The sequence below is a fragment of the Lentzea xinjiangensis genome (assembly GCF_900110955.1).
GTDB classification, from domain to species: Bacteria; Actinomycetota; Actinomycetes; order Mycobacteriales; family Pseudonocardiaceae; genus Lentzea; species Lentzea xinjiangensis.
This window is the reverse complement of record NZ_FOFR01000015.1, coordinates 55,295-112,346: the sequence shown is the minus strand read 5'-3', so window position 1 is coordinate 112,346 and position 57,052 is coordinate 55,295. Positions and strand designations below refer to the sequence as shown.

Genomic DNA, 57,052 nt, shown 5'->3' with positions numbered 1-57,052 from the left:
CGACGCGTTCGGGCGCACCGTCGCCCCGCTCGCCCTCGGTGCCCGCATCACCACCAAACCCTGACCCCAACCCACCCCCGAACCGCGACCGTCGCGAAAGGACCGCAACCGTGAGCACCCACTTCACCACCGACCCGACCGCCACCGGTGCCTCCGTGTTCCCCGCCCGCCCCGAATGGCTGTCCCTGTCCGCTGCCTTCGCCGACGAGGTCCCGGTCATCGCCGACCGCGACGACCTCCTGGTCACCGTCGCACCCGGCGCGGGCGGGGGTGCCCCGGCGTGTTTCTACCCCGCCCGCGCGCTGATCGAGATCGACGGCGACCACCTCGGGGTGGACCCCGCCACCGTGGACCCCGCGAACCTGTCCGACCGCCCCCGCTACGCCCCGGCGTGGGGTGCCCTGACCCACGAGTGCGGGCACGCCAAACACACCGCCTGGGAACCCCCGGACGACGCCCCGCTCGGCGTGGTCGCCGCCGCCATGCTGCTGGAAGAGCCCCGCATGGAAGCCGCGCAAGTCCGCCGCCGCCCGGACGACCGCCACTGGTTGCGGGCGTGTGTGAAGGGCATCGTCGCCGCCGACCTGCACCTGTTCGCCGACCCTGCCACCGCCCCGCAGATGACCCCGGCGCACGCCGCGCACACCGCCGCCCTGTTGCTGGGACGCGCGGACGGCGGGGTCCTCACCCGCACCGAGGTGGCCCCCGTCGCCCGTGTCATCGAGGACGTGCTCGGGGCCGACACGTTGGGCAAGTTGCGGGCGGTGTGGCGCACGGCGTTGCGCACCGCCGACGACGACGGCGAGACCATGCTCGCCCTCGGGCGGCAATGGTGCGAGATCCTCGGCACCGACCCGGACACCGACCCCAACACCCCCGCCGACCCGGACCCCGGGGCGGCACCCGACCCGTCCGGCACCCCCGACCCGTCCGGCGGCACCCCCGGCACCGGTAGCGGCAACGCCCCCGCCGACCCGTCGCCGTTGGCGGACGCGATCGCCGCCGTGCTCAACGGGGTGGCAGCGAGGGTGGCGCGGGAGAAGGCACCCGAGGACCCCGCCGCCGTCGCCGCCGCCGACAAGGCGAAGGCCGACGCAGCCGAGAAGGAGGCGCAGAAGGCCGCGCGGCGGGTGTTCGCCGCTGGTGGTTCCCGCACCGGGACGACCCGGCTCGCGGGGACCCGCCCGCCCACCCCGGAGGAGCGCACCGCCGCGCGGGTGTTGGCGCGGGCGTTGGACACCGCCGGGGTCCGGGAACGGGTCGCGGTGAGGTCCACCTCGGAGGTCCCGCCGGGGCGGTTGCGGATGCGCGGGGTGCGTGCCGCCGAGGCCCAACGTGCCGCCGGGGCGGTGGTGACCGCCGAACCGTTCACCCGCACCACTCGCACCCCGGTCACCGTGCCGCCGTTGCGGGTCGGGGTGGCGTGCGACGTGTCCGGGTCGATGCGGTGGGCGTGCGCGCACGTGGCCTCGGCGGCGTGGATTCTGGCCAACGCCGCCCGCCACACCAGGGTGCCCACCGACACCGCGAGCGTGATCTTCGGGCACCACGTGCGCCCGCTGACCTACCCCGGCCGCCTGCCCGCCGAGGTCACCGAGTTCGAGTCCAACGACAACTGGGAGGACATCCCGGTCGCGCTGGACGCCCTCGACGGTGCCCTCGGGCTGTCCCGCCCCGGCGCGGCGCGACTACTGGTCATCGTGTCCGACGGCGACTACCGCTACCAGCCCCGCATCGACGGGCAGCGCAAACTCGACCGGTTGCGCGCGTCCGGGTGCGCCGTGCTGTGGCTGACCACCAGCACCAGCGACGCCCCGCTCGACGGGTCCACCGTCCACGTGCTGACCAACCCCGCCGCCACCGCCCGCGCCATCGGGCACGCCGCCACCGCCGCCCTCCGCGCGACCGCCCGCTAGCCCCCACCGGTCCGGGGCGGGACGCCCCGCCCCGGACCACCCATCCCCGCACCAACCCACGAGGTGACCCGCCATGACACACGAACACCCCCGGACCGTGGGCGACCTGATCGCCGCCCTGTCCGGCTACGACCCCGCCACCCCGCTGCGGGTCGCCGCCCAGCCCGGCTACCCGATGGAGCACATGCTCGCGCGGGTGGTGTGCACCCCCGACGACGCCGAGTCGTGGGGTATCCGGCCCATCGACTCGCCCGTGGTGTGGCTCGGCACCGGTGAGCAGGTCGGCTACCTGCCCGCGATCGCCGCCGATGCCCTCGGGCGGTCGGCATGACCACCACCTCCACCGTGCTCGCGGAGTTGCCCTTGGCCGGCGAGGCCGCGGCGCGAGGCGCCGGCCAAAGGGCGGTGAGCTGAGGCATGTCGACCAAGACCGACTTCTACCTGGGACGCGGCCATGACGCCGAGTGGCTCGGCTCCCTGCAATGGGAGTGCGAACCCGAGAACCTCCTGCGCGTCCCGCCCGGACGCCTCGCGCTGACCGCGACCGACGAGACCACCTACCGCGCGGCCGTGGCCTACCTCGTCATCGTGTGGGAGGCCGAAGGCATCGGCACGGCCTTCCCCCGCCAAACCGGATGGCCGTGGCCGTGGGCGACCAGCCACATGAGCAGTTGGATCGTCGCATTCGACCCCGGCGCTCGCGGCGTGTTCGTCACGGTCGGTGGCGGGGTGCGCTGGGAGCCGCTTGACCCACGCAACCCCCGCGAACCCGCCGAGGACATCGGACCACCGGACATCAAGGCGTGGCTGCGCGCACCCGCCGACCCGCCCTCGGTCCCACTCCCGCTCATGCGCGACCCCGCCACCGGATGGCCCACCGCCGCCGGACAGTGCCTCACCAACCCGCACGACACCCAACACGACACCGAGGGAGAAAGCCGATGACCGCACCCAACGCGCCCGAGGTCGACATCGTCGCGCGCAGCTTTACCGAGAACGGGTGCGCGGTGACCTCGATCATCTACGACCCCGCCGACGCGCAACAGATCTTGTACGGCACCGTCACCCGCGACGGTGTACTCGTCGGCAGCTACTACTGCGCCGACCGCATCCGCCAGCGGGACTGGCGGATCGTCACCGCCGATGGCCACGACCTCGCCGTCGACGGCACTCCCGTCCGCCCGCTGGACGAAGGCTCCGCCGTCATCGTGCTGACCACCATCCTCACCGCGCCCAAGCACGAGGTCGACCAGCGCCTCCGGGACGCAACTCGGCCATCCCAGTGACCTCGAACCACCAGGCCATGACTCGCGGACATCACCGATCGGCAACCTGCCACCTGGAGGACAGCCATGACCACGCGCCACGGCGCGACGACGCAAGAATTCCCGTAATCCTGCTGCCCCAGACCGTGTTGCTCGTCCCACCGTGCCGATGCGCCTGCCCCGCCGGGGCGTGGGCTGGCCCCATGCCAACGAGCTAGCCCGAGTGTCACCTTCCGGCTGGCTCGTGGGCCGGTCGAAGCAGTTGGCGTAGCCGTGTGTCGCGTCGGTGCCCACGCAGAAGCGTCACTGTCGTTGCCTCGGCCAGCGGTGCCATGTGGTCGATGCCGACGCCGCGAACGTGGGAGACGTACTCGTCGTCAAAGGACGATTACATGCCGTCGGTCACTGTGCGCGGCAACGGCCGCAGAATGCTACTGACGAATGGCTCTGGGGCTGTGAGGTGGCGGGCCAGCTCGACGCGTTCGCCGGCCCGACGACCGTCACCAGCTCGGCGGCCAGCCCAACCGGAATCCGGATTGGCGTGCGGCACCGAGGCCTTCAGGGCCGTAGACGGGAACCGGAACGCTGCCGCCGGGACCTCGTGCACATCTTGACGGTTAACGCTGCCGACGTCGTCATCGAGACGAGGACAATGCCGCCAGGCGCACTAGGCCACGTCAAAGCCGCGAAGGAGGCCCGGACAACGTCGCCTCCAGCGGTTCGAACTAACCAGACGATCGTGCTTCCGCTGACTCCTAGCGGATCGTGCAGAGAGCGAACTTCCCGAAGTTAGCCCGTCTCTGAGGTGTCGGCACTCTCTCGCCCCCGAATCACCGGCCACCCGGAGTGCAAGCCAATCCGATCAGTCTGCGCGGTGGCCGCCTTCGATCACGGCGGCCAACCATCACCGTCTTTTACGCCGTCCAGCTGCAGGCGGCGATCATTCGGTTGATCACAAGCAACGCAGTGCCGCCAACGGCGCAAGCTGCGCAGCCGCATCGAGAGGCTCACTGGCTGGGATGGTGTCGTTCGTGGCCTTCAGGCGGCAAACGCTGGTGCACCTGGATCTTCAAGTGCACCAGCGTTCTCAGTCACGACAGCGGAAGCCGTCCGGCCATCTCATAGAGTCGCCACGTCTCGTCGTCGAAATAGGGTGAGAACTGGTAAGGGTCGCCGGAAAAGCTGAAGCTGATCACACCTTGCGCCCATCCGACACGCGTCGTAGTCGAATATTCCGCTACCCAGGGGCCGCCGCTCGATCCCCCGGTGAAGTCAGAGACGATTCGCTCGAAAAATCCATCCAGCTCCGGTGGTGCGCCCACGACGAAGTCGACTTTCTCCGCGTACGCATTGTCTCGCTTTTGCTGTTCGCCGTCATAAGGGCTTAGTGCCGGGTATCCCATGGCGTCGATGTTTTCGAAGGAACCCTCGTTGACGCGGAACCCCAGTGCTCCGACGCGGTCGACGATCCGGGTGCCGTCCGACCGGGGGAAGAGCACGATGTAGCCGTAGTCGTAGTGCCACTTGTTGTGGTCGTGCCATTGAACGTGCCAGAGCCAGTCCCGCTGGGACCACAGGCCGTACGGCGCGACTCCGTCGTGGTACCCAGGTGCGAAGACAACGTTGGTGTACTGCACCTTAGCTGCGGGGTCCCAGAGGCAGTGTGCTGCCGTCAGCACGACGTTGCCGCTGCTTCCCCCTACGACGGAGGCTGAGCACTGGAGGTAGCCGCCGCTCGTCGGATCCTGCGCGAACATCCTTCCCACTACGGGAGAGTCCGAGTCGGACACCTGGCCCGCGGTGGTCATCTCCGGCGGCACCACAGGCGGGGACGAGATCGGCTGTGCGGCGGCAGGTGCCGCCCCGACGGTTTCAGTGGAACCGTCTCGATTGACCAAGACGCCGTCCAGGGACTTCGCCTGACGCATTCGCTCCGGCGTCCAGAAATTCTGCACGTTTTCAGCGTCGGCAAGTGAGCGAACTGGATTCCCGTCCCCGTCGATTCCGTGACCGGTCATCACGTTGTCATATTTTTCGGGATTGTTCGGAGATGAGGCCATGGCTGCTGGCGTCAGTGCGACGAGCGCCGTAAGACAGCCGGCCGCTGCGAAGAATGCACGCTTGTGTCTGCGCAAGGTCCCCCCCCGGATTTACGATTGCGATGTTCTGAAGCTATCGACACGCCGCAGAGGTGTCAACATTGTCTATCTTTTCTATTCGGCGGTTGACCGCGCGAGACCGCAGGCTATAATCCAGCGGCATGGGGGACGATTTCAGTCGTATCGAAGACGCCGTGCACCGCGAGGACCCTCTTCGTGATCCGCCGAAGCCGCCCGCGATAGCGGACCTGCGTGCCGCCGAACCCATGCCGTTGCCTGAACCGCCGCGTGCCGTCGCACGCGTCGTCGGCCCTGCCTCTCCGGGGCGGGTGGACGGCAGACGCCGAGGCACCGCTCCGCTGCTCCCACCGAGCTCGGCTCGCCTTGGCGTTACGGTTCGGGCATGCGTTCTGCCGTACCGGGATCTTGATGCGTCAGTGACGTTCTACCGCGATGTTCTGGGCTGGGAAGTCCGTGTTCGCGCAGGAAGCGGAACGGAGCGTTGGGTTGAGGTCGGTCCGTCTGCTCCTCTCGCCACGTCGGTCGTTCTGGTGCCGTTTGCGGAGGCAGGTGGCGACAGCGGTGTCATCTATCTGTCCACTGAAGACGGTGTGGATATCGTGTTCGCGGCGGTGCTGACGACCGATGCAGAAGTGGTGCAGGAGCCGACGGACCAACCTTGGGGGGTACGGGACTTCGTTCTCCGCGATCCGGCGGGCAACACGATCCGCATCCAGCAGCGCTAGCCGGTCTCCGCTGACGGAGAGAAGCCAGAGCGGCTATCAGGGTGCTTTCGGATGAAGATTGGTCGAGCATTCCGAGGGGCTCCCTGCTCGCTGCGGCGCGAACCGGTGTGGATCTCGCGTTGCAAACCCACGCCGCACCTGCTCGCCTGATAGTGCACCAAGACAGTTGGCCACGCGACAGAGTATCGGTTGTTTCGGCGTCATCAACTATCAAACAGGCCAACGATTTCGTCACCATGACAGCACCAGGCTAGGCTGTCCCAACGGGAGGTCCCCGTCTGGGCGACATGCCACCCGGAGACCCTTACTCAGGAGCCCGAAACCCCTTATTTCCGGACGCTGTCGTGCCCCCAACGATGATCCGTTGGAGGCACGTGACGACATGGACCGCCCGACGCCGGGAACGACTACTCCGTTGTCGCCGCAGTCGTCGCGGCGAGGGAGTACTTCTTCGGCTTGTCACTGGTTCGCACGATGTAGCCGCTCTCGGCCAGCTTCTCCAGCGCGTTGTGTACCGCACCGGAGGATCGGTTCAACGCCTTGCCGATCGCGTTCGGACTGAACTCGCCCGAGTTGTCCCGCAGATAGTCCTCGACCATGCCGCGCAACGCCCCCGGTGCCAACCGCTGAGACTTCTCCGACTGCCTCTCCGGCTGGTCGTCCGTGGGCTGGTCGGTCTGCTGGTCGTCGGTGGGCTGCTCATCCGTGGGCTGCTCATCCGTGGGCTGCTCATCCGTGGGCTGCTCATCCGTGGGCTGGTCGTACTTCGTGGTGATGGACCAGCGGTCAGCCGGGCGCGAACCGCCGTCGGCAATCCCGGCGGTGCGTGTGACGAGGCCGTCGTTCTCCCAGCGGTTGAGGATCTTGGGTGCGGTCGACTTGCCGATTCCGGCGGCGGTGGACAGGGCGGAGGCAGTGCCGCCGGGGTTGTCCCGGAGTGCCTGCCACAGCTTTTCCTCGGTCTCCGTGCGCGGCTTCGCCGGGTCGGTCGCCGGATTCGGGACAGCTCGAAGGGTGCGGTTGGTGGACATGACTACCTCGCAGTGGTGACGGTTCGGGTTGGGGGTCATGCCCCGGCCGGAGCGGGTGCGGCCCCCGGTGCGCATCCGGTGGTGTGTCGGACCGCACGACTATGGACGCTTCCTTCGGCGCATGAAGTCAAGCGGTACATCGAAAAACCCGCTGTCTCTTGTGGACCTACCCCCGCGTCGCGTTACGTCGTTAGTGCAAACCGGTCCACTTCGCGCCCGTACCGCCCACGGGCGTTGACACCTCCGCGCGCACGAAGCGTCCATACACGTCGACCCGACCACAACCGTTGGCGCCAAGGGGGTTGACCGAATGGCCGACCTGAACGAACTCACCACACCCGCGCGCCGGCCACGGCGAGACCGCGGCGCCTATCCGCCCACTCGCACCCGAGCAGGACCTCGGTAGGCCGGGCGACCACCACGTCGCCGACCTGGAGGTGCTGCTGGCCTACCGAGGCCGATGGATGCTCATCGGACGCTGGGCGGGAGTGGACGAGCGCTGGCCGTGGACCCTCGCGCCCACGGTCGCCGCCGCGATGCGCCTCTACATCGACGCCGCCGAGACACTCAGCCGGGAGGCGGTGCTGACCTCCGAACGCCCCGGATCCTCGCCACTGCGCTGGGCGGGCACGGTACTGAGCGACCTGATGTCGGCCAACCTGGTGACCTATGGCGAGGAACTCGTGTGGGAACGCTGCGCTGGCGAGGTACGCCACACCGCTCGGCTTCGGATCGACGGCACCTTCCTGCTCGCCGACGGCGAGCGGGTCTTCGCCACGCCGTCGGCCGTCGCGACCGCCTTGAGCGGCAAGCACCACCACGGCTGGAGCGCGTGGCGACGCACCTCCGACGGTCGCTTCCTGGCCGACCTGCGCGCCGACCTCCGCGCCCGGCGGGACCGGTAGCCGCGCACCACTCGACATCACTCCGAGTCATCAACGCCTTGTCGTACCGCCCGACTGTGGGTGGGCGGTCTGACGGCGTTCACTCACGAAGGACTCGTCATGGCTGCACCTGACGTCTCAGCGGACCTGCAGGTTGTGTGGGGTGCGCGGGTCGGGATCGAACGCGGCTACCGGTTGGAGGCGATCGCTGTGGCACTGTCCGCCGACATCGCTGAGCTACGCGAGGACGGCGGTCTTCCCAGCCACGTCCACACTCGCATCACCGTGCTGCCCCAGCACCGGCTGCTGGAGATCCGGGTCGAGGGCCTGTCGATCGAGACCGACCCGGACCGCACCACCAGCCGCGAGGTGATGAACGCGCTGTTCGAGCTGGCCAGCGACCACAACATCATCACCCTCGATACCGTCTCGCCGCCGCTGTTCACCCAGCGGATCGTGCTGGTCGACTCGTACGGCCAGCCCTTCGCCGCCAAGGTCGGTGCGGGCATGGGGGAACCCGAACCGTTCACGCTGCCTGTACATCCCGAGCGGACATGAGGAAATGTGAACGCATGACCTGGTGTTTCCACGCGACTGATCACTTGCTCGCCTGAGTGATCCACTGAGTCGGTGGCAGATCAGGACGTACGCAGCTCTTCGGGGACCAGCGCGCTTGCGTCATTGATCGACTAGCGGGGCTTCCCGGCGTTCAGGCGGGTGGACTCAGCGTGGTGATTCTCCGCAGTTGAACCCGCAGGCCGTCCGGCGTGTCCTTGTTCAGTGCCGCAGCAAGCTCGTCGAGCAAGTCCCAGTACTGCCACTTGTTCTGCCACTTCAACGGGATCGATGCGACCCGCACGGCACACATGCGCACTGCTAGTCGCATACGTATGACGACGTGCTCTCCGTCGTAGGCAGGTGTCTCCCACAGTGCGCTCGCCGTGGACAGTTCCGAGAGCAGCGCAGCGTGTGCTTCTTGTGCGGCGTTGTGCCGGCTCTGCTTAGTATGTTCTGTCAGTACGCGGTCGGCGCCCATCTGCAAGGCGGCGGCGACCAGCGCGACGACCCCGGTCTTGATGACTTCCTTGACCGCTGATTCACCCACGGCGAATGCGCCCGAGGCCGCCGAGGCAAGGGCGATGATCCCGAGCAGGACGAACTTGGACACGAAAGCCAGCAGTCGATCGAGCAACGAGTGGTCTTCGGTGATCATCACCTGCTGCAACTGACCGCGCAGCCACCTGATCTGCTCCAGCGCTTTTTGCCGTTGGGCGGGGCTGATGCCGCCGTGCCGGGTCAACGAGGCCAGCACGGCCTCGACACGGTCGGGTGGCAGGTCGAGGAACTCGCCTACTTCCACCAAGGGCAAAGTGGCGATCGCAGAAATCGCAACGAGATGTGGCATGGCATCTCGCACGCGCTGCCGTGCCCTGCCGCGGCCGGTCTGGCGCAGGTAGCGCTCCACGCCGTCCAGCAACTCGTCGAGGTCGCGGACGACCCCGACGAGTGCGCTGGATGCGAGCCGCAGATCGCCGGAGGCCCGCGCTGCTGCTCGTTCTTCCTCGTGGTACAGGAGAAGTTCGAGTACGGGCGGCGCAGCCGCAGCCGTCTGCTCCTCTTGGCGTTGCGGCCGTGAGACGACGGTGTCGTCGTTAGGTGGTGGTGTGGGGAGCTGCTCCGCTGCTTGCCGCGCTTGGGCGACAACCGAGGTGTCTTCTTTCCTCTTCTTGCGGTAAGAATCGTCTTCGCGCCGGAAGGGGGTGGAGTAACTCATCACACTCCTCTCACTGCACGCCCAGCTTACTGATCGACCCCGCGGCTCGGAGGGAAACGCACTGAACGCTCACGTCGGATGACACGCAGGCTTACCCGCTGAGAATTTTCCCGGCCGGTCGCGAACGGTGTGGCCGGACGCCACGAGCGGGGCGTTCCACTGGCGCCATACGTGCGGCGAGGCGGGACTCAACGTGGTGCCAAGCAGGACGCGGCGCCGTTCACCCCGCGATAGAGGCCGCCGGGCGGGTCGCCCCGGCGTAGTCGTCGCCGTTGTAGCGGTAGTTGTCGATCTGCACGGGTTGGCCGAAGGTCGGCGCGTTGATCATGAGTCCGCCGCCGATGTAGAGACCGACGTGGTGGATGTTGCCGGGGGTGCCGTAGAAGACGAGGTCACCCGGCAACAGCGGCTGCCCGGCCGGGACGCGCGGGCCAGCGTCGTACTGGGTCTGGGCGGTGCGGGGCAGGTTCACTCCGGCGGCGGCATAGGCGGCCTTGGTCAGTCCGGAGCAGTCGAAGCCCGCGTGTCCGCCGTCGGGTCCGTTGCCGCCCCACACGTAGGGCAGCCCTCGCTGTCCGCAGGCGTAGTTGATCGCGGCGAGGGTGATGGAGTTGGGGGCTTGGATGGCATTGCAGTCGCCGTTGCCGACGCTGGTCGCGGCGGCCTCGGCGTATTTGCCGGCCTGCTTGAGGACCTTGTCGACGTACCAGTCGGCGTGGTTGTAGGCGAAGATCGCCGCCCGCAGGTCGCCTCGCCGGACGCCTTCGTCGCAGAGCAGGAAGGCCGCGGCGCGGATGGCGTCGTGGGGATTGTACCGCGAGGGCGGGCTCGCGCCGCCGGGCGGGATCTGGTGTTTGGCGATGACGCCGTTGAAGGTCGGGGCGAGAAACTGCATCGGCCCGCCGGCCCCGGCGAAGTTCTCGCCCTCGGTCACGCCGGGTGCCTTCAGACGGCCGTGGTCGGTCTCGACCTTGCCGATCGCGGCGAGCACCGTCCAGTCCAGGCCGGGACAGTCCGGGGCCGCGGCGACGTAGAGCAGGCAGTACTCGGGCGGGATGTCGGAGATCGGTGACGTGCAGTCGATGGTGGTGTTCGAGGAGCTGCCGAACAGTGCGTCCACCACGGCACTCACGCTCTGGCCGATCATGACAGGGATGAGCAGCAGGATGGCCGCGGCCCCGATAGCGATCTTGGCGAGCACCTTTCACCACCTTCCCGGCCGGCCCGCCCCGCGCGACGCCCGTGAGCTGGTCGAGGTAGGCGGCATCGGCGAGGGCGGCGGCGACATCGGCTGCGGCGAGTCCGCACCCGCCGGGGCCTCCTCGTTGGGCGTGACCGGTGGCGGCACGTGCGGCCAGGCATCGGGCAACCCCGACAGCGCTCGCCGGGACGCTCCGGCAGGGGCGTTGAGCGGCAGCCAGACCTCGTCGGCCGGGCTCGGGTGCACGGCTTCGGGATTGAGCAGCTCGGCCGCCGCGGTGGCGATCGGCACCGAGCGCCGGTCGTCGAGCTCACGCCACGCCTTCGCGAGCAGCCGCCGAGCGGCGGCCTCGCGCCGCGAGGTCGGCAGCCACACCAACAGCGGCGTGGTAATACCGGTGGCGTGCGCGAGGGCGGCGTAGCCGGCCAGTTTCCCGGCGAGCTTGCTCAGCGGCTCGGTGCCGAAGTCGTACTCGAGGAACCATTCGACCTGCCGTTCACCTGACCTCCAGCGGCCGTAGCCGTCGGGTTTGATCAGGTCGCCGAAGTGGCGGGCGCAGCGGGTCTCCGACCACCACGCCGCCAGCTCGACCTGTTCGCTGGGGTGGGGGTTGCGGGCGCGGTCGACCAGGGCGGTGAACCACTCGTTGACGCCGACGGTGTGGGCCAGGCGCAGGCTGTGGGCGACGCCGAAGACCCGGTCGCGCCGGTAGCCGAGTTGCTTGATGTCCAGGCCGTCTTCGGCGGCGAGCACGGCCGCGCCGGCGGGCGCCAGGACGTAGTGCATGGGCGCGGTCCCGAGGGTCACGAAAGGCTGGAACCGGTCGACGACGCCCCACAGGTAGAGCTCGCGCAGCCGCATCCGCCCGGACCGGAAGCTGGGAAAGGCGAGCGCGGTGATCTGGTGGGCGGTGAGGACCTTGTGCTCCCAGAGCATCCGGGAGATCCACTTGTCGCGCGGGGTCAGCCGCCACGCCAGCACGGCCTGGTGCTCGGCGGTGTTCGCGACACGCGGGGTGGGCCGGGTCGGCTTGTGGCCGCGCAAAGCACGCTGCCGTGTGGGATTGGTGATCATGGTGGGCACCTCCGGGTGGGCAGGGCGAAACCGCCCCGGCGCGAAGCGCGCCGGGGCGTGATGGGCGGGTGAACGAGCGGAAGAGCGGGCGGTCAGCCGTTGCGGCGGGGATCGGCGCTACGCGGGCGCGCGACGGAGTCGTTCCGGTTGGCGGGTCGGGCCGGACCTGACGAGCTGCGTGGCGGCCTGGTGCCGGCGGTTGCGGGCCCGCCGGTGGCGGCCTCGGTCGCGCGGGTCCGCGCCGTGCGGCGCGCCACACCGCGGATCTCCCGTGCCCTGCCGGGGACGGCGGGCGGGAGGGGTTGGGTGAGCATGGTGAACGGCTGGGCTTCCTCGCCGTTGAGCACGAGGCGGACGGCGGCGTGGTAGACGCCGAGGTGGGCGAGGTCGTGGTCGGACAACCTGGGTGCGGTGTGGCGGGAGAGTTCGCGTGAGTCCTCGGGGCTGGCGTTGAAGAAGATCTTCGAGCGGGCGTTGGTGGACATGCCTTCGCGCAGTTCGCGGGGGAGCTGGCCGAGGTGCTGGTGGGCCAGGGTCATCGCGACTCGGAAACCGCGGGCCTCGGCGAGCATGTCCTCGATGGGGTAGGGGAGGTTGAGGAAGTTGTGGCACTCGTCGATGACCAGGCTCGCGTCCCGGCGCTGCCGTTGCGGGGTGCGGGCCCGGCCCGTGGTGGCCTGCCAGGTGCGGGCGACCACCAGCGACCCGACCAGCCGCGTGGTCTCCTCGCCCAGCGAACCCTTGGGGATGCGCACCAGACAGATGCCGCCGTCGAGGACCTGACTCATGTCCACTGTGGAGTGACCGCCCGCGATCGCGTCCCGAACAAAGGGCCGCAGGAGGAACGCACGAAGTTTGTTCATCAGCGGGCTGATGACCTGGGAGCGGGAGGAGTTGGTGAGTTCCTCGTACCAGGCCCAGAACCCGCGCAGCACCGGGTCGGTGATCCCGGCGGTGACACGGCTGCGGAACGCCTCATCGGCCAGAAGCTTGGGCAGGTCCGCCAGGGTGGCGACGCCTTCCTGGCTGCGCAGGGTGAGGCAGGCGGCGCGCATCACGTCGTCGGTGCGCGGACCCCAGAACGCCGAGTACACCCGCCGGAACACACTGACGAGGTTGTCCACCGTCAAGTCGGTCTCTCCGCCGTCCAAGGGGTTGAGGCACGGCGGCCGGGACTTGCTGTCGGCGTCGAAGATCACCACCCGGTCCGCGGCGGAGCGGGGCAGTCGCGAGAGGACGTCGGTGACGAGGTCGCCCTTGGGGTCGATGAGCACGATCCCCCGGCCTGCCTCGGCATCGGCCAGGATCATGTTGCCGAGCAGGGTCGACTTGCCCGAGCCGGTCGCGCCGATGACGTGCAGGTGGTGTCGGGCGTCGGGCACGCGCAGGGCGACGGGGCGCTGATGGCCGGTGTCGGTGACCCCGATCGGCTTGGCCTCCGGGCCGGGCGTTGCGATCCCAGGCGGCGGGGCGATGGCGCGGGCTCCAGCGCGTTGGATGCCGGGGATGGCCTCGTCGGTGGGCAAGTGCGCGATCGCCGCCAACTCCGGCACCGACAACAAGTCGCCGCGCCCGAGCCGCCGGGAGTCCACCACGGCGCCGGGGTGGCGGATGCGGTTACGTGTGTAGTGATTGTGCTCGGTGTAGGAGGCGAACGACGCCGCCAAGGCGTGAGCCCGTCCGCGGGCCACCTCCCGCGCCCGGCGAACCTCCGCCTCATCGGCACCGGCGGGCAGCAGGGTCGCCACGGCATAGCGGATGACTGTCTCGAACTGGCTGCCGCGTTGCTTGCTGACGATCGCGCGGTTCTGTGCCGCGTATTCCAGCGAGGTCTGCGGGTCGCTGTGCAAGGCCCCGGTCTTCGTCCACGCGGAAGCCGTACGCCGCGAGCGGCTGCCCGTGCCGGGGGTGATCGCGTCGAGCAGACGCCCGACCAGGCGGGTAGAGCCGCGGGTGTGAACCCGCCGGGCGGCGCGGCGCGCCTTCTGAACGCGGCGGCCGGTAACCGGGCGTGCCAGCACCTGCACACAGGCGTACTCCTCACGTCCGAGCCCGATCGGCGCGCCGATCAACGCGCGGATCGGGTCGGCGTCGAAGTCGCTGCGGATGGGCAGCGCCTCGGGGCGGGCCAGCCTCAGTTCGCCGGCGACTACCAGCCGCCGCTGCCCCTCGTTCGGTGTCGGCAGGGGTGGCTCGGCCGGGCCGACGCGGGTGTGCGCGCCCGGCCAGGCCGCCTCTACGGCGCGTTCGACCAGGCCGGGCGGGATGAGGCCGGGCACCCACAGCCGGATCGCGACCCCTGCCTCGGAGAAGACGTACTCGCACGCCACGTGCGGCTGGCCGGTGAACGCCCGCCGCCACCCAGGGCGCAGCAGCCCGACCAGGTTCGACCACAGTGCCGCCCCGCCCGCGGGATCCACCTGGGGTGGGGCGAGCACGGTGACCTGACGGGCGTCGGCCAGCAGCAGCTCGTGGCAGCGCCGGGCCCACCACCGCCGACCGAGCACGATCCCGGTGATGAGCACCGCGAGGACCGGCGCCGCGATCGGCCCCCAGTCCAGGGCGAGGTCCCGCAGCCGGGCCAGCAGCGCGAGTAGCGCGCCGCCGGGATTGCGCAGGTAGTCCTCCAGCCACCCGGCGGCGACAGGGGCCGTCGAGTGCGGGCGCGTTGTAGTGAGGGGTAGTTCCGGTGGCTGGTCGAGGGCAAGCGGTACCCACGTCAGTGTTCGGGGCAGCATGAACGAATCCCTTCACGGGAGAGGTGCGTACGAGGTGGTGGTGCGCGCGCTCAGGCGGCGTCGAGGTGGACCTGGTCGTCGTCGGAGTCGGAGCCGAACTCGTCTCCGTCGAAGCCCAGGTCGACGAACGCGGCGTCGGCCTCGTCGACCGGTTCGACGGTGTCGGCGTAGGCGGCGAGTTCGGCCGGGTTGCTGGTGACCAGGTAGTGTTCGGTGGGCGAGGCGATGCTCTGAAACGCCACCCGCTGCGTGCCGGCCGACAGCAGGCCCTGACCGCGGTCGGCCGAGAGCAGGAACGCGCGCTCCCCGGCGGACAGGTCGAAGGTCTGGGTGATCTCGTCAATGGCCTGCGACGCCTGCCGCAACAGGATCTGGGTCGCCGCGTTCGCCACGACCGCCTTGCCCAGATCGCTGCCGAGCACGTCGGCGGTGTCCTGGGTCGCCACCGTCAACCCGGCCCAGTGCTTGCGCGACGCCTTGGCCATCCGGAACAGGAACTCAGCGCCAGACTTCTCCTTCATCAGCAGCCACGCCTCGTCCACCACGACCAGGCGCGGGCGGCGGATGGCCGGGTTGGACACCCGCCGCCACACCGCGTCCAGGGTCAGCAGGGTGCCGATGCCCTTCAACTCGTCGGGCAGGTCGCGCAGGCTGAACACCACGAGGTGACCTTCGGGGTTGACACTGCTGGGCCCGTCGAACAGCTGCTTGAACGCGCCCTCGACGAACGGATGAAGCCTCGCCGCCAGCTCGCCCGCGGCCCGGTCGCCGGCCTGCCCGGCGCCCGCGAGCTGGTCCCGCAAGACCCGCAGCGTCGGGGACGGCCGGGTCCACGTGCGAGCGTCGGCGGTGATGCCCACGGTCTGATAGGTCGCGGCAATCGCCCGGTCCAACGCCGCCCGCTCCGCCGCCTCAAGCTCGCCACCGACGAGGACGGCGATGACGGTGTGCAGGAACAGCGACCGCCGCACGAGCGCGTCCTTCGGGGCGGTGCGGCGACCGTCGGCACGCGTGTGGATCGGCAGATCGAACGGGTTGAGCCGGACACCCCGCGCGCCGAGGTGCACGTAGGTGCCGCCGACCGCGGCGGCCAGCCGGGCGTACTCGTCCTCGGGGTCGACGACCGCGATCTCGACGCCCCGGTACAAGCTGCGCAGCAGCTCCAGCTTCACCAGGTAGGACTTGCCCGCACCGGAGCGGCCGAGGATCACCGAGTTGTGGTTATGCATCCCGTCGCCGAACCGGTCCCAGTGCACCAAGCCCTGGGAGCCGACGTTGTAGCCGTAGAGCACCCCGGACGGCGCGGCCACGCTGGTCGGGTCCGGAGCGGGCAAGTCCGGGCTGGTGAACGGGAACGCCGACGCCAACGCCGAGGTGTCGAACGTCCTGCGCATCCCGATGAGGTCCAGGCCCATCGGCAGCGTCGACACCCAGCCCTGCAGCGACCGGTAGGTGGTGTGCTTGGCGTCGAGCAACAGCGACGCGCACAGCGACCGCAGCGCGGCCACTTCATCCGTGAGCGCCTTCTCCGAGGCGGCGTGGATCGTCAGGTACAGCCCGACCCGGAACAGCTTTCCCTCTCCGCGGGCGACGCGGGAGGACAGGTCGTAGGCGTCCTCGGTGGCGGCCTCGACCTGCGGGTCGAGCAGGCGACCGTGCTCGGCGGTGTGCCGCCGCCCCGCCTCCAGCTTCGCGAGCTGCTTCTTCAACCGCGAGGCGGCGGTGGCCGGGTCGATCGGCTCGATGTGTACCGAGACGTCGAGACGGCCGGGGTAGGTCAGCAGCGGCGCGAGCCAGCCGGGGTGCACCTCACGCGGGAACCCAACCACGGCGAAGCTGGAGACCGACTCGCCGCCGACCTCCAGGTGCCGCGCGGCCACCGACAGGGCGTCGGGGGTGAACGCGGCAGCCGCCGACGAGGCCGCCGGGGCGGTCGGGTTGCCCCGGGTCTTGCATGTGCGGGAGGCCATCAGGACCGCCCCCTTTCGTCCTCGTAGTCGTCCGGGTAGTCGTCGTCCTCGTAGTCCCAGTCGTCCTCGTCGTCGCTGTCCTCGGACCGTCCCGACGGCGTACGGCTGGGCGCCGTGGTGGCGTGCGCGAAGAAGGAGCCGTCGTCGAAGTCGTCGGCGACGTCGTCCTCGGTGAGGTCTGTGCCGGAGGTGGTGATGACCTCGTCCGCGCCGGCCAACCCCGCCGAGGGCGGCAGGAGGCTGTCGGGGTTGCACGCCGAGGCCAGCACCGCCGTGGCCTGCCCCGCGTCGAGCGGGGTGACCACGATCCCGGCCGGCGACAGCAGTTCGATCGCCTCGCCGAGACGACGCACCAGACGCGACTCGGCGGCCCGGCGGGCACCGGCGTCGACCTGTCCGCCCGCCTGCTTGCGGCGCTTGCCCGCCATCGACCCGAGCATCGCCAGCGGACCGGGCCCGCCCAAGCCGTCGGTCGGCGCCGCTGTGCCGAGCGGCTCGCGCAGCACGAGCAGCACCTGGCGACGCAGCAGGTCCGACTGCTGCCCGAGCTGGACCAGGTAGTCGGCGTGCTCGACCGCGGCGGCCTCCAATGCCGGGTGCGGCAGTCCACCCGCCCGCTCGCGCAGTTCGGCGATCTGGGCAGAGAGGTCGAGGCGTTCGGTGCGCACGAGCACCTGCACCGGGGCGGTCAGCGAGTGCAGGTAGCGGCCGAAGCTCGCGACGAGCGCTTCCTGCTCGTTCGGGGTCCGCAGCGCGAAGTTCACCGTCGAGGCGACCGCGACCACCGCCAGGCCGTCCGTGCCGAGGTCGACCACACCGGTCTCGGTCACGGCCTCGGCCGGCAGCCGCAACGCCGAGGGCGACACCTGCTCGGGCTGTCCAGTCCGGCCCTTTCCGCCCTTGAGGCGCCCGGCGGTCTGGCGTGCGGTGCGGTCGGTGTCCGGGGTGAGCCAAGCAGGGGCGGGGCGCACGCCCTCGGGCGCGGCGACCCGGTGGCGGGGTGCGACCCGTTGCCGGATCGCGGCGACGAGCAGCTTGTCCATCGGTACCCCGTCGCGCTTGCCCAGCGCGAGCATCGCCGAGGCCGCGCCGACCGGGACGGCGAAGGCCAGGAACACCGGGATCGGGACGAAGGCACGGGTGACCGCCCAGATCAGGTATAGCACCGCCCCGGCGGCGGCGAGGATGGCCAGTTGGCGTGCGGTCAGCGGCCCGAGGACACGGTCGTGCATGTCGACATCGGCCGGGATACGAACGGGAGCGGTCATGAGGTCTTACCTCCTGGCTTCGGACGTGGCCGCGCCGGTGGCGGCGGTGGTGACGGTGGTGAGCTGACGACCGGCGTCGTCGGCGGCTTGGCCGGCTTGGGCAGGTCCAGCGGCAACCGCAACTGCTGTCCCGTGCGCGGGGACGGGCGAGGCGAGGCCGGCGGTGGCGGAGCGGGCGCGGGCTTGGGCGCCGGAGTCCGGCGCACGCCGTCCAGCGGCAGCGGGTACTGGCCGCCGCGGTTCGCCCGGTTGCCCTTGTACGGGTCGAAGGGCAACTCCGGCTGGACCACCCGACGCCCGCTCGGACGCGGGCTCGGTGGAGGCGGCGGACTCGCCGGGCGCGGGACTCGACGCACCCCGTCCAGGGGCAGCGGGTACTGCCCGGACCGGTTCGGGCGGTTGCCCCGGTAGGGGTCCAACGGCAACTCGAGCTGCTTGCCCCCGGCCGCACGGGTGCGACGACCACTGGTGTCCGTCCCGGTGGGTGAGGCTGGTGGCGGCGTCGTGCGCTGGACGTCCAGGGGCAGCTGGTACTGACCGTCGCGGCCGAGCACCGGCTTGTTCTCCGGCCAGTCCTCACCCAACGGCAGCGCCAGCTGCCGGCCCTGCGGACCGGAGGACGTCGGAGTCGGACCGGACTGGGGCTTCGGCGCGGGCTTGCCCGTCGGGCGGGTCCGGCGCACACCGGGCAGCGGCAGGACGTACTGCCCGTTCGCGGTCGTGCGCGCATTGGCGTACGGGTTCGACGAACCGCTGCCGCCGCTGGAACCTCCACCGCCGTTGCCGCCCCGGCCGCCGCCCGAGGGGCGAGACTTCGGGCTCTTGCCGCCACCGCCACCGCCACCGCCACCGCCACCGCCGAGCAGACCGAAGGTCTTGTAGGCGAGGAAGCCCTTGACCAGCGACCCGATCAGACCGCTCCGGCCGCCACCGCCGCGCACCGAGGACAGCACCCAGAACGGGATCTTGAACAGGATGTACATCAGCGCGAGCGCGACCAGCAGGTTGACCAACCCGGACATGGTCGGGCCGAAGATGGTGAACCCGCCGGGGGCGAGGAACACCTTCATCGCGGTGATCAACGTCAGGCTCTGGCCGAGCTGGATCGCAAGACAGCCGCCGTAGGCTTTCCACCACCAGTAGGCGATGCCCTCGGTCTGGGGCAGAGCGTGGAACATCAACGCCAATGGCGCCCCGGCGATGAGGATGATGGTCAGCGCGACCCGCACCACGTAGGTGATGAGCAGCGCGACGAGCAACCCGGCGAGAACGATCCCGATGAAGGTGATCCAGTTGCTGCCGTTGAGACTGCTCAGTACGAGGTTGCGCAGCGTCTCGCCCGCGGAACTCGCGTCGACCCCGCCGCCCATGATCGCCTCGGCGCCGGCGTTGGCGATCTGGATGCCCTTGGTCGCCACCCACAAGCTCAAGGCGCCGGCCAGGAACCCGACTACCAGACGCGGTGCGAGTTCCTTGATGGAGTGTCGGGTCTGGACGGTTTGGTAGCCCATCGCGATGACTCCGGCGATGAGCACGAGCAGGCCGTAGGAGATGAGCAGGATCTGCCAGGAGTTGTCCCACAGCTCGCCCACGCGCGGCAGCGAGTCCGGCATCGGCGTGGTCAGCAGCGTCTTGGACAAAAGGTCCAGCAGCGGGTTGAGCGCCTCGGTGACGATGCCCCGGAAGAAGGCGTTGATGGCCTCGGTGACGCAGGCACCGATGTCGGTGATGCCGCAGTCGTCTCCGGTCTGCTCGCCCTGACCGGGCTGCCTGGTGCCGGGGTTCGTCGGTGCCGCGGTGGTGGTGCCGGGCTGAGGGATGCAGCCCTCACCGGAGCACGGTGTCGACGAGGTCGTGGTCGGCGTAGTGGTCGGCGTCGGCAGGGTGCAGATCGGCAGCGGCGGCGAGCCCGGACCACAGGGGTCTGGGTCGACAGTCGGGATCGGAAGCGGCGGCTGGTTGGTCGGCGGCGCGGGCTGCGCCGCGGCGGCCGGGGCCACCGCTGTATCCGAGTGCGGACTGAACACCGCCGAGGCGAGGGTGCCGCCCAACAGGACGACCAGGCTCACCGCCAACGCCACCAGCGCCCGGCTCCGCGGGAGGCGAAGAACTCCTCCGATCCGGCGGGTCCGCCGGGTGTCCACGGCCGGAGGAGCGAGCATCTCCCGGTGGTCCGCCGACACCGATCCGCGTCGCGCTGTGGGCGTTGTGTCGTGCAGTGAGTCGACGGTGGGGCCGACTGATGTGCGGCGTGGGGCAGACCTGACCGGCCTGTTCGGCGGGCGCATCGATCAGGCCCCCACGATGCCTTTGAGCACCGTCACGACCAGTGGTGCGAGTGCGGCCAGGGCGTAGCCGATCCCGGCCGCCTTGAACGCCTCCTTGGACTTCTCCTGCTCGCCGGGGTCACCGCCACCGAACACGCGGCGGACACCGCCGATGGTGAGGAACACCGTCGCCAACCCGGCGAGAATGCCCATCAGCCAGTTGCGGATGTTGGTCAGGACCTCGTCGACGCTGCCCGCGATCGCCAGCACGACCGTGTCGGCGTACGCCGTCGCGCCGGAGGCCAGCAGCGCCACCACAACCAGTTCCGCGACCAGCAGCACGCGACGGCGGATGCTGCGGCGGCAGTTGCTACGGCCGTGATAGGTCGGAGGTGTGTTGTCGTCGTTGGCCGACCGCCGCGGGCCCGCGCACGTCGGTGTGTGGGCCCGCGAGGTTACCTCGCGGCGGCGGAGGACAACCCGGCGGTGGGGCCGGTTGTCACCGGGCCGGCAGTGGTTGTGAGGACGGACAGGGGTACGAGTCAGGCGCATCGCGACACTCCCGGAGTCGTGCCCGACGGCCGCTGTGGCGAGTGCTGTGTGGACTCGCGCGACGGCGTGGGCGAAGAGGTGGTGTGTGCGGGGGTGGCTGGTTTCCTCCCGCACCCCTGAACTCCGGAAAATCGGTCCTGCGGGGACACGCGGTCGCCGACTTTCTTTGTCGTGCGCGTCGCCAGATCAGTGACAGTGCGTGACAGCGAGAGGGTGGTGGTCGAGTGCTGGGCGGCGGCGGTGATGGTCACCGCGTCGGCCACCTGGGTTGCGACGTCGCCCTCGCGCGGACCGGAGCGCGGGGTGTCGGCGGTGTTGTCGAGCAGGTAGGCGACCAGGCGGTGCTCGGCGCGTTGGCGGGCCTTCTTCGCTGCTTGGTAGGAGAGGTTGCGTTCGGCTGCGGCGTCGGCCAGCGGCACGCCTTCCAGCCGGGTGGAGCCGATGAGTTCGGCCTCGGTGGACGTGATGGCACCGTCCGCGACGGCGCGGGCGAGGACGAAGTCGGGGTGGCCCCACGGGGGCGGCGGAATCGTCGGGCGGAACCCGTGTCCCGAGGGCACCGGCGCGTCCAGCGCCTCGCGTACCGCGGTGTGGCCGGCGCGGTAGGCGGCCCATCGCAGACGCAGCATGACGCGCGGGCGGCGCAGGTCGATCTCGCCGAGCTCGGCGACGAATCCGGCGAGCACCGCGGCGTGGATGTCGCTCGGGTCACCGGCGAAGCGCGCCGACAAGGTGGCGGCGATGGAGGTCAGCGCGGGCAGCGCGACCCCGACCGCGCCGACGGTCCAGGCGCCACCTTCGGTGCAGGCGAGCAGGACCAGGTGTGCCCACGCCGAGTCCCGCAGCGTCTGCGGGCAGCGGCGGCGCAGCAGCCGGTCGCGCAGCTCGTTCAGCGGCACCCGGCGCGCCGGAAGACCGGGGAACAACCGGCCGTCCACCGACACCGGATGCGGCCCGGCGACCAACCACTCGAACGCCGACCTCGCCGCGTCCAGCGGCATGGAGTCGCGCTCGAAACCGGAGCGCGGAATAGACTCATGTGAACTCATGGAATGGCTCCCGAAAGCAAGTCGGAATCAACGACTTGCCCAGGACGCCACGGCGGGTAGTACCAACCGATGACCAAACTGGTACCGAACTAGTACCGCAGAGGTACCGGCGATCACCACGCCCGCGACATAGGTGACACAAGATCCGCTGCTGCCGTCTTTATGGATCACCGAGCACGTGGAATCAAGATCAACCAACTTGTGCGGTAATACCCATCTAGCTGGTAAAAGCGGTTTCCGGTACTAGTTCGGTACCAGTTCGGTCATAGCCGTGAGTGCGCCGTCACGCGCTGCGACCGGCCGGAGTGTCCGCGATCTCCGCCAGGATCGGAAAAAGCGCTCGGCCCCTTCTTCTGGACTCGCCGCCTCTCTCTGCGCGGACACGTGCGCGCGAGCCTTTCCCGGCTATTCGCGACCGTGGAATCCGGTTGAGAAAAGTTGGCGGGGCGTGTCCCCAAAGGGGCTGTATTTCGGAGTTCAGGGGTGTCATCAGCGCCTTGCACCGACAGGCGCACCCAGTTTGGCGAAGGGACACCCGTGACCCAGTCCGACAGCTCCGCCCGCCGCTCGCCCCGACGGCGCGCCGACTCCACCCACCCGGCTCCGGCCCGCCCCGGCGGTCACCGGGGCGGCGACCGCCGACCCTGGCCGACCGCTCCGACCACCACCCGCGTCAGCCCCGGCAAGCCCGCGAAGTCCACGGCGGGCACCGGCCGCTCGCGCTCGCGCGGGTCGGCCTCGACCCCGACCCCGGCGACCGTCTGGACTGCCAGCTCGGCACCGATCGACCTCGACGCCACGTGGCCCGCTGCCCTCGTCGAGCGGATCGTCACCTCGTTCAGCAAGCCCGCCGAACGAGTCGTGCTGCTGGACTGGTCGATCCCCGACCGCACCCGCCCGACGCTCGGCGTGGTCGGTGCCGACGGCGTCATCGACCACGCCCCCGGAACTGAGCTCGGCCCCGAACTGGCCGACACCATCACCGCCGTCGAACGCCTCGACCGAGCCGCGCGCGTCGAGCGAGTGCCAGTCGACGCGACGTCGACCGGCCCGGCTTCCCGCCCGTTCTGGGCCGACCTCGTCGGCGGGGTGGGCCCGGCACCCGGGACCATCCCCACGGCACCGGAAGTCGCCGTCGAGGTGCCCTTCCCGGACGCGGTGACCGAACCCGTTGGCAGCGCCGACCTGATCATCGCCAGCCTGCCGCCGCACCGCTCCGGCGACCACGGACACGGCAACACCGCCGACCTCATCGCGCTCTACGCGGCACGGCGACTCCGGGTCGGCGGCATCCTCGTCGTGCTCACGCACTGTGACTGGACGTCGGGCGAGCTGACCGACCCGACGGGCGCGGTGGTGACCGCAGGCCAGAACGCCGACCTGCTCTACCTCCAGCACATCGTCGCCCTGCACACGCCCGTCCGCGACGGCCGTTTCCACCTTGCCGACACCCACTCCGACGCGCACTCCGACGGTGTCCACGGTGACCGCGACACTGACGACGGTGACGCGCGTGCGCGTCACCGCGCCTCGGTGCGCGGGCTGCCCGCGCCGCATCGGCGCATCCACTCCGATGTCCTCGTCTTCGCCCAGCCGCACGACCACCAGCCGACGCCCGCGGCGTCGCCGAGTGCGCCCACGGACGCGGTCTCGCAGCCCGAAGACGTCCGATGAACACCGCCGAACGACGCCCTCGCTCACCCGGACCGCACCGCCAGGAAGGCACGCCCGTGACGCACGATGCTATCCACCAGCCCGCCGCCGAGTCCTCCGCGACCACCGCCGGAGCGGTCAGCGACGAGCAGACCCAGCGCATCCCACGCGCGCTCATCGCCGCGCTCGACACCTCACCCACTGCTGTGGACAACTCTGTGGACAGCGGTGGACAGAAGACCGGCGCGAAGCCGTCCGCGGTGTCAGTGTGGACGACCGCGCAGTCCTCGCCGGCCGCCCAGCGCAAGAACAAGTACACGCCCGAGTCGACCGCGCACCCCGCCAAGATGCTGCCCGAGGTCGTCCGCCACGCCGTCGCCCACTACACCAAGCCGGGCGAGCTGGTGCTCGACCCGATGTGCGGCATCGGCACCACCCTCGTCGAAGCCGTCCGCCTCGGCCGCCGCGCGGTCGGCGTGGAGTACGAACCCCACTGGGTCGAGGTTGCGAACGCAAATCTCGACGTCGCGCGGATGCAAGGCGTCGGCGGTGAGAAAGGGATCGACGCACGGGTGTTCCACGGCGACGCCCGCCAACTCGTGACGCTCCTGCCGCCGGAATACGTCGGGCAGGCGGCGCTCGTGGTGACCTCCCCGCCCTACGGTCCGTCGACCCACGGGCAGGTGTCGGTCTCGCCCGGCGCGGGAGTGCAGAAGTACCACCACCTCTACGGCAACACCCTCGACCGCGGGAACCTCGCCAACATCGGCCACCACCGACTGCTGGCCGGGTTCACCCGAATCCTCGCCGCGCTGCGCACCTTCCTCAAGTCCGGCGGGCACATCGCCATCACCATCCGGCCGTGGCGCGAGCACGCCGAGCTGATCGACCTGCCCTCGCAGATCCTCGCGTGCGGACGTGCGGCCGGCCTAATCCCCGTCGAGCGCAACGTTGCGCTACTCGCCCGCGCCGCCGAGACCGACCTCGTGGCCCGCGGGTCGTTCTTCCAGCGCGACTTCATCCGCAAGCAGCGCGAAGCCGGACTGCCGCTGCACCTGATCGCCCACGAGGACGTCCTCGTCTTCCGCACCGCCCTGTTTCCCTTGCGTTCCAGGGAACTCGAGGGTGTTCAGCGGGAACCCGAGGGCCTGTCGCGGTCAGTGTGCCACAGGGAGGCTCGGGTTCCGGGTGAAGTCGAGGCGGCGGCTTCGTGAGGAGTCTCGAGAAGCTGGCGGGCGTTGTTGGCGTAGCGGATCGCGGTCGTCTCGGAGATGCCGAAGAGCATGGCCAGGTGCAGCGGATCGGGGCCGGTGGTCGTCGCTTCCTCGAGTTGCCGGTCGATGCGCAGCCGTTCGAGGGTGGCGGTCAGGCCACGGAGGTCCCGCATCCACACGGCACTGACCGGTCCGTGCCGCAGTGCGCTTTCCTTGCTGATCAACAGGTGTGGGTTCGCGGTGGCGGGCCAGCGTTGCGCGCGGTAGGTCAGCCAGTCGTTAAGGACGGTGCGGGTCAGGTCGTCGAGCGGCCGTCGCCGTCCGCCGATGGTGAGATGTCGATCCGCGAAGTCGACGTCGTGCAGTTGCATGGCCCGGATCTGATGCGGTCGAGCGGCGTGCACGGCGGCCATCGCGATGAACACGCGGGCTTGCGGTGTGGTGGCCATGGCGACTGCTTCGGCGATGTCCTGGATGGACAGCGGCTGCCAGAGCAGGTGTTCGCGTCTGCCGATGGAGATCCTGGTCGCGGGATTGTGGAAGACGACGCCGCTGCGCCTGGCCCAGCCGAACAGCGACCGCAGCGCGGTGACGGCACCCGCGCGGGGTTCTCCGCGCAGCCGGCGCAGGCAGGCCACGACGTCGTCGCGGGTCACCTCGCGCAGATGGTCGTAGCGGGTCGACCAGTCCAGCAGGGCGGGGCGCACGGCCCGCAGGTAGGCGCGGACCGTGTCGGGCTTGCGGGGCAGGGCGCGCGGGCCGCCGTCGTGCAGGACACGGGCCCACCGGCCCGCCTCGTGTCCGATGGCGGGAGCCATCCCGTCGAGTTTGGCGGCCAGCCAGGTGTCGAAGACCTGCGGCCGGTCCTCGGTGAGCACGTCCATCGCGTCGAGGATCGCGATGGCGTAGTCGACGTTCACGCTGTGCCGGGACGCGACCGTGCGCACGTCGGTGGCGCGGATCCGGTCGCTGTCGTGGTGACCGGCCAGCAGGGTGGCCAGGGTGCGCTGCATCCCGCGTCTGGTGACCGGGGCCCATCCGCGGGCCTCGGCCGCGGTGTGGGCGAGGTGCAGCGCCCAGCCCAGCCACGGGTTGTCCGGAGCGGGCGCGCGGCGCAGGTCGATCCCGACGTGCCGGTAGTCGCGGGCGATCACCTCGTCGGCGAACAGCACCTGCTGTTCCCACCGCATGTCCGGTCGGGCCACCGATGCGGGCGGGGCCTTGAGGGGACGGCCTTTCGCGCCGTGGCGACGCGGGCTCGTGCGGGCAACGGCGCGACGTCGGGTCATCCCGGCCAGGAACAGTTGGTGGCTGCGCACCGCGGGAAGGTGCGGTGCGATCAGCACCGCCGAACGCGCGTCGACCGCGGTCACGATCCGGTCTTCGCGCGCCTGGAACCAGCACAGGCGGCAGTAACCGTTCTTCAACGGCACTTCACGCCGGCAGGCGCCGCACTCGCCGGGCAGGTGGCCGAACCGAGGCGCCGCGAAGTTGTAGCAGGCAAGACAGACCCCGCGCGCATGCGTCAGGCCCCACGCCAGGCACTCGGCACAGCTGGTCACCGACCGGGCGATCTTCGACCCGGTCCCGTCCCTGGCCACCATCGATCACGCCGGTGGCAGGGAACGACCGTCACGGCGTCGGGGAACGACCCGCACCGGTTGCGGCGCCGAGCCTGTGGCCGCGTTCCGCTCACGCGTGTCGACAGGCCGGGTGACCTTGTCCGGTTCGGGAGTGAGCAGCTCTCCGATCTCGCAGCCCAGCACGACACAGATGACGTCGAGGTCGTCGAGCTTGAGCGAGGCCGGCTGGCCCGACCACAGGTTGGACATCTTGCCCAGCGAGATCTCCAGGCCGTGCTCGGCCAGAGCGCGTTGGAGCTCGGAGGCTTTCCAGATGCCGCGGTTCGCCGCTGCCAGGCGGAGATTCCAACGCACTCAGACCAGTCCTTCCACCCGTTGTGCCGCGCGCTGCTGACCGGTGACCCACGCCTGCTCGACGTGTTCCCGGTGCACGTGGACGTAGCGCATGGTGGTCGCGATCCACGAGTGTCCCAGGGTCTCCTGGATGGCGATCAGGTCCATTCCGTTGAGGTAGAGCTGGGATGCGCAGAAGTGCCGCAGCACGTGCGGGGTCAGTCGGCCCTCCCAGCCGGGCAGGTGCGCTCGGGTCGCGGCGGCCACCGCGCAGCGCAGCGTGTCAGGGCCCAAGCGGCGCGAGGAGGAGCCCTCGGTTCGGCGTTCGGAGGGAAACAGCGGTGCGCCGGGCCGCTCGTGATTGTCGTCGAACAGTCCCCAGATGTCTTCGATGTACCACTTCAAGGTCCGCCCGGCGTCGTTGATCAACGGCACCATGCGCTCGCGGGGCCCGGAGCCCCGGGCTCCCTTGCCGTAGCGGACGTGGATCTTGCCGAACCTGCCCAACTCCCAGCGCACGTCGGCCAGGTCCAGTTGACGAACCTCCCCGGCGCGCAGCCCGATCTCCGCCATCAACCTGGCCGCCGCGTAGTTGCGGGCGGTCGGCGCGAACTTCCGGCACGCGGCCAACTCGGCGGCCCAGCCGCTGAAGAATCGCTCGATTTCCTCGGCCGGCGGCGGGATCCGCAGTCGGGCGTCTTTCCGGCCTTTCGGCCTGTTCATCTCATCGACCGGGCACGCCACCACGCGGCCGGTCATGGCGTGCAGTTCCACCGCGTGCCGGACGTGGAGGTACTCGAAGTAGGTCGTCAGCGCGGCGGCCCGAGCGTGCCGCGTCCCCGCGGCCGCTTGCCGCAGCACACGTCCGAAATACGTGTCGGCGTCGGTGGGTTCCATCTCCCACAGCGGGCGTCCGAACCAGTCCCGGACCTGCTGCACGTTGCTGATCTCGCCGCGGATCGTGGTGTCGGCCAACCCCGTCGATGCCCGCGTGAGCACGAACCCGGCCATAGCGTCGACCTCGAAGTCGGCCAACTCCTCCGCACTCGCCGGTGATCGCACCTCACGAAGATCGCGCACTACGGACAGGCCCAACCCACACCCCCTGTCTTCACACCACCCGAAGCTGCTTCACTCAAGATCGGATAGTTTCATGATTCCTGAAATCTCGTCAACATGCCGCCACGGTGGCCAGCGCAGCGCTGCCGCCCAGGTCCAGGCCAGCAGGTGCTGCCTGACCTGCAGCGCGGAGCAGATGAACTCAGGGGATGTCTCACAGCACAAGTCCGCCGACGGCAGCGCGGCCAGCACGTCAACGGGAGACGTGGTCGACCTCGGGCAGTACCGCTCGCCGCGAGCCGCGAGCGCCGCGCATGACGGTGCGGGTGAGCGAGGCCAGGCGGCATGACACGCCGTTCACCGCTCTCTCACCGTGAGCGGGCAGCCCGTCCGCTCACACTCGTCCCGGCTCCGGCGGTGACGCCGGGGCCGGGACGGCGGACTCGCCCTGTCGCCGAGTCCGGTCCGGTCGTGGGCTCGTTGTGCACCGGTTACGGCGGCCTCGATCTCGGCGTGCTGGCCGCCCTCGGCGGCGGCCGAATCGCCTGGGTCGCCGACCCCGACCCACACATCGCTCAGATCCTCGACGCCCGGACATCGGGCGTCCCCAACCTCGGCGACCTGCGGCACATCGACTGGCTCTCCATCGAGCCGGTCGACGTGCTCGTCGCGGGGTTCCCCTGCCAGGACATCTCCGCCGCCGGGAAGCGCGCGGGCATCGAGAAGGGAGTCCGCAGTGGGCTGTGGGCCGACATCGTGGCGGGCCTTCGCTTACTACGACCCGCGCTCGTCGTCGTGGAGAACGTCGCCGCGCTTCGCTGGCGCGGGGGAGGACTCCACCGTGTACTCGGCGACCTGGCCGAAGCGGGGTATGACGCGCTCTGGCATAGCATCCGCGCCGCCGACGTCGGCGCCCCGCACCGCCGCGAAAGGGTGTTCCTGCTCGCCTGGCTGCGCGAGCCCGGCCACAGTCGACGAGGCGCAGATGCTGCCGACACCGACCGCGCACGACGGCTCCTCCAATGGCATCAGCGCCACCAGCAGACAGGGCGGCCCGTCACTGCTGGACCGGCTTCGATTGTTGCTGACTCCGCGAGCCTCGGACACCGGCACGGCGGGCCGCAGGGCCGGAGCGGGGTTCCGGCCGCCGTTGTCACAGCAGGTGCTCCCGCTGGTGGACCCCGAGACGTTCCTGCCGACGCCACGAGCGACGGATGGAACGAAGGGCTGCCCGGCGCAGCGGGGCTCCAAGGGCGACCTGATGCTGCCCTCGGCGGTCATCCGCCTGCTCACCCCGCCAGCACACCACCGGGCCGACGACAGCGAGACCGACGACATCTCGTAGCGGTTCCCGACCCCGACAGCACGACGCGTCGGGCATCCGGCGGCGAGTCGGCACCGGTGAACTGGGGTGTCTACGAGGCGGCGATCCGCCGCTGGGAAGCGGTGCTGGGACGCCCCACACCACACCCAACCCAGCCCGGCAACCACGGCCGCCCGGTCCTCGCGCCCGCCTTCGTCGAGCACCTCATGGGGCTGCCCGAAGGCTGGGTCACCGACCTCTCCCTGCCCCGCACTGCGCAGCTCCGCGCGCTGGGCAACGGCGTGGTTCCCCAGCAAGCCGCCTACGCGGTGGCTCTCCTGCTGGCCGACCTCGCCGAACTTCTCGACATCACCACCGACACCGACCACCGGCCGCCGGCCGGGCAGGAGGTGACCGCAGCATGACCACGACGAGCCTGAAGGCCACCGACACCGGCCCCGCCTTGCGACTGCTGTCCCTGGGCGCTGGCGTGCAGAGCACGACCGTGCTGTTGCTGGCGTGCGAGGGCGAGATCCAGCGCTTCGACGTCGCCCTTTTCGCCGACACCGGCTGGGAGCCGCGCGCCGTGTACGCCAACCTCGACCGCCTGACCGCGCACGCCGAACGACACGGCATCCCGGTGCGTCAGGTCTCGGCCGGCAACATCCGCGCCGACGCCCTCGACCCGAAGCACCGCTTCGTGTCCATGCCCCTGCACACCCTCAACCCCGATGGGTCGCGAGGGCTCGCGAGAAGGCAATGCACTGCGGAGTACAAGATCACCCCGCTGAAGAAGGCCGCGCGGGAGCTGTTGGGATATCCGCATCCGCGACGGGTGCCGCGAGGGGTGTATGCCGAGCAGGCCATCGGGATCAGCACCGATGAGTTCACCCGCGCCAAGGACTCCGGGCTACGGTTCCTGCGCAACGTCTTCCCGCTGATCGATCTCGACTTCGACCGGACCCGGTGCATGGAGTTCCTCGCCGAACGAGGCTTCGGGGAGACCGTGAAGTCAGCCTGTGTCGGGTGCCCGTTCCACGGCAACGCGGGCTGGCGCTGGGTGCGCGACAACGACCCGGACGGCTGGGCAGAAGCGATCGAGTTCGACCGCGCCATCCGCCACGGCTACCCGCACGCCACCACGCAAGGGCAGGAGCTGCGCGGCCAGTACTTCCTGCACCGCTCGTGCCTTCCACTGGACCAAGTCGACCTCGACGCTCCCCCCAAGTCCAGGAGCAAGAAGCACCTGCGGCTGATCACCTCCGAGTCGGCAGACGCAGCCGTGGACAGCATGGAGGAGGACGGCGACCCCGATGGATGCTCGCCGTGGTCATGCCGGTCAGGGGAGCCGGTCACCGCCGTGGATCACGGGCACCGCGAGCTTGGGACGCTATGCCGATGCGATCCGCAGCAGCGACTCGGCATCGTGGAGTCTGCGTGACCGATATGTCCCCGGCTGTTCGCTTACTCACCAGGGCGAATCCAACTGCCTGTCCTTCGTGATGGCCTGGCACGCCCGCCTTCTGCGTTCCTTGCGCACCGACGAGCTCTGCCACCCGTCGGACTGCCTGCCGACATCCACACACGCCGATGGATCGCGTGCGCGCTGCGGCCAACATACGAAGCCCGCACGCGCCGGCTCGGTGCGACCACGCAGCGCCTGCGGCCAGACGACGGTCCGCGCACACACCTTTCCCGCGGCCAAGCCCCACCTCCACACAACGGAGACCGCCATGCCTCTGCACATAACCGCACATGACCAGGCCGATGACCGCACTGCGCCCCAGACCTCATCCGACCGCAGTCCTACTCCGAGACAGCATTTGGCGGCCAGTCCTGCACTCGACCGGGAGCCCTGCGGGCGGCGCATGATTGCGCACTCCGGAGTCAACGAAGGGCATTCGGATGATTCGCGACGACCACGACCAGCTGGTGAGTCGGTTACGGGCCGCGGGCACGAGGATGGCGTCGCGCAGGTACCCGTGACGGCACAACAGGAACTTCCCGAACCACCAGTGGCACAACTGCTGTACACCCCTGGGCAGGCCGCCGTGATCCTTACAGTCAAGGAGTCGTGGCTGCGTAAGCAGGCTGGGCAGCGCCGGATTCCGTCCACACGTCTCGGCAAGCACCTGAGGTTCTCCCACGCCGATCTGGAAGCGATCGTCGCGTCCGCACAACGCACCACCCGCACCCGGACGCGACCGCCTCGACGTCACCGGTGACCTCAAGACATCGACGCCGACCTCCTAGGGCTGTCCGAAGTTTTTGTGTGTCAACGCTTGCCCTTTTCGGAGCATCGAGCGTCCATGTGCTTGTCACATCCGTGACCCTCACACGACATCGGAGGAGGTCGACATGGCCTGGGCAGAACAATGCGGCGACAACACCTGGCGCGTCCGCTACCGCCGCGCTGACGACACCATCGGCTCGATCCCCGGATTCCCCACCGAGCAAGCCGCGCAGGACCACATCACCGACATGAAATCCGAGCAGCGCAAAGGAACCTGGCTCGACCCGATCGCCGGCCAGACCACCCTCAGCGAGTTCCTCCCCGACTTCTGGGCAGCGATCGACGTCGACCTGCGCACCGAGGAGAACTACCGCAGCATCGTGCGCAGACACATCGAACCCCGCTGGGGCGACACCGCCTTCGCCGACTTCAAGAACCTCAAGATCCAAGCATGGGCGAAAGAGCTCCGCACACGTCTGTCCGCCGTCACGGTGCAAGGCATCACCAAGCTGCTGTCACTGATCCTGTCCGACGCGGTCGACGAAAAACTCATCGCCGCAAACCCCATCCGGCCACCTCGCCGGGGCCGCCGACGCCACGCCCACCGCCCGAAGAAGAAAGTCTGGGCCGAACCCGGTGAACTGCTCGGAGTCGCCGACCAGATCGCCGCCTGCTACGGACCCAGCGGCGCCATCCTGGAAGTCACCGCTGGATGGACCGGAGCCCGTTGGGGCGAACTCACTGGCCTGCAACGGCACAACGTGCACCTGTTCGACGACGACACCGGGTTCATCGTCATCGACCCTGACACAGGCACCCTGCACGAATCCGCCTCCGGCAAGCTGTGGCTCGGCCCGCCCAAGACCGAAGCCTCCGCCCGCACCATCAGCCTCGTCCCGTTCAACGTCCGACTGCTGCGCGTGCACCTCGCCACACACGACCACCCGCACGTCTTCATCGGCTCCGACGGAGGCCTCCTGCGGCGCAGCAACTTCGCCCGCCGCGCCCAGCGCCCCGCCGCCGACGGCAACCTCCACGTCGACAACCCCAGGATCCGGCTGCACCCGGTCAAACCCGGCCTGACCTTCCACGGCACCCGCCACAGCCACAAGACCTGGATGATCGACGACGGCATCCCCGAAATCGCCCAGGCACTCCGCCTCGGCCACGTCATGCCCGACAAGGTCCAGGAGACCTACTCCCACGTCGCCGCCGCCGTCGAAGCACGCCTGCTGCAACGCCTCCAGGAACGCTGGGACAAGGCCGTCATCAACGCACCTGTCGACATCGACAGCAACTGGCGCGCCGCCGCGTGACAAGCCGCGCAGTCCCTTGCCGCCACAGTGGGTATTTCGGTCGTGCCCGTGTCGCCCGCAAGCGGACCACACGCCAAGTCACTCACGCATCCGCCGCCAAGGTCGAACACCGACTCATCACCGGTTTACAGGACCGCTGAGACAAAGTCGTCGCCGACTCGGCCACGCCGGAACCGCACACCCGCTGGCGATGCCTCTGATCAGCGCCGCTGGCGGGCGATTCCTCTCGGTGCCATTGGCTCATGCGGGTGACACTCGGTACTTCAGCCCACTCATGCGACGCGCGGTGCCGGCACGGGTTTCCAAGCGGGGTCTCGTCTGGCACGCCCCGCGCCTCTTCGTCCACAGTGTGGTCCACCACCAGTGACCCCAGGGATCCGCACTGAGCTGGCTGCAGGGACTGGGCGGGCCCCTAGCGTCCCGGCACCAGCTCGACATGATCCGCTACGCCGGAGACTGGCAGATCGAGGTCGGGTTCAGCATCGAAGATCCTGAAAGGCGCTGATTCAGACATCGGTCGGAGCGTGCGTGCGGTAAAGCGAATCCACCTTGCTCGCGGGGGAGCCGATCTTGGCCGCGGTGGCCTCGGCCGTGGGCCGCTCATCCCACGGGAGTTTCGACACGACCAGCTTGGGGATGTTGACGAAGGCCGCATTCCCGGTGCGGTGGGTGACGGCGTCCAGTGGTACGTACAGCTGCCGGTCGAGGATGGCTCCGCGCTGCACCACGAGGTATCCGGGCACACCGTCGGCCGACGCGACGACTTCCTCGACGGTGCCCATCTTCCCCCGGTCCGAGCCGTACACGGTGTCGCCCGGCTCGACACCCAGGGCGCCCGTTGTCTCCGGAGCTATCGCAGCGAGGAACTCGGCGACTTCGAGGACGGCGTTGCCGATGAGCGGGAAGTTCACATGAATCGAAGCCTCATAGGCGGCCAGGCTCTCCGCGCCGATCGCATCGGAGAGGAACGTGACGTCGTAGCCCAGCTCGGTGGCGTGGCGGCCGGTCGACTCGACGCAGAGGTTCGCGGTCATCCCGGCAAGGACGAGGTGCTCGGTCCCGAGTCGTTCGAGGTGGTCGCGCAGATCCGTCCGCATGACATCAGTCCCCTTGTGGGGGGCCAGGATGATGTCGCCGGGCTGGGGCTGGATGTCCGTGTGGAAATCCGCCCCGAACGACCCGGCGAGGAACATCCTGTTCTCGAACATCAGCCGATTGACACCGCTACGTCGCTGCAGCCCTTCATCGGCGTAGTCCTCGGCGGTGTAGGCCATGGGCCCGAACAGCACCGGGACTCCCGCTGCTCGTGCACCATCGGCCAGCCGCGCCAACTGCGCAACGACATCGTTCTTCTTCACCGTCGACTTCGTCATCTCCCACGCCGCGCCGTCCTCGTGCAGGAAATCGTTAACGGGATCGATCACCAGCACCGCCGTGCGTGCTGGGTCGAACGACGTGCTTGGATTGCCTGTGGTCGCCATGGACTTACCTCCGCTGTGGGGCACGCGGCATATGAACCACGATCCCGCTGGTCCTCCGGATTTCCCCGCTTGGACGGCCGTAACCGCCCAGTATCAGCCCGCGGGCGATCTCGCCCCGCCGGCACTCCGCGACCGAGGCAGCCGGGCAGTGCGAGAACGACCGTCACCGCGTTCGCGGCCGTGGCGTTCTGGATCCGGCCGTCAGGGCGCTCGACCGGTCTGTGTGAAGGCCACCGGCGCCAGTTCGGTGAAGGGAGTGCGGCAGCGGACCTACTCTTGTCGGCCTGGACCGTGGTGATCGAGCGCGGCACGGTTGACGCACCTGCGTGAACACCGCCTGCGTGCCCTCCAAGGCGCTGCTGATGACGGCCGAAGCCGTGAGACGAATGCGGTGAGGTCTCCGCGATCGAGCAGGCACGCCATCACTTGCGGGAAGAAAACCATTCCTGGCACGTCGTGCGAGTACCAGTGCCGCCCGTGCGAGCCAACGATGCCGGAAGCCTGGCCTTTGACCTGGCCCCGCCGGGTCGCTCGCGACCACTGCTCGCGGCAAGGAGTCGGCTGGGTTGAACGAACAGCCTTGGCCCTTCCGGCGTTCTCGCACAGGAAGCGCGACGCGACCGACCCCGTCGGTCGCCGAGTGGTCGGCCTCAGTGACGGGCGTTCGCAGTTGGTCGACGTGGTCGGGAAGACGTTCGCCCTGACCACCTTCCACCTTGTCCGACGAGCTTTCCGGGCGAAGATCGACCACTGGGCGCGACGACGCAAGCACCACCCGTTCAGCCTATTGACCTTGTCGCATCGTTACGCATCGTTTCCGCCGTCTTGTGATGGTAGCTGTCGGTGATAAAGCAAAAATTTATGTTTACTTTTCGGTATGCCTCTTGAGCTGCATGAACAAGAAACTTCCACTTTCGTGTGAACCGGCTCGGTTGGGGTATCGAATACCTGGCAGAGGGGAGGTGATTGCATGAGAACAGCTTGTTCAAGCGTTTCCTGCTCCGTGTCCGTGATGCTGCGTCGTTCGCTGCTGCTGGTGGGTTTCCTGCTCGGTTGCGCATTGGTGGCGCTGGCGTCGGCGGGTTCGGCGCATGCCGACGAAGACGACCGTTCGTCGCCTTCGTCGGAGATTCGTGGCGGGTCGGATTCGGGCAAGGGATTGCTCGGTGGGCTTCTGGAGCCTGTGGTGTCGCCGGTCGCCGGGGTGACCGATCCGGTGTTGTCGGGTGTGTCGCAGGTGGTGGCTCCCGTGGTGGAGCCGGTGGTCGAGGCGGTGGAGCCGGTGACAGTTCCCTTGCTCACGCCGGTGACCGAGCCCCTGTCCCCGGTGCTGGAGGTGTTGGCGCCGGTGACCGGGCCGTTGCTGGGCTCGGCCGAGCCGGTGGTGACGCCGGTGGCGCAGGGTCTGGGTCTCGACCCGGAGGCGCTGGGCGTCGACCCGTCGCGGACCGCTCCTGTCCAGACCGCTCCGGTCGTCGACCGGCCCGATGCCGTCGTGATCGTCCCACCGGAAACTTCGTCACCGGTGGAACCGTCCACGACGGGTGTTCCCGTCGCGGTGGAGGTCATCGGTCCGCTGTGGGCCACGTTGATCGAGAGTCCTGCGACGTTCGGGACGTCCGACGCCACGGCGGATTCGCGGTGGCACGGCCAGCCCGGTCGCGGCCCGGTGGGACCGGGGCAGGACCCGGCGGTTCTGGCCGGCGCGACGGGCACGGCATCCTCGGGTGGTAACGCCGGCGGTTCGCCAAGCCAGGCCGAACTGCCCGGCCACCACGGTCTCGGGATGCGTGACAGCGGTCGCGTGGTCCCGGCGCAGCGGTGGCTGATGCGGCCGTGGTGTTACGTGTTCGGGCGACATCACCCGAGCTGAGTTCTTCCCTTCGTGAGCTGACCACTGCACGAAACAAAAGCTTCAAGGGAAGAAGGAATTCGATGCGCAAGTACGTCCAACGCGGCTTGTTGGCCGCGATGATCTCCGGCGGGTTCGTCCTGCTGGGACAGTCGGTCGCGAGCGCCGACACGGCGGAGCAGGGTCCGCTGGGCCTGGGTGGTCTGGTCGGATCGGTCACCAACACTGTCACCACCACGGTGGGCGGCAACGGCGGCACCTCGGGTAACGGTGGCAACGCGACCAGCTCCAACAAGGCCCGGTCGGGCGACTCCGGCAACTCGGGCAACTCCGGCTCCACGGGCGGTAACTCCGCCTACGGGCTGTGTGTGCTGGCCGAGTGCACCACGCACGTGAGCTCGGGTGACTCGGGTGACACCGGGTCGACGGGCAGGACCGGTGACGCCTCCAACACCAGCCGGACCTCCGGGGGCAACTCCGGTACGGCCGGTGACGGCGGCGACGCCACGGCGCGGACGGTCAGCACCGGGGGCCACCACCGCTCCGGCGACACCTCCACGGCCGCGCGGGCCGGTTCCGGCGGCACCTCGGGTAACGGTGGCGACGCGACCAGCTCCAACAAGGCCCGGTCGGGCGACTCCGGCAACTCGGGCAACTCCGGCTCCACGGGCGGTAACTCCGCCTACGGGCTGTGTGTGCTGGCCGAGTGCACCACGCACGTGAGCTCGGGTGACTCGGGTGACACCGGGTCGACGGGCAGGACCGGTGACGCGACCAACACCAGCCGGACCTCCGGGGGCAACTCCGGTACGGCCGGTGACGGTGGCGACGCGATGGCGTGGGCCGAGGGTCAGCAGGGTTCCCGCCACCACCGGGGCAACTCCAGCGACACCGACGCCAAGGCCGTTGGCGGTAACGGCGGCGACTCGGGCAACGGCGGCGACGCCTCCAGCTCGAACAAGGCCACGACTGGCAACTCCGGCGACTCCGGCGACAGCGGCTCGACCGGCGGCAACACCGCGTTCGTGATCGACCTGGGCGGCAAGCAGTGGAACCACCACGGTCGAGGCGACCGCACCACCGACGAGTCCACCACCACGGTGACTTCAGGTGACTCGGGTGACACCGGGTCGACGGGCAGGACCGGTGACGCGACCAACACCAGCCGGACCTCCGGGGGCAACTCCGGTACGGCCGGTGACGGTGGCGACGCGATGGCGTGGGCCGAGGGTCAGCAGGGTTCCCGCCACCACCGGGGCAACTCCAGCGACACCGACGCCAAGGCCGTTGGCGGTAACGGCGGCGACTCGGGCAACGGCGGCGACGCCTCCAGCTCGAACAAGGCCACGACTGGCAACTCCGGCGACTCGGGCGACAGCGGCTCGACCGGCGGCAACACCGCCGTCACCTACACCGACGGCGACCACGGCAAGTGGAACCACTGGAACCGCGGCTGGGGCCACGGCAAGAACTGCGGCTGGAACCACCGCTGGAACCACGGCGACAACTCGTGGAACCACGGCTGGTCCCGGCACCAGGAGTCGACGACCATCGTCGGCTCGGGCGACTCCGGTGACACCGGCTCCACCGGCACCACCGGTGACGCCGACAACACCAGCTGGACCTCCGGGGGCAACTCCGGTCCGGCCGGCGACGGCGGCCACGCCGACGCGCTGACCGGCCACCTGGTGTAAACGCACCAACAGGCGACGGGCGGGATGGGCGGCAGCCGATCCCGCCCGTTCTGCGTCGACGCAAAACGCGATCTGTATTCACGCCTTGGCTTCGGCAAACCGGTATCGATTCGATTCCCCGTACGGGGATTGGTCCATTACTACGCCGGGTATTCGCGGCCGAATAGAGCAGTTCCGAACCTGTCAGTGGAGGACGACATGTCCCGGACCGAACACACCACGCGCACCCCGGTGCAGATGGTCGCCCTGCTTTTCGGCGTGGTGTTCACCCTCGTCGGCATCGCCGGGTTCATTCCCGGCCTGACCACCAACTACGACACGCTCATGTTCGCGGGCCACCACTCCGAGGCCAAGCTGCTGGGCCTCTTCCAGGTCTCCATACTGCACAACATCGTCCACCTGGGCTTCGGCATCGCCGGGCTTGTGCTGGCACGCACGGTGCGCGGGGCGTACCTGTACCTCGTCGGTGGCGGCGTCATCTACGTCGTGCTCTGGATCTACGGCCTGCTCATCGGCATGGACAGCGCGGCCAACTTCGTGCCGCTCAACACCGCCGACAACTGGCTGCACCTGTTCCTGGCCATCGCCATGCTCGGTCTCGGCCTGGCCCTGGGCCGCCGCGCCCAGCCCGGCCACACCCGAGTCTGACCCACCGCACCGGACGGGCCACGCCGATGCGCGGTGGCCCGTCCTGGCCCGCGCCGTATCCAACGAACTCAACCTGCGCCACTCGCTGGCCGCCGCCCGCACCGCGCTGGCCGCCGCCACGGGACTGACACGCAGCCTGCAGGACAGCCTCTGTCTCCGCTCCTGACTCCGATACCCGGCCTGGAAACCGCGGCCTTCTACCAGCCCGCGCACGGCGACACCGTCGTAGGCGACTTCTACGACCTGTTCCAGACCACTGGGCAGCGGTGGTGCAGCGTCATGGGCGACGTGTGCAGGCACGGCACCGAGGCCGCCGAAGTCGCCGCCCTGGCCCGCTATATCCTGCGTGCCGAGGCGACCCGACACCGGTCTCCGGCCACCGTCCTGGACCGCCTGAACGATGCACGGTGCAGATCCCGGACAGGCGCTGCGGATGCCCGGCGGGTGCTCCGGGAGTGGACCGCAGTGATCGGCGGCCCCCTGCAGGCGATGCTGCAGCGTTACATCCAGGCGGTGTTCCCCCAGCTGGCCCGCAACGCCGCTTGCAACCGCAGCCACCACACCCGGCAGCGCTGCGCCTTTTGATTGCTGGCCACGGCCGACCGCATGCACGCCGCCCGGTTCCCGCTGCCCGAGGAGTTTCTGGCGCAGATGCTGGCCGTGCGCCGCGCCTCGGTCAACGAGGTCGCCACCTCCCTGCCCGCAACGGCTGCATCACCTACCGCCGCGGCGTCATCACCATCACCGATCGCGACCGGCTCGAAGCCACCGCCTGCGACTGTTGCCACGTCATCCGCGACACCTACGCCACCGCCAACACACTCTGACACCCGACACACCCCTGGACATGCCGCACTCGGACTGACTGGGCGGCCGAGCGTGGCCGCGATCACAGTTTCAGGTCCTCCTCGCCCGGATGCAAAGGTTCGGATCGTCGGTACGGCAAGCGTCCGATATGTCCGATCCGTGACGGATGGCAATTACATGACCGATGTTCCGGACCCGACCGGTGGTGGCCGCGCGCTCGAGGCAGCGGTCGAGGACGTGCGGCCATCCAGCGGGTGAACCGGTGGACGAGTCCGGAACCGGGCCGGTGAATCATTTCGACGCACTGGCCGCCCGCGCCGAGGACCTGGGCCGACGTATCACCGAACACCGCGCCCGGCTGCGGTCGCCGTCCACCGATCCCGTTCTCGACCCGCTTTCGATGCGGGGCGGGGGTCACACCCGTCCACCAAACGGCGGGGCGTAGGCCGGAGGAGTGCTCGCGCCCCCCGCCGGCGCCAGCCGCGTCCAGTTCGTCTTCCCCGCCGCGACGACCGCAGACCGGCCGGACAGCATCAGCGAGCCGCCCAAGGGTTTCGTCGCTGCCGCCCGTCAGGGACTTCACGGCGGGCGTCCGCCGTGACGACCCGAAACGTGCCGGACGCCCGACCGGTCCGCCACCTCACCGGCCCGAAACCGGAGCCGGATCCGCAGTCTGGTCCGGAGTCGCGTCCGGGATCGGATCCGGGTCTAGGGTCGATCTCGAGGCGGAGTCCAACGCCTCCAGTACCAGGTGGGTTGCCACGCCGAGCATGACATGCCCCACCAGGCCTCGCACGTGCGTCTGGCGGGGATAGCGCCCCGGTCCGCCGGCGACTCGGGCCAGCGGCGCGGCGATCTCATCGTTGACCACGAACAACACCGCCCCCCACACGGAGCCCTTGCCCCACGCCAGCCGCGGGTGACGACGACGCAGATGCGCATACGCCATCCCCGGGCCGATGCCCAGCAGATAATGCACGGCGATGCCAGCCGCGTTGGGCTGCTCCTGGGCGGCACTGCTGCCCACCATCCGCGCCACACGGCGCGCGGCGGCGTGCGCGACATCCAGACCGAAGACCCGGGCCCGCCTCTCCCGCTCCAGCAACTCCGGGGCCTGCCTGCGGTACATCGCCCATGTGACCACATCCATGGCCCACACCCCGACCGCGCCCGCCGTCGCGCCCCTGACCGTTGCCTCGCGCCACGGCATCGTGCCTCAACTCCCCGAAAAAACGGTGTGCACCGACCCGCTCGGAGTACCTCGGGCACCCGCACGCAAACCCGGCCCCACCCGCGTTCGCAGCATGCGGGCCGGTCGCCGCCCCGTCTCCTGCTTCGACACCGCCCATCCATCGCCCATCACGCTGTCCGACGCGGGGCTGGTCGTATCCATCTCGCAAGGCCGGGCCGGTCGTGCGCGTGCGCACCGGATCGTGCGCCGTCTGTGCGCGCCGCTCACCACCGCTCGCACTCCAGGACGGTCGCATCGCGGGTCAGGTGCGCCCACACCGTCTCGCCCGGCGGGTGCGGCGTGCTGCCCCACGCCGAGGTCAGCCTCGCGACCAGCAGCAGACCGCGGCCGTGCGTGCCGGCCGGCTGCGGCCCGCCCGGCGCGGGCCGTGCCGATGAGCTGTCCTCGACCTCGACCCGCACCCGATGGTCGGTCACCAGCACGCCGGTGTGGTCGTAGGCGTTGGCGACCAACTCGTTGACCACCAACAGCACATTGCCAACAGATCCTCGCCCAGCGGCGGCAGCACCCCTGGCGGCCCAGCGGCGCACCACACTCAGCGGCGGGCCTTTTCGGTCGGCTGCCCCGCCATGGGGGTGGGTCCGTGCCGCCGGACTCGGTGGTAGCGTGCCATGCTGTCCCTGGCTGATGGCCCACACTGCGGCGTCGGGTAGCTGAGGGCAGTCCACCGTGTCATGCGGGGTAGCACCGGGAGCGTGTCGCGATGCGCAGATGAGCACCGCCGTGCTGGACGAGATGCCCCCCGGCGCTGATAACGAGGTTGAGCTGGATCTGGCTGATAGGCCGGAGGTGCGGGTGGTCCGCCGCTGGGCAGCCGACGCCGTGCCGCATATCGGCGCTGAGCAGTTGCAGGATCTACTGCTCGTGGTCACCGAGATGGTCAGCAACGCCTACGATCACGGGCAGCAGCCGGTTTCGCTGAGGGTGCTCGTACTGGGCGTGCGGGTGCGGCTGGAGGTCACGGACACCTCGCTCGATCCGCCGGTGGTCGGACGGTCCCGCATCGCCGATACCCGCGGCCGCGGCATGGCGCTCGTCGCGGCGCTGACCGCCGACTGGGGACACACCACCAGCGCTGCAGGCAAGGTCGTCTGGGCGGAGCTGGAGCACGGCATCGTCTGACGGCGACCGGCCGTCAGGCTGTTACCCTGGTGAGAAGCCTTCGACAGACCCGAATTCACTAGGGCATGGCCGCGGCGACAGCGCCAGCCAGATCCGCACGAACCGGGAGCAGCTCGTCGATCTGGGCGATCCGCAGTGGTTTGAGCACCGTGGTCTGCTCTGCGGCCACGGCGAAACCGATGCCGTGATCGCGCGCCGCTTGCCGGGCCTGGATCAGCAGCGAAATCCCGGCCGAGCCGAAGAACGTCACCTCTGACAACTCCACGACCACCGCCCGTGCCGCCCGCCCGGTTTCTGCCTCCACCACAACCCATAGATCACCGGTGGTCGACGTGTCGATCTCACCACCGACCCGCACCACCCCCACCCCGTCACTCCGGCCGGTTTCCACCGCGACCGTGCAGTACGGGCCGGCCTGCATGCGCATCAAATCCCCTCGCGTCACCACCGATTCTGCTGTGTAGGACGGTAGCTCTTGCCATCCCACGGTGCCGATTGCGCGGCGGGGGCGGCGGTGCGTGGCAGCGGAATGTGCAGCCAGAGACCGGGTTGATCAGCTCTGTGCGGTGGATCGCGGTGAATGCGGTATTCCAGGTATAGCCCGGCCATGGTGGCCAGAACTGCGAACACGACGGGCCACAGCACACGGTCGTGCGCGGCCAGCGTCAGGTGTGTGACCGCCACGGTGAGGAACACCGTCGCCAGTGGCCGCAGCACTCCCAGCCGGGCCTTGATTTCGGTACTCATACCGGCCGTATCGGACCACGGCGCGTGCCCGTTAACCGCTGGGGCCTGATCGCACGAGGACGCCGCGACGCCATCCGCTTTGCCACCCTGTTGTGGACCGGTGGCTCGTTCACTCCGGCGACTGTGACCGTGCTGACCTAGCTACGTGAAGCGGAACTGCTCGCATGAACACCTATGGCATCCGGCCGGTACCACGCGATCCGGAGAGCACCACGCCTGGGGACGAACGCGCGGCGACGCCGCGGCCGCCTCCATCACACCGGCCAAACGGATCGACGCGGACCGGCGGAGAGCATGTCACTGCCGGTCCGCCGATGAACGCGGCATCGGGCGGTAACGCGATGGTCGTGGACGCGATACGAACGTCATGAGGGCCGGCACGCTTCGGCGCGCAGAAGATGTGCCGGCCCTCACCACCGCCCTGCCACAGCCTCGGCGAGGCCAGTTCGCGCAAGGGGCTGTGCGGGCCGACCCGTGCGCGCGATACGCGCAGTCCCGGTTTCGCTAGGTTCGGGCATCCGTGCCTTCTGCCGCGCGGGACGCCAACTGTGGCCGGCGCCGTGCGCGGCAGCTCCGTCGCGTGGCCCGTGCGCGACATCGTTGATCGAGGGAGAGACCGCTCAGGGCACTGGGTGTTCCTGCAGGTCGAGGCCAACGCTGATGCGACTGCGGGCGAAGACGTCCCAGTCGACACGAATCTCGAACACGTGATACTCGGTGAACTGGTCGGGGTCGGCGCTGACGGTGAAGTCCTCTCGCTGTGCCAAGGCGGTCAGTGCGGCACGGGTGGTGTCCACGTCGGCGCCGAGGTCGCGAGCCAGCCGTTGCAGGCTGGTGCGCAGCATGTCGACGGGATGGGGATCATTCGGCTTGAACAGGCGGATGATGTCCTGCACGACCGGTTCGTACAGCAGCCGCCATCGCACCGCGTCCTCCTCGTGGGCGACGCCGGCCGGCAGGTGACGAATCCATGGCCGGGCGGCAGCTCGCCGTCGCCAAGCACACTCACCCGGCCGGAATGGCGCTCGGCGACACCGGCCACTCCTGGTCGTCTGCCCGGCCGTCGTCGCGGGTCTGTGCCCAGCCGAGGCCGATGAGCAGGCCGGCGGTGCTGCGGTGCAGCCAGCGGTCGGTTCTGCGGCCCGACACCGCCTCGAAGCTGCGCACGCTCACCGTCGGCTACGCACCACCGATGATGTTGAACAGGCCGTGGGCCTCGGCAAGCAAGGGACCTGCCGCCACATCGCTCTACTTCGCCCCGGTCTCCTCACCGTGCCGCGGTCGACGGGCCGGCCGAACGCATCCATTGACATGCGCCGCAGATCCGACTCGCTCAGATGGGCTCCTCCCTGGCGGACCTGGCGCCCGCTCGCAAGGGCTTCCGCGCATCTGCGGTTCAGTCCCGCACGGATCGTTGAGGCGTCTCTTCCTTGCCTCGCCTCGCGTTTCCCGCGAACCTGGAGCACTGTGAAGTCATGACCAGCTCTGCAATCGGCCCAGCGCAGCGTGCCACCGCGCGCCGGATCGCCGATTGGATGCGCCTGAGCGCCGACCTCCACGAGGCCATCGGCGTCGCCCGCGCACAGGGAGCTGGAGGTTTGGGTGTCGGACTCGAGGCGTACTCCGCCGGGCACAGCGCTGGGGAGTGCATAACGAAGGCCGCGCGGGTGAGGAAGAGCTCCGACGCGGCGGCTGACCACCGTGCCGACCCGGACTGGCCCGACTAGCTGTAGGACAGCGCAAGGCTGTCGAAGGAAGTCCGTCGCTCGAGCACATCGCCTGGCACCCCCAATTGGTCTGTGGGGTGCCGAACGGACCGATGGCTTTACCTCGGAGCCGAAGCCTCGCCGGTCCGGGAGCACTTCTTGGTGAAGACGGTCGCCGCGGCGACGAGTTGCCAGGTGGTGATCGCGTAGACGGAGCCGCGTTCCCATGTGCCGTCCTCGAACAGCAGGGGGTTCCCAACAGCAGTGTTGACGCCGAGTGCGAACAGCGAGGTGATGCCGATGCCGCTCAACGTGAAACCGACGAGCCGGGTGAAGCGGGCTACGGCGTGCCGGCGAAGCAGAAGAGCTACGGCCAGGGTGGCGAGGTTGCCGCCGAGGATCGCCATCACCGCACCGACCGGGTGGAGAGCGGCAGTACCGCCGTCCGCCGCTTGCTGACCGCTGTGGAAGGTGGCGACCAGGACGTTGCCGCCCGCGTGCACGACCGCCAGTGCCAGGAAAGCCGAACGTCCCCGGCCGGCGGGCAGGGCCCGGGCCGCGAACATCGCGCCGAGCAGGAAGAACAGGCCTTGGTGCAGGAAGCCGAGGTTCATGACCTCCGCCAGCGGCGAGTCGACCGACCGCTCGTCCAGGGCGTCCTCCCGCACGGCGCCGAGGTCGCTGATGTAGTTGCGCGCATAGCTGTAGTTCGGAAAAGCGGACGCCGCGACGGCCTCCGAGAGCAGGTACCAGGTACTGCCCAACGCCCACAGCGCCGCTGCGGTGATCAACGGCTCCCGTCTCAGATCGCCCGGTCGCGCCATTCTCGCTCCTCAACCACACCGGCCACCGGTTCTAACCGTGCATCGACGACACCCTGGTCGCCGCCCTGACCCGTCTCGGGCGCCGATGGAGGACGCCCGAGACGGGTCAGTGTGAGAGCGCGCTGAGGAAGAAGAAGCGCTCCCGTGCGTGGGTGGCTTGGAGGTCAACGGCGACCGAGGCCCAAACCCAGATCGATGCCCAGGTCCAGGTTCAGACCGAGCAGGCCGCCGTTCCGCGTCTGGAAGGGGCCACAGGCGGCCGGCGAGGTGGCCTCCAGGGGCAGGGACGGGTCCAAGTCGCTGGGCGCGCTGCCGTCGTAAGCGCCGCTGCGGTTGGGGTCGATGCCGTGCACGACCAGTACTGCCTTGCCGTTGCGGATGTTGCTCGCGACGTCGGCGGTCACCGTGATACTGCGCCGGTAGTTGTAGGAGGTGCCGTCGGGCGTCGGGAAGCGGTCGACGGCCAGGCCGCTGCCGGGGCTGGTGTCGCCGTTCGTGGTCAGCGAGGTGCCGATGTGGCCGTAGAAGGGATGGCCCTCGGTGGTGTTGACGATGCCGTCACCGCTGGTGTCGGCGCGCTGCGACGGGCAACGGCCCTGTGCGCCGATGTGGATGTGCTGTGCGTGCGGAGCGTCGGCGAGCACGCCACGCACCCGGAAGGCGATGTCCACCTGATTTCCGCGCAGCACGAGAGCACCCTGCCCGAAAGCTCCGCTGTGGTTGAGCTGCCGAAGCTGCACGGTGGCCACCGCGGTGCCACCGTCACGCCCGGATCCGGTGCCGTGATCGCCCTCGTGGGCCGAAGCCACCGCGGGCGAGGCAAGAGCCATTCCTAGCGCGAGCGCCGGAACCGCCGCACGTGCCGCCTTCGTCTTGAACGCCGTCATCATTCGTTCCTTCCTGTTGCGGGTCGAAACGATCTGCCTTACAGGAAGAGTTCGGTGCCGAGCCCGATGCGGATTGCCCCTACCACGAAGTAACCCACCAGCCCAGGCGCCACAGCCGGATGGCTCGAGCAGTCCGCACGATCCAGTGACCCCCTCTGGTGGACCGGACGTGCCGCCGCGGACCCGATCCCACGAACAGCAACCTCGGTGCCGCAGCGAACTGCGGTGCCGAGGTCATCGTGATCCGGTGGAGGAGCCGGACCCCAATCAGATTGGCCAACAAGTAGCCGCCGCACGGGACGGAGTCCTCGGGCCGCAAGAGGTAGCGCAACCGCATTGTCGCCCATGCCCTTTCGCCCATCGGCTGGGCGAGCAGACCGTGAGGAAGAGGTCTTTGGCTCGATATGGACGAGCCGGAGTACCTTCTCATAGGAGCGGCCGGAGCTCGCCGCGAGTTCGCAGGCTTGAGCCTGAACGGCATTCATGCGTCTTCCCTTAAATCGTGGGTTCCTCCCCCTAGCCAGGCGTTCATCGCGGTGCATCGGCCGATCTGCTGGGCGCTGGAGCCGGATACCGGTCGTTCGACCCGCGCAAGTCACCGAGTAGGCGGGTTCGGACTTCAGGCCCCGCACGTTCCGCGGCGACGACTTGCCGGCGGCGCACGAATCGCGGACGTCGTCGTCTACGGCGACCATCGTCATGGTGGCCGGAACCGCATAGCGGCCGTGATCGACTGGGAGGTGGTGCGGTGGTGGAAGGCTTGTACCTCGTGTGCGCGGTGGGCGGTGCCGCGGGCGCGGTGCTCGCCTTGGTGAGCCGCAGCATGCATCGGTTGCCGTTCAGCGAGCCGCTGGCGGCTCTCCTTCTCGGTGTCGTCCTCGGTCCGCAGTTGCTGGGTCTGCTGGAGCTGGAGCCCGAGTTGCGCGACGTGCTGCTCTTGGAGGGGGCTCGGCTGCTCCTGGCTGGTTCGGTGATGGCCGCCGCGCTGCGCTTTCCGGCGGACGCGTTGTCCGAGTTGGTGCGTCCCCTGGTGTTGCTGTTGGTCGTGGTGATGCCGTTGGCGGCGCTCGCCGCCGGTGCTGCGGCGCTGCTGCTGGGGTTGCCGCTCGCGCTCGCCGTGCTGGTAGGCGCGTGCTTGTGCCCGACCGATCCCGTGCTGGCCGCTTCAGTGGTGACCGGTGAACCGGCGGAGCGGGACCTGCCTGGGCGCCTCCGCGCCCTGCTGACCGGCGAGAGCGGCGCCAACGACGGGTTGGCGCTGCCCCTGGTCGGTGTGGCGCTGGCGGCCGTGCTGCCCGCAACCGGCCTCGGCGACGCGGTCGGCAGGGTGGCGTGGGAGGTGGTCGGAGGTGTGGCGATTGGTCTGCTCATGGGCGTGGCCGCCGGGTGGGGGCTGCGGGCGGCCATCCGGCAGCGGGACCTGGACAAGGGACCGAAGTTGGTGTACACCCTGCTGCTCGCCGTCGCGGTTCTCGGCGTCGCGCGGCTGGCCCGTACCGACGGCGTGCTGGCGGTGTTCGTGGCAGGCCTCGCCTACAACCGCATGGTCGCCGAGAGCGACCGCAGTCCGCAGGACGCCGTGGACGAGGCGGTCAACCGTTACGCGGTGCTGCCGCTGTTCCTGGTGCTCGGCGCGGTACTGCCCTGGCGGGACTGGGCCGGTTTCGGGCCTGCGGCGATCGCCTTCGTTCTCGCGGTCCTGCTGGTGCGCCGCCTGCCGTTCATCCTCGCGCTGGCCCGCCCGCTGCGTCTCGTACGCCGCGACGCGCTGTTTGTCGGCTGGTTCGGCCCGATCGGCGTCAGCGCCCTGTTCTACCTGGCCCACAGCGTTCACGAAGGGGCGACCGATCCACGTCTGTTCGCTGCGGTCACGCTCGTCGTAGCGGCGAACACGGTCGTGTTCGGCCTGACCGCCAGCCCTGGCCGCGAGCTCTACTCGAAGGTCCGGGCCCGGTGATCGACCAGGTCAACCGGGTGGGGTGCGCCCGACGTCCGGTTCGTCCGGTCCGCCTGCGGGCAGGTTGTCAGGTGGTTCGATGCGCAGGGCCTTGGCGACCGGGACGTCTGAAGAGGAGTGCAGGACGATGGACAGGGCGATGGTGACGGCGACGAGGTCGAACACGTGTGAGGCTTCGGGCAGGCCTGACTGCACGACGAGCAGGCCGTAGACGACCGAGGCGAAGCCCTTGGGTCCGAACCACGCCGCAGCCGCGCGTTCTCGTTTGCTCAGCCTGCTGCGCAGCAGCGACACGGCGATCGACAGCGGTCGTACGAGCAGGATGGCCACCACCGGGACCAGCCAGTCACCGAGGCTCAGGTGGGACAGCCTGTCGGGGGTGATCAGCGCGCCGAAGACGAGCAGCGCGGCGAACTTGGTGGTTTCCGACAGCAGGTCGCCGAAGTGCTCGAACCGCTCGGCGGCGGTCGGGGTGAGCGTCGCGATGGTGGAACCGGCGGCGAACGCGGCCAGGTAGGGGTTGGCGTGGGTCAGATCCGCTGCCGCGTAGACGACGATGCCCACCGACAGCGGCCCGAGCGCCTGCAGGCGCGGTTCGGCACCCAGGAGCGGCAACCGCAGCGCCAGCGCCACAAGGCCGGGTATCGCGACGCCGAGGACCAGGCCGAGGGCGAGTTCCAGGGCGATCTCGCCGGGGTGCGCGGTCTCATGTGAGGCCGCAGCCAGGAAGAGGAGCACGAACGGCAGGGCCAGACCGTCGTTGAGACCGGACTCGACGTTGAGCAGGCGCCGCAACCGCAGCGGCACGTCCTCGCGGCCCACGATCGCGGAGGCGAACACCGGGTCGGTGGGGGACAGGATCGCCCCCAGCAGGAAAGCGGTGGCCCAGTCCAGGCCGGCCAGGTAGTGGGCGGGCACCGCGATGCCGATCATGGCCAGCGGCATGCCGATGCCCAGCGCCTTGCCCGAACTGCGCCACTCCTGGCGCAACGCGGGCAACCCGGCGCGCTGCCCGTCGGTGAACAGCACCGTGAACAGGGCCAGGTCGGCCAGCGCCGAGACGAACCCGCTGTCGGAGGGGATCTCGACCACGCCGAACCCGCCCTGGCCCAGCAGCGCACCGGCGGCGAGCACCATCAGTGCCGTCGACAGCACCGTGCGGGCCGCCAGCCCCGACAACGCGACGCTGACCAGCATCACTAGACCGAAGGCAAGCACCAGCGTCACGGAAGGGCTCCAGTTCTCCCGGCGGCCTGCCGGGGAGTGCTGAACGGGACACGGGTTCGCGATACCCGCCAAACGGGCGGCCAACCGGTTTGGTGACCTTGCGATTGCCTTGGGGTATCGCGTCCGCGCGGAGGCGCTCAGGGGAGTTCTGCCGTGGGCCCGGCCGCGAGCACACCGGTCACCGATGTTGCGCAAGAACAACCCAAACGGGGTGTCCTGACCACTGCGCCGTGCCCAGCGGCACGCGACCTCGAAGGCACGTAGGCGTCGATTCTCGTGCGGTGTTGACAGCGCCGCGCAGTGCCTGGCTGCTGCGCGTCCACCTCGGCCTCGGCGACATCGTCATCGGCTAGGACGTCGGGGAGATCGGTCTGCCGACCGAGCGTCGGCAGTGACGTTCCGGCACACAGCGGACGCTGAGCCGGTACCCCCGTGTGCAGGCCGGTCCGTCGGGACACCGATTTAGGTGAAAGGTGGTCGCAAGGTTTCGGCGCCGGTTTGCGGGAACCCGGCAGAAGACACGAGCGGAACAAAACATGGGCAAGCAAGGATCATGTCTCGATGTATCCACAGGGGCGTCGTGGCGGGCGGGTTCTCGCATGGGCCGTCGCGTTGACCAGATGCGTGACGACGATGGCAACCGATCACCGAAGGTGACGCAAGGGCCACGACCGTGGAGCACGCCACGACGGAGCAGCCGAGCACCAGAGCTGCCGAGACCCGGTACTTCGCGAACGGAGACCACCTCGTCGAGCAGGAGTTCGATGAAGGGCGGCCGGTGACGACGACCGGTACGGTCCGGCAGTTCTCCTGCGGCGCCTATACCGACGAGGAGTACCTCACCGCTGAGACCGGTCATCGCATCGGCCGCGCTGGCCCGCCGACCGCTGAACAGGAGGGACCAGAGGTGGACCGGACGACCGAGCACGACGACGAGCGCCGCTTGGCCGGAATCGAGCAGGAGTTGGCCGCGGCCGACCCGGCGCTAGCCGCCGCGTTGAGCACCGTGTCGCCGCTGCGGCGACTGGTGTGGCCGTGGATGGCGTTGGCTGTTTTCGGCACCGTCCTGCTGCTGGTCGGCTTCTTGGTTACCAATGCGGCCGTCGTGCTGCTGGGTACCGGGTGCGCGCTGGTCGGTTCGTTGGTGGTGGCCAAGTCGCCCGGCGTCGAGGAGACCCGCAACAGGATTTGAGCGTTGCGGGCCCCCAACGTCGAGGCGGGAGGGATTCATCATGCGTCCTGATCGAACCGGACGTGCCGGCACGGCGACGCTCGTGATGGGCGCGTCAGCGCAGTTGCTGTTCAGCTCCGTCGCCTGCGCCGACGAGCCAGCCCAGGACGACAGCGCCGCGCGGCAGACCACGAGCGCCGCGGGGACCGAACAACACGAGTACTTCGGCTCCGACCAGTTCGTTGGCGACGAAGTGATCGTCAGCGCCGTCGTCACCGAGGTGCTCGGAAAGAAGTCGTTCGTGCTCGACGGCGGCGAGTACGGCGACGAGTCGCTGCTCGTGCTCTCCGCCGAAAACGCGGACGCCCTTCGAAAGGGCGATGTCATCCAGGTGAGCGGCATCGTGGAGCGGTTCCGGCTGGCCGACTACCGCGACCGGTACGGGCTGCTCGACGACGGCGCTTACCGCAGCTACGCCGACGAGGAGTTCCTGGTCGCGCAAGATATCTGGCAGGACGTGCCCGCGTCGTGGGGGACCACCACACCGCCGAGCTGACGACCGAGAAGGAGGATCATGGAGGTGTCGAACGATGGCGCGATTGTCGTCGGCGTGGACGGAACGGAGCCGTCGGAGCGGGCTGCCCAGTGGGCGGCGCGACAGGCGGCGGTCCTCGATAAACCGCTGCTGCTGGTGTACGCCATGCAGTGGCTCGTCCACACCCAGGCACATCTGCACGCCCCAGTAGGCATCGGTGTCATGGAACCGGGCGTCACCGAGGAGCCGATGCGGCGATGGGCGCGGGACATGCTCGAAGGGCTCGCCGAGCACTGCCGCCACACGGCCGACGTGGACGTGCACACCGAGATCTTCTCGGGTGATCCGGCGGACGCGGTGATCCTGGCTGCGGACCGGGTGGTGTTCGTGGTGGTCGGCCACTCCGACCACGGCGGTGTGGCCGAGTTCCTGCTCGGGTCCACCGCGCAGCGACTCGCGCGGTCGTGCCCGTGGCCGGTCGTCGTGGTCCGAGACGAGGTCGCGGTCGACGGCCGGCACGACGACGGACCGGTGGTGGTCGGTGTTGACGGGTCTCCGGTCAGCGGGCGGGCTCTCCGGTTCGCGTTCGAGTTCGCCGCCCGCCACGCTGCCGAGGTCGTGGTTTTGCAAGCTGCCGACGGAGAGACCACCACCATGGTGGAGCCGGTGGAGACCCACGACGAGGCGGTGCTGCGGGAGGGGGGCACTGTGGGCACGGAGCTGGCCGCGTGCGCACAGCGACACCCCGGCGTTCGGCACCAATTGGTGTCCGTCGGCGGCCCTGCGGTGGACGCCCTGCTCTCCGCATCTACCGAGGCGTCCCTGCTGGTCGTCGGCAGCCACGACAAGGGCGCGGTCCGCCGGGCGTTCATGGGCTCGGTCAGCCACGAGGTGGTCGACAGCGCGTCGTGCCCGGTGGCAGTGCTGTCCCCGCAGACGGTGGAATCCGGCCCGCGCTGAGACCTCGCTCTACCGTGGAGTCTCGCCTCACCTGCCGACGCGGCGTTCGCCGGAGTACGTCCGCTGGCCGAGGAAGGGCAGAGCTGGGACGCGGTGATCGTCGTGCGCTATCCGGACCGGGCCGCGTTCAGTCGCATGGTGGCCGATCCCGACTACCAGGAGGTGACGCGGTTGCGCACGGAGGCGTTGACCGAGGCGGTGCTCCAGGCCATCACGCCCTGGTCCTGATCCGACCGGACTTCAGCAGCTTCACTTCCGCCGATGACGGTCACTGCCTCGAACCCTCCGGTCGCGGAACGAGTTCCACACAACGGTGCGGACATGTCGTCGGGACAGTCCAGGTGCGACAGATCATGACTGCGGCACGTCGGGCACGTTCTCGAGGGCATCGAGGTTTCCCGCCGAGCTGACGGGAATGACGCTGAAGCTGCCATCGGTCTCCAGGACGACAGCCACCACCTGGTCGAGCCCGCCCTGTCCTTGCGCCCGCACGGCTTGGAGCACCTCGGCGTGGCTGACGCGTTGGTCGCGCAGCACCTCGGCGCGTAGACGGCCCCGCCACACCAGCAGGGTCGGAGTTGCCTTCACCGCCCGGCGGACCAGTGGCACGCGCACCGAGGTCCAGGCAACGGCGAACTGCGCGCAGATCAGCAGCGCCAAAGCCAGGACACCTTCCGCCAGCGCTACGCTGGAAGTGAGCAGGACGGTGGCCAGGGTGGAGCCCAGAGCCACCGTCACCACCAAGTCGAAAGCGTTCATCTTGGCCAAGGTTCGCTTGCCCGCGAGTCGCAGCAGAAGCACCAGCGCCGCGTAGGCGCACGCGCCCACGACCACCACGCGCAGCAGCCCGGTCCATGAATCGAAGAACATGTTCAGGTCTACCCCGCCGCGCTCGGGCGAAGCGCAGCGAAGCGAACGATGCGGGGCGTGCCGCCACCTTCGCCAGGAGATCGCAAGATTCGGTCCGTGCTCCTGCAGGAACCCTGTGGATCGAATCGACGAAGGCACTGCGGCAAGGAACGGTGACCCACTTCTGTGAAGTCCGCAGATGGGCCGCGACCTGAACGGGTGATGCCCGGCAACATGAGTGGCTCGTCGGCGCGGATTTGCCGAGCGCACCAATATCGGACAGCAGGCAAGGCGCGCGCCAGCACCTGCGGACGGGCCAACACGGCGCCGGCAACAACAGTCCGGCGCTTCGTCCCGACCGGGTAGAGCCAGTGGCCTGGGGCTGTGTCCGACTGGCGGTTTCTACCGCGGGACGTTGCCCGCTTTCGCTTGGCTCGACGCGATGACGGAGGGTGCACGCCGACCTACCAGAGACTTCTGCCCACGATGCCGCCTGCCTGCTGGACGGAACGCACGGACGGAGGTTGACCCGTATCGAACTCGATCGGGTGGTCCGACCTTGCGAGGAGCTGACGGGCCGTGAGCTGACCGGGCGAACGGGTACGCCCGAAGGGGAACCCGATAGCGAAGATGGGAGCGACCCCAATGTTTCGCAAATCTACTCGAAAGGGATTGTCGGCCGCCGTGTTGTCCCTGGCAGTCGCGGTGTCGAGCGCGTGCGACGGCGCCACAGCAGGCGATCCGGTCGGCACACCCACCACTTCCGGCGAGGTGGAGGCCGACGCCCTGCGTGATGGCGAGAACGCGAATCGGTGCCTGACCACTGAGCTGCGTGTGCACCTTGGTCCTGGCAACAACGACATGCAAGGCATCCACGTACCGCTGCGTTTCACCAACACCACCGGCCAGCCGTGCACTTTGCACGGTGCACCCGGTGTCTCTTACGTAACCGGTCAGGGCGGCGAGCAGATCGGGTTGCCGGCGCAGCGCCACGTCGACGGGCCGGTGGTGACCCTGGAGCCTGGCGCGACGGCATCCGCGGCCCTGTTCCTGTCCAGTGCGCCACAGAAGACACCGGATTGTGAAGAGGTGCAGGCTGGCGGCTTGCGCGTCTACCCGCCGAACGGCACAGAACCCGAGTTCGTCGGCCACACCGCCACAGCGTGCGCACCGCCACTCGATGGTCCGTTCCTCGAGGTCGGTCCGGTCCGGCCGGGAGCCGACAACACGCGGATCTGAGGTCGGCTTCATGTGAGCCGGGGCGACCGGCGATTCCAGTTCACCGGTGCCAAGGCCTGCGAGGCAGCGGCCGGTCGGCATCAGTCGGCGAACGAGCTTCATCATGATCCATGTTGCTCTTGCTCGTGACCTGAGCTTTTGTCTTCGTCGCTGCCGCAACCGGCGGCCACCGGTTGCGGCAGGGGCCACCTGAGCCTTGGCTCGCAGCACGGAATCCGAACTCGGTGAGCTCGATTCGGCACCCAGGTCACAATCGAGTGAACCCTCGTCCTCCAGGGGTGTCACAGCCGACCGTCGCGGTACTCGTTCAGCGTGGTCTGGCCATGTTCACGAACGTCGCGAGCGTGGCTTGCCCGGGAATGGCGTTGCTGCTGAACGACGTACCTGCCAGTTCACCGAGGTCTGTGTGACGGAGTGGTGGACGCCTTATCCGGTGCAATGGCCTTCGACTTCGGTGTGTCGATCCCCGGGCTGGGCGCTACCGCGGGTACCGCCAGATCCAGCAGGGCGAACGGCCGTGAGACGGTCGAGTTTCTCAACTGAAGGGCGAACGAGGATGCCGGACGAGTTGCCCCCAGGCCGAAGCCTGGTCAAGGCGAAGGTCATCGCGGCGTTGGTGGTGCTCGCCTTCCTGGTGGGACTGCTCTTCGTGGCGATCAACCGAGGCCCGAACGACGCGTACATCGCATTGGTCGCCTTGACGATCGCCGGGCTTGTGCTCGCGCTGCTCGTCGCCTGGTACCGCCGCAAGCGTCAGCGGAGGAGCCGTGACCGACCGTCCGATGTGGACGGCTCAGGCGGCGAGTGGCAGGGACGGGTTATCTGATCGTTGTGCCGTTCCGAAGTGCTCTGGCGTGGTGGCGGGTAGTCGTACACAAGGTCGTGATCGCTCCAACGGGCGGAGGTGCACGATGAACAACGAGCAGGCCCGTCGGACGGCAGTGGCTGTGATAGCGGTGATCGCGGCTGTTGCGCTCGTCGTCGCACTGGTGGCGGGTTGCACGCCCGGCACCGGTGTGGACGACCGTCCGAAGTCGGCACCGCTCGTGCAGTTCCACGAGACGCAGGTGAGCACGGTCGAAGACCTGCTCGGAGCCTTGCGCCCAACTGAACCAGGCCAGCAGGTGACGATGACCGTCGTTCGTACAGGGCAACGGCACGAACTCGAAGCCACCACCGCCGCCCGCACGCGCTGAGACGGAGGCCAATCGCATGAAGCTGTTGATCGGCACGGTTGTCACGCTGATGTTCGTGCTCGCCTCGTGCGGCGAACCTCAGCGCGTGCTGCAGAGCGGAACGATCGGCGCCAACGGCGAAGTGGGTGATGTGCTGCTGCGCGACATCCACGTCACGCCAGCAGGTGGGGACGGTTACGAGCAGGGCGACAACCCGATCGTGCAGTTCGCGGTGTTCAACCGTGCCGGGAAAGCGGATGCGCTCATCGACGTCCGAAGCGATGCGGCCAAGGACATCGTGATGCACTGGGACACCCAGTGCGACGGCAGCACAGAGCCGGTGGAGCGTCTTCCACTGCTGGCCGACGGCGGGGTTGCCCGGCTGAGCGGAGCACTGCTGGCCTACCACCTGGAGATGATCGACCTGACCCGCGAGGTGCGCGCGGGCACTGATGTCGCGGTCACCTTCGAGTTCGAACGAGCCGGCAGCACCACACTCGACGTCCCGGTGGAGGTCGCCTCCGAAGCAGTCGGCTCAAGGCACCCACGACAATGCCCGGCTTCGGACAGTGCACCGCCGGTCAGCCGACCGGCGGCCCCCTCGACGGAGACGCGGCGATGAGCGTTTCCCGAGACACGAGGGGCAGGACGTTCTTCGGTCACCCGCGAGGGTTGGCGAACCTCTTCGGCGTGGAGATGTGGGAGCGGTTCTCGTTCTACGGGATGCAAGGCATTCTCACGATCTACCTGTACTACGCCGCCTCCGAGGGCGGTCTCGGGCTGTCGGAGGCCACCGCGACGAGCATCGTCGGCGCCTACGGCGGGCTGGTCTACCTGTCGACCATCGCCGGTGCCTGGGCCGCCGACCGACTGCTCGGATCGGAACGCGTGCTGTTCTACAGCGCGGTTCTGATCATGTTCGGTCATGTAGCTCTCGCGCTGCTGCCGGGCTTCGCGGGTGTCGGTGTCGGGTTGTGTGCGGTCGCGCTCGGCAGTGGCGGGCTCAAGGCGAACGCCACCTCGCTGGTGGGTTCGCTGTACGACAGGGACGATCCCCGCCGGGATGCCGGCTTCTCGTTGTTCTACCTCGGTGTGAACCTCGGTGCGCTGGCCGGGCCTCTGCTGACGGGCCTGGCGCAGAAGGAGCTCGGATTCCACTACGGGTTCGGGCTGGCGGCGATCGGCATGGCCGCAGGGCTGATCCAGTACACGGTGGGGCGGAAGAACTTCGCACCCGAGGAGAGTGCGGCACCCAACCCGTTGCCCGCGTCGAAACGGCTGTTGGCCGCCGTCGTGGCCGTCGCGGCGATCACCGCCGTCGTCGTGCTGGTGCTCACCGAGGTCATCACCTTGGCCAACCTGGCGAATGTCACGATCATCGTCATCGTGATCGCCGCTGTCGCCTACTTCGCGGTGATCCTCTCCAGCGAGAGGATCACCGCGACGGAACGCAGGAGGGTCTGGAGTTTCGTGCCCATGTTCTTGGCGAGCTTCGTGTTCTTCTCGTTGTTCCAGCAGCAGTTCACCGTTGTGGCGATCTACGTCGACCAACGGCTCGACCGGTCGCTGTTCGGATGGCAGATGCCGGTGGCGTGGGCCAACTCGATCAATCCCGTCTTCATCATCCTGCTGGCGGGCGTGTTCGCCGCACTCTGGACCAAGCTGGGTACGCGGCAGCCGTCCACGCCGATCAAGTTCGCTCTCGGCACCACGCTGATGGGCCTGGCGTTCCTGATGTTCCTGCCGATGGCGGGCGGACGAGGCAACACGACGCCGTTGCTGGCGCTGGTGGGCATCCTGCTGGTGTTCAGCATCGCGGAGCTGTTGTTGTCGCCGGTCGGGTTGTCGCTGTCCACGAAACTGGCGCCCAAAGCCTTCCACACGCAGATGGTGGCGCTGAACTTCTTGTCCATCGCGCTCGGCACAGCCACCGCGGGATCGCTCGCATCGTTCTACAGCGTCGACAACGAGGCCACCTACTTCGCGATCATCGGTGGCACGGCGGTGGCGTTCGGTGTGCTGATCACGGTGGCCAGCCCGTTCATCCGGCGACTGATGTCCGGTGTGCACTGATCTGAAAGGCAAACCCCGCTGATGCGCGCTATCACGGTCATACCGAACCAGCAGAACACCCTGGAACTGACCGACGTGCCAGATCCGGAACCAACCGGTGACGAGCTGCTGGTGCAAGGACTTGCCCTGGGCGTGTGCGGGACGGACAAGGAGATCGTCCGCGGAGAGTACGGCTGGTCACCACCGCAGCGCGAGCGCCTCGTCATCGGGCACGAGTCGCTGGGCAGGGTCCGCACGGCCGGGCCCGGCGCCGGATTCTCCGCGGGGGATCTGGTGGTGGGTGTCGTCCGCCGTCCCGACCCGGTCCCCTGTGGTGCA

Annotated in this window: 57 protein-coding genes and 1 pseudogene (2 of these 58 cut by a window edge); 32 read left to right on the top strand and 26 right to left on the bottom strand. The window is 69.2% G+C overall.

What is annotated here, in order from left to right:
• The 5 genes from BMW88_RS28005 to BMW88_RS27985 form a co-directional block, all read left to right on the top strand.
• Window positions 1-64 carry the 3' end of an AAA family ATPase gene (locus BMW88_RS28005; RefSeq protein ID WP_089955981.1) on the top strand. It extends 1,178 nt beyond the left edge of the window, so the window shows 64 of its 1,242 coding nt (coding positions 1,179-1,242); its start codon lies off the left edge, out of view; it ends in the stop codon at window positions 62-64.
• A 46-nt stretch (window positions 65-110) separates the two neighbouring features.
• Window positions 111-1,916: a hypothetical protein gene (locus tag BMW88_RS28000; protein WP_089955978.1), complete on the top strand. Its 1,806-nt coding sequence runs from the start codon at window positions 111-113 to the stop codon at window positions 1,914-1,916.
• 73 nt (window positions 1,917-1,989) lie between these two features.
• On the top strand, window positions 1,990-2,247 hold the full coding sequence (locus tag BMW88_RS27995) for a hypothetical protein (RefSeq protein WP_089955977.1): 258 nt from the start codon (window positions 1,990-1,992) through the stop codon (window positions 2,245-2,247).
• An 86-nt stretch (window positions 2,248-2,333) separates the two neighbouring features.
• Entirely contained in the window at window positions 2,334-2,861 is a 528-nt protein-coding gene (locus BMW88_RS27990; protein WP_177221397.1) for a hypothetical protein, read from the top strand.
• The gene (locus BMW88_RS27985) at window positions 2,858-3,202 is read left to right on the top strand and encodes a hypothetical protein (RefSeq protein ID WP_089955975.1); all 345 of its coding nucleotides are present in this window, start codon (window positions 2,858-2,860) and stop codon (window positions 3,200-3,202) included. Before BMW88_RS27990 ends, BMW88_RS27985 begins: the two co-directional genes overlap by 4 nt.
• 1,070 nt (window positions 3,203-4,272) lie before the next feature.
• Here the strand turns inward: BMW88_RS27985 and BMW88_RS27980 are convergent.
• Window positions 4,273-5,316 (bottom strand): trypsin-like serine peptidase, encoded by a 1,044-nt coding sequence (locus BMW88_RS27980; RefSeq protein WP_143116283.1) that lies wholly within the window; start codon window positions 5,314-5,316, stop codon window positions 4,273-4,275.
• A 293-nt stretch (window positions 5,317-5,609) separates the two neighbouring features.
• Between BMW88_RS27980 and BMW88_RS43545 the strand changes: the two genes are divergently transcribed.
• Entirely contained in the window at window positions 5,610-6,026 is a 417-nt protein-coding gene (locus BMW88_RS43545) for a VOC family protein (protein WP_281249453.1), read from the top strand.
• A gap of 407 nt (window positions 6,027-6,433) precedes the next feature.
• Here the strand turns inward: BMW88_RS43545 and BMW88_RS27970 are convergent, their stop codons facing one another.
• Window positions 6,434-7,132 (bottom strand): MarR family transcriptional regulator, encoded by a 699-nt coding sequence (locus BMW88_RS27970; protein ID WP_245778102.1) that lies wholly within the window; start codon window positions 7,130-7,132, stop codon window positions 6,434-6,436.
• 413 nt (window positions 7,133-7,545) lie between these two features.
• Between BMW88_RS27970 and BMW88_RS27965 the strand changes: the two genes are divergently transcribed.
• Both BMW88_RS27965 and BMW88_RS27960 read left to right on the top strand, forming a co-directional pair.
• On the top strand, window positions 7,546-7,962 hold the full coding sequence (locus BMW88_RS27965; RefSeq protein WP_143116282.1) for a restriction system modified-DNA reader domain-containing protein: 417 nt from the start codon (window positions 7,546-7,548) through the stop codon (window positions 7,960-7,962).
• 99 nt (window positions 7,963-8,061) lie between these two features.
• Entirely contained in the window at window positions 8,062-8,499 is a 438-nt protein-coding gene (locus BMW88_RS27960) for a hypothetical protein (RefSeq protein ID WP_089955968.1), read from the top strand.
• A gap of 151 nt (window positions 8,500-8,650) precedes the next feature.
• Here the strand turns inward: BMW88_RS27960 and BMW88_RS41180 are convergent, their stop codons facing one another.
• From BMW88_RS41180 to BMW88_RS27910, 9 genes are all read right to left on the bottom strand, one after another.
• The gene (locus BMW88_RS41180; protein ID WP_143116281.1) at window positions 8,651-9,715 is read right to left on the bottom strand and encodes a hypothetical protein; all 1,065 of its coding nucleotides are present in this window, start codon (window positions 9,713-9,715) and stop codon (window positions 8,651-8,653) included.
• Window positions 9,716-9,935: 220 nt separating this feature from the next.
• Entirely contained in the window at window positions 9,936-10,862 is a 927-nt protein-coding gene (locus BMW88_RS27945; protein WP_089956175.1) for a C40 family peptidase, read from the bottom strand.
• Between the two features lie 57 nt (window positions 10,863-10,919).
• Window positions 10,920-11,990, bottom strand: coding sequence for a replication-relaxation family protein (locus BMW88_RS27940; protein ID WP_089955961.1), 1,071 nt, complete (start codon window positions 11,988-11,990; stop codon window positions 10,920-10,922).
• Between the two features lie 92 nt (window positions 11,991-12,082).
• Window positions 12,083-14,728 carry a type IV secretory system conjugative DNA transfer family protein gene (locus BMW88_RS27935; protein WP_089955959.1) on the bottom strand — a complete coding sequence of 882 codons (2,646 nt, stop codon included), beginning with the start codon at window positions 14,726-14,728 and terminating at the stop codon, window positions 12,083-12,085.
• A gap of 50 nt (window positions 14,729-14,778) precedes the next feature.
• Complete coding sequence (locus BMW88_RS27930) at window positions 14,779-16,698, bottom strand: VirB4 family type IV secretion system protein (RefSeq protein WP_089955957.1); 1,920 nt, start codon at window positions 16,696-16,698, stop codon at window positions 14,779-14,781.
• A complete protein-coding gene (locus BMW88_RS27925; RefSeq protein WP_089955955.1) occupies window positions 16,698-17,966 on the bottom strand; it encodes a PrgI family protein in 1,269 nt (422 codons plus the stop codon). Before BMW88_RS27925 ends, BMW88_RS27930 begins: the two co-directional genes overlap by 1 nt.
• Complete coding sequence (locus tag BMW88_RS27920; RefSeq protein ID WP_143116280.1) at window positions 17,963-20,128, bottom strand: TrbL/VirB6 family protein; 2,166 nt, start codon at window positions 20,126-20,128, stop codon at window positions 17,963-17,965. The genes BMW88_RS27925 and BMW88_RS27920 overlap by 4 nt, the downstream gene beginning before the upstream one ends.
• Before the next feature lie 129 nt (window positions 20,129-20,257).
• The gene (locus tag BMW88_RS27915; protein WP_089955951.1) at window positions 20,258-20,575 is read right to left on the bottom strand and encodes a pilin; all 318 of its coding nucleotides are present in this window, start codon (window positions 20,573-20,575) and stop codon (window positions 20,258-20,260) included.
• Between the two features lie 200 nt (window positions 20,576-20,775).
• Window positions 20,776-21,834 carry a PqqD family protein gene (locus tag BMW88_RS27910; protein ID WP_177221395.1) on the bottom strand — a complete coding sequence of 353 codons (1,059 nt, stop codon included), beginning with the start codon at window positions 21,832-21,834 and terminating at the stop codon, window positions 20,776-20,778.
• A 537-nt stretch (window positions 21,835-22,371) separates the two neighbouring features.
• Here BMW88_RS27910 and BMW88_RS27905 point away from each other — a divergent pair.
• On the top strand, window positions 22,372-23,508 hold the full coding sequence (locus BMW88_RS27905) for an immunoglobulin domain-containing protein (protein ID WP_089955949.1): 1,137 nt from the start codon (window positions 22,372-22,374) through the stop codon (window positions 23,506-23,508).
• A gap of 56 nt (window positions 23,509-23,564) precedes the next feature.
• Window positions 23,565-24,701, top strand: a complete 1,137-nt coding sequence (locus tag BMW88_RS27900) for a TRM11 family SAM-dependent methyltransferase (protein ID WP_425434694.1) — start codon at window positions 23,565-23,567, stop codon at window positions 24,699-24,701.
• On the opposite strand, the gene BMW88_RS27895 is transcribed toward BMW88_RS27900, so the two are convergent.
• The 4 genes from BMW88_RS27895 to BMW88_RS41175 all read right to left on the bottom strand — a co-directional run bounded on the left by BMW88_RS27895 (window position 24,617) and on the right by BMW88_RS41175 (window position 27,928).
• Window positions 24,617-26,305, bottom strand: a complete 1,689-nt coding sequence (locus BMW88_RS27895) for a site-specific integrase (protein ID WP_089955946.1) — start codon at window positions 26,303-26,305, stop codon at window positions 24,617-24,619. The genes BMW88_RS27900 and BMW88_RS27895 overlap by 85 nt on opposite strands.
• A 3-nt stretch (window positions 26,306-26,308) precedes the next feature.
• Window positions 26,309-26,638, bottom strand: a complete 330-nt coding sequence (locus BMW88_RS27890) for a helix-turn-helix domain-containing protein (protein ID WP_089955944.1) — start codon at window positions 26,636-26,638, stop codon at window positions 26,309-26,311.
• Window positions 26,639-27,679, bottom strand: a complete 1,041-nt coding sequence (locus BMW88_RS27885; protein ID WP_245778101.1) for a tyrosine-type recombinase/integrase — start codon at window positions 27,677-27,679, stop codon at window positions 26,639-26,641.
• A gap of 69 nt (window positions 27,680-27,748) precedes the next feature.
• The gene (locus tag BMW88_RS41175) at window positions 27,749-27,928 is read right to left on the bottom strand and encodes a hypothetical protein (protein ID WP_143116279.1); all 180 of its coding nucleotides are present in this window, start codon (window positions 27,926-27,928) and stop codon (window positions 27,749-27,751) included.
• A gap of 93 nt (window positions 27,929-28,021) precedes the next feature.
• Between BMW88_RS41175 and BMW88_RS43540 the strand changes: the two are divergent.
• From BMW88_RS43540 to BMW88_RS27865, 6 genes and pseudogenes are all read left to right on the top strand, one after another.
• Window positions 28,022-28,576, top strand: a pseudogene (locus BMW88_RS43540) (DNA cytosine methyltransferase); the annotation flags it as partial.
• Window positions 28,577-28,661: 85 nt separating this feature from the next.
• Entirely contained in the window at window positions 28,662-29,021 is a 360-nt protein-coding gene (locus tag BMW88_RS43535; protein WP_245778121.1) for a hypothetical protein, read from the top strand.
• Window positions 29,022-29,077: 56 nt separating this feature from the next.
• Window positions 29,078-29,404: a hypothetical protein gene (locus BMW88_RS43530; protein ID WP_245778120.1), complete on the top strand. Its 327-nt coding sequence runs from the start codon at window positions 29,078-29,080 to the stop codon at window positions 29,402-29,404.
• Window positions 29,405-29,484: 80 nt separating this feature from the next.
• A complete protein-coding gene (locus tag BMW88_RS27875) occupies window positions 29,485-30,420 on the top strand; it encodes a hypothetical protein (RefSeq protein ID WP_245778100.1) in 936 nt (311 codons plus the stop codon).
• A 61-nt stretch (window positions 30,421-30,481) separates the two neighbouring features.
• A complete protein-coding gene (locus BMW88_RS44355; RefSeq protein WP_342715252.1) occupies window positions 30,482-31,204 on the top strand; it encodes a helix-turn-helix domain-containing protein in 723 nt (240 codons plus the stop codon).
• Between the two features lie 133 nt (window positions 31,205-31,337).
• Entirely contained in the window at window positions 31,338-32,528 is a 1,191-nt protein-coding gene (locus BMW88_RS27865; protein ID WP_089955934.1) for a tyrosine-type recombinase/integrase, read from the top strand.
• A 506-nt stretch (window positions 32,529-33,034) separates the two neighbouring features.
• Here BMW88_RS27865 and BMW88_RS27860 read toward each other — a convergent pair.
• Complete coding sequence (locus BMW88_RS27860) at window positions 33,035-34,009, bottom strand: cysteine hydrolase family protein (RefSeq protein WP_089955932.1); 975 nt, start codon at window positions 34,007-34,009, stop codon at window positions 33,035-33,037.
• Between the two features lie 1,012 nt (window positions 34,010-35,021).
• Here BMW88_RS27860 and BMW88_RS27855 point away from each other — a divergent pair.
• From BMW88_RS27855 to BMW88_RS44070, 4 genes are all read left to right on the top strand, one after another.
• Window positions 35,022-35,882: a hypothetical protein gene (locus tag BMW88_RS27855; protein WP_143116277.1), complete on the top strand. Its 861-nt coding sequence runs from the start codon at window positions 35,022-35,024 to the stop codon at window positions 35,880-35,882.
• A 62-nt stretch (window positions 35,883-35,944) separates the two neighbouring features.
• On the top strand, window positions 35,945-37,555 hold the full coding sequence (locus tag BMW88_RS27850; protein ID WP_089955928.1) for a serine-rich family protein: 1,611 nt from the start codon (window positions 35,945-35,947) through the stop codon (window positions 37,553-37,555).
• 198 nt (window positions 37,556-37,753) lie between these two features.
• Window positions 37,754-38,203 (top strand): DUF4383 domain-containing protein, encoded by a 450-nt coding sequence (locus tag BMW88_RS27845; protein WP_089956169.1) that lies wholly within the window; start codon window positions 37,754-37,756, stop codon window positions 38,201-38,203.
• Window positions 38,204-38,236: 33 nt separating this feature from the next.
• On the top strand, window positions 38,237-38,788 hold the full coding sequence (locus BMW88_RS44070; RefSeq protein ID WP_281249451.1) for a PP2C family protein-serine/threonine phosphatase: 552 nt from the start codon (window positions 38,237-38,239) through the stop codon (window positions 38,786-38,788).
• An 862-nt stretch (window positions 38,789-39,650) separates the two neighbouring features.
• Here BMW88_RS44070 and BMW88_RS27835 read toward each other — a convergent pair.
• Entirely contained in the window at window positions 39,651-40,160 is a 510-nt protein-coding gene (locus BMW88_RS27835) for a DUF1440 domain-containing protein (protein ID WP_143116275.1), read from the bottom strand.
• A 305-nt stretch (window positions 40,161-40,465) separates the two neighbouring features.
• Complete coding sequence (locus BMW88_RS27830; RefSeq protein WP_143116274.1) at window positions 40,466-40,726, bottom strand: ATP-binding protein; 261 nt, start codon at window positions 40,724-40,726, stop codon at window positions 40,466-40,468.
• Between the two features lie 247 nt (window positions 40,727-40,973).
• On the opposite strand from BMW88_RS27830, the gene BMW88_RS27825 reads away from it, so the two are divergent.
• Window positions 40,974-41,384 carry an ATP-binding protein gene (locus BMW88_RS27825; protein WP_089955921.1) on the top strand — a complete coding sequence of 137 codons (411 nt, stop codon included), beginning with the start codon at window positions 40,974-40,976 and terminating at the stop codon, window positions 41,382-41,384.
• A 58-nt stretch (window positions 41,385-41,442) separates the two neighbouring features.
• Here BMW88_RS27825 and BMW88_RS27820 read toward each other — a convergent pair whose 3' ends face one another.
• The 6 genes from BMW88_RS27820 to BMW88_RS27800 form a co-directional block, all read right to left on the bottom strand.
• Window positions 41,443-41,811, bottom strand: a complete 369-nt coding sequence (locus BMW88_RS27820; RefSeq protein ID WP_089955919.1) for an STAS domain-containing protein — start codon at window positions 41,809-41,811, stop codon at window positions 41,443-41,445.
• A gap of 14 nt (window positions 41,812-41,825) precedes the next feature.
• A complete protein-coding gene (locus tag BMW88_RS41160) occupies window positions 41,826-42,131 on the bottom strand; it encodes a hypothetical protein (protein WP_143116273.1) in 306 nt (101 codons plus the stop codon).
• Between the two features lie 620 nt (window positions 42,132-42,751).
• Window positions 42,752-43,090, bottom strand: coding sequence for a DUF6042 family protein (locus BMW88_RS27815; protein WP_281249452.1), 339 nt, complete (start codon window positions 43,088-43,090; stop codon window positions 42,752-42,754).
• Window positions 43,091-43,136: 46 nt separating this feature from the next.
• Entirely contained in the window at window positions 43,137-43,304 is a 168-nt protein-coding gene (locus tag BMW88_RS42180; RefSeq protein WP_177221392.1) for a hypothetical protein, read from the bottom strand.
• A 652-nt stretch (window positions 43,305-43,956) separates the two neighbouring features.
• Entirely contained in the window at window positions 43,957-44,661 is a 705-nt protein-coding gene (locus tag BMW88_RS27805) for a DUF998 domain-containing protein (RefSeq protein WP_089955912.1), read from the bottom strand.
• A gap of 164 nt (window positions 44,662-44,825) precedes the next feature.
• Complete coding sequence (locus BMW88_RS27800; RefSeq protein ID WP_143116272.1) at window positions 44,826-45,548, bottom strand: hypothetical protein; 723 nt, start codon at window positions 45,546-45,548, stop codon at window positions 44,826-44,828.
• Window positions 45,549-46,347: 799 nt separating this feature from the next.
• On the opposite strand from BMW88_RS27800, the gene BMW88_RS27795 reads away from it, so the two are divergent.
• On the top strand, window positions 46,348-47,505 hold the full coding sequence (locus BMW88_RS27795) for a cation:proton antiporter domain-containing protein (RefSeq protein ID WP_218148239.1): 1,158 nt from the start codon (window positions 46,348-46,350) through the stop codon (window positions 47,503-47,505).
• Between the two features lie 9 nt (window positions 47,506-47,514).
• On the opposite strand, the gene BMW88_RS27790 is transcribed toward BMW88_RS27795, so the two are convergent.
• Window positions 47,515-48,732 (bottom strand): cation:proton antiporter, encoded by a 1,218-nt coding sequence (locus BMW88_RS27790; protein WP_089955907.1) that lies wholly within the window; start codon window positions 48,730-48,732, stop codon window positions 47,515-47,517.
• Between the two features lie 673 nt (window positions 48,733-49,405).
• On the opposite strand from BMW88_RS27790, the gene BMW88_RS27785 reads away from it, so the two are divergent.
• From BMW88_RS27785 to BMW88_RS27770, 4 genes are all read left to right on the top strand, one after another.
• Window positions 49,406-49,924, top strand: coding sequence for a DUF3040 domain-containing protein (locus BMW88_RS27785; protein ID WP_177221390.1), 519 nt, complete (start codon window positions 49,406-49,408; stop codon window positions 49,922-49,924).
• A 40-nt stretch (window positions 49,925-49,964) separates the two neighbouring features.
• Window positions 49,965-50,459: a hypothetical protein gene (locus tag BMW88_RS27780; protein ID WP_143116271.1), complete on the top strand. Its 495-nt coding sequence runs from the start codon at window positions 49,965-49,967 to the stop codon at window positions 50,457-50,459.
• 18 nt (window positions 50,460-50,477) lie between these two features.
• Entirely contained in the window at window positions 50,478-51,398 is a 921-nt protein-coding gene (locus tag BMW88_RS27775; RefSeq protein WP_089955899.1) for a universal stress protein, read from the top strand.
• A gap of 63 nt (window positions 51,399-51,461) precedes the next feature.
• Complete coding sequence (locus BMW88_RS27770) at window positions 51,462-51,626, top strand: DUF1330 domain-containing protein (RefSeq protein WP_089955897.1); 165 nt, start codon at window positions 51,462-51,464, stop codon at window positions 51,624-51,626.
• Window positions 51,627-51,749: 123 nt separating this feature from the next.
• On the opposite strand, the gene BMW88_RS27765 is transcribed toward BMW88_RS27770, so the two are convergent.
• Entirely contained in the window at window positions 51,750-52,406 is a 657-nt protein-coding gene (locus tag BMW88_RS27765) for a DUF421 domain-containing protein (protein ID WP_245778098.1), read from the bottom strand.
• A gap of 525 nt (window positions 52,407-52,931) precedes the next feature.
• On the opposite strand from BMW88_RS27765, the gene BMW88_RS27760 reads away from it, so the two are divergent.
• The 6 genes from BMW88_RS27760 to BMW88_RS27735 form a co-directional block, all read left to right on the top strand.
• On the top strand, window positions 52,932-53,486 hold the full coding sequence (locus BMW88_RS27760; protein ID WP_177221388.1) for a DUF4232 domain-containing protein: 555 nt from the start codon (window positions 52,932-52,934) through the stop codon (window positions 53,484-53,486).
• A 556-nt stretch (window positions 53,487-54,042) separates the two neighbouring features.
• A complete protein-coding gene (locus BMW88_RS27755) occupies window positions 54,043-54,312 on the top strand; it encodes a hypothetical protein (protein ID WP_089955890.1) in 270 nt (89 codons plus the stop codon).
• A gap of 85 nt (window positions 54,313-54,397) precedes the next feature.
• Window positions 54,398-54,682: a hypothetical protein gene (locus tag BMW88_RS27750; RefSeq protein ID WP_143116270.1), complete on the top strand. Its 285-nt coding sequence runs from the start codon at window positions 54,398-54,400 to the stop codon at window positions 54,680-54,682.
• A 16-nt stretch (window positions 54,683-54,698) separates the two neighbouring features.
• Window positions 54,699-55,283: a copper chaperone PCu(A)C gene (locus BMW88_RS27745; protein ID WP_089955886.1), complete on the top strand. Its 585-nt coding sequence runs from the start codon at window positions 54,699-54,701 to the stop codon at window positions 55,281-55,283.
• Window positions 55,280-56,734, top strand: a complete 1,455-nt coding sequence (locus BMW88_RS27740) for a peptide MFS transporter (protein ID WP_089956165.1) — start codon at window positions 55,280-55,282, stop codon at window positions 56,732-56,734. Before BMW88_RS27745 ends, BMW88_RS27740 begins: the two co-directional genes overlap by 4 nt.
• A 21-nt stretch (window positions 56,735-56,755) precedes the next feature.
• Window positions 56,756-57,052: the 5' portion of a glucose 1-dehydrogenase gene (locus tag BMW88_RS27735; RefSeq protein ID WP_089955883.1), read on the top strand. Its footprint extends 765 nt past the window's final position; 297 of the gene's 1,062 nt are visible here — the first part of the coding sequence; it begins with the start codon at window positions 56,756-56,758; its stop codon lies off the right edge, out of view.

Coding starts and splice junctions, on each gene's coding strand:
- BMW88_RS27995 (WP_089955977.1), top strand. CDS start 1,990: ATGACACACGAACACCCCCGGACCGTGGGCGACCTGATCGCCGCCCTG.
- BMW88_RS27990 (WP_177221397.1), top strand. CDS start 2,334: ATGTCGACCAAGACCGACTTCTACCTGGGACGCGGCCATGACGCCGAG.
- BMW88_RS27985 (WP_089955975.1), top strand. CDS start 2,858: ATGACCGCACCCAACGCGCCCGAGGTCGACATCGTCGCGCGCAGCTTT.
- BMW88_RS27970 (WP_245778102.1), bottom strand. CDS start 7,132: ATGCGCACCGGGGGCCGCACCCGCTCCGGCCGGGGCATGACCCCCAAC.
- BMW88_RS27960 (WP_089955968.1), top strand. CDS start 8,062: ATGGCTGCACCTGACGTCTCAGCGGACCTGCAGGTTGTGTGGGGTGCG.
- BMW88_RS41180 (WP_143116281.1), bottom strand. CDS start 9,715: ATGAGTTACTCCACCCCCTTCCGGCGCGAAGACGATTCTTACCGCAAG.
- BMW88_RS27945 (WP_089956175.1), bottom strand. CDS start 10,862: ATGATCGGCCAGAGCGTGAGTGCCGTGGTGGACGCACTGTTCGGCAGC.
- BMW88_RS27940 (WP_089955961.1), bottom strand. CDS start 11,990: ATGATCACCAATCCCACACGGCAGCGTGCTTTGCGCGGCCACAAGCCG.
- BMW88_RS27935 (WP_089955959.1), bottom strand. CDS start 14,728: ATGCTGCCCCGAACACTGACGTGGGTACCGCTTGCCCTCGACCAGCCA.
- BMW88_RS27930 (WP_089955957.1), bottom strand. CDS start 16,698: ATGGCCTCCCGCACATGCAAGACCCGGGGCAACCCGACCGCCCCGGCG.
- BMW88_RS27925 (WP_089955955.1), bottom strand. CDS start 17,966: ATGACCGCTCCCGTTCGTATCCCGGCCGATGTCGACATGCACGACCGT.
- BMW88_RS27920 (WP_143116280.1), bottom strand. CDS start 20,128: ATGCTCGCTCCTCCGGCCGTGGACACCCGGCGGACCCGCCGGATCGGA.
- BMW88_RS27910 (WP_177221395.1), bottom strand. CDS start 21,834: ATGAGTTCACATGAGTCTATTCCGCGCTCCGGTTTCGAGCGCGACTCC.
- BMW88_RS27895 (WP_089955946.1), bottom strand. CDS start 26,305: ATGGTGGCCAGGGACGGGACCGGGTCGAAGATCGCCCGGTCGGTGACC.
- BMW88_RS43535 (WP_245778121.1), top strand. CDS start 28,662: ATGCTGCCGACACCGACCGCGCACGACGGCTCCTCCAATGGCATCAGC.
- BMW88_RS44355 (WP_342715252.1), top strand. CDS start 30,482: ATGGCCTGGCACGCCCGCCTTCTGCGTTCCTTGCGCACCGACGAGCTC.
- BMW88_RS27865 (WP_089955934.1), top strand. CDS start 31,338: ATGGCCTGGGCAGAACAATGCGGCGACAACACCTGGCGCGTCCGCTAC.
- BMW88_RS27860 (WP_089955932.1), bottom strand. CDS start 34,009: ATGGCGACCACAGGCAATCCAAGCACGTCGTTCGACCCAGCACGCACG.
- BMW88_RS27855 (WP_143116277.1), top strand. CDS start 35,022: ATGCTGCGTCGTTCGCTGCTGCTGGTGGGTTTCCTGCTCGGTTGCGCA.
- BMW88_RS27850 (WP_089955928.1), top strand. CDS start 35,945: ATGCGCAAGTACGTCCAACGCGGCTTGTTGGCCGCGATGATCTCCGGC.
- BMW88_RS27845 (WP_089956169.1), top strand. CDS start 37,754: ATGTCCCGGACCGAACACACCACGCGCACCCCGGTGCAGATGGTCGCC.
- BMW88_RS27835 (WP_143116275.1), bottom strand. CDS start 40,160: ATGGATGTGGTCACATGGGCGATGTACCGCAGGCAGGCCCCGGAGTTG.
- BMW88_RS27825 (WP_089955921.1), top strand. CDS start 40,974: ATGAGCACCGCCGTGCTGGACGAGATGCCCCCCGGCGCTGATAACGAG.
- BMW88_RS27820 (WP_089955919.1), bottom strand. CDS start 41,811: ATGCGCATGCAGGCCGGCCCGTACTGCACGGTCGCGGTGGAAACCGGC.
- BMW88_RS41160 (WP_143116273.1), bottom strand. CDS start 42,131: ATGAGTACCGAAATCAAGGCCCGGCTGGGAGTGCTGCGGCCACTGGCG.
- BMW88_RS27805 (WP_089955912.1), bottom strand. CDS start 44,661: ATGGCGCGACCGGGCGATCTGAGACGGGAGCCGTTGATCACCGCAGCG.
- BMW88_RS27800 (WP_143116272.1), bottom strand. CDS start 45,548: ATGACGGCGTTCAAGACGAAGGCGGCACGTGCGGCGGTTCCGGCGCTC.
- BMW88_RS27780 (WP_143116271.1), top strand. CDS start 49,965: ATGCGTCCTGATCGAACCGGACGTGCCGGCACGGCGACGCTCGTGATG.
- BMW88_RS27775 (WP_089955899.1), top strand. CDS start 50,478: ATGGAGGTGTCGAACGATGGCGCGATTGTCGTCGGCGTGGACGGAACG.
- BMW88_RS27755 (WP_089955890.1), top strand. CDS start 54,043: ATGCCGGACGAGTTGCCCCCAGGCCGAAGCCTGGTCAAGGCGAAGGTC.
- BMW88_RS27750 (WP_143116270.1), top strand. CDS start 54,398: ATGAACAACGAGCAGGCCCGTCGGACGGCAGTGGCTGTGATAGCGGTG.
- BMW88_RS27745 (WP_089955886.1), top strand. CDS start 54,699: ATGAAGCTGTTGATCGGCACGGTTGTCACGCTGATGTTCGTGCTCGCC.
- BMW88_RS27740 (WP_089956165.1), top strand. CDS start 55,280: ATGAGCGTTTCCCGAGACACGAGGGGCAGGACGTTCTTCGGTCACCCG.